49 protein-coding genes and 2 pseudogenes (1 of these 51 cut by a window edge) are annotated in these 56,980 nt (G+C 68.7%); 26 read left to right on the forward strand and 25 right to left on the reverse strand.

All coding sequences use genetic code 11. The features are described from left to right. Positions 1 to 87: 87 nt before the first annotated feature. Positions 88 to 1,335, reverse strand: coding sequence for an NAD(P)/FAD-dependent oxidoreductase (locus ACIHIX_RS33975; RefSeq protein ID WP_399963004.1), 1,248 nt, complete (start codon positions 1,333 to 1,335; stop codon positions 88 to 90). Between the two features lie 292 nt (positions 1,336 to 1,627). Next, complete coding sequence (locus ACIHIX_RS33980) at positions 1,628 to 1,984, reverse strand: winged helix-turn-helix transcriptional regulator (protein WP_399963440.1); 357 nt, start codon at positions 1,982 to 1,984, stop codon at positions 1,628 to 1,630. A 140-nt stretch (positions 1,985 to 2,124) separates the two neighbouring features. Between ACIHIX_RS33980 and ACIHIX_RS33985 the strand changes: the two genes are divergently transcribed. Together ACIHIX_RS33985 and ACIHIX_RS33990 are read left to right on the forward strand one after the other, a co-directional pair. Continuing rightward, positions 2,125 to 2,976 carry an alpha/beta fold hydrolase gene (locus tag ACIHIX_RS33985; protein ID WP_399963006.1) on the forward strand — a complete coding sequence of 284 codons (852 nt, stop codon included), beginning with the start codon at positions 2,125 to 2,127 and terminating at the stop codon, positions 2,974 to 2,976. A 180-nt stretch (positions 2,977 to 3,156) separates the two neighbouring features. Then, positions 3,157 to 3,918, forward strand: coding sequence for a class I SAM-dependent methyltransferase (locus ACIHIX_RS33990; protein ID WP_399963008.1), 762 nt, complete (start codon positions 3,157 to 3,159; stop codon positions 3,916 to 3,918). A gap of 174 nt (positions 3,919 to 4,092) precedes the next feature. Here ACIHIX_RS33990 and ACIHIX_RS33995 read toward each other — a convergent pair whose 3' ends face one another. From ACIHIX_RS33995 to ACIHIX_RS34005, 3 genes are all read right to left on the reverse strand, one after another. Beyond that, the gene (locus tag ACIHIX_RS33995; protein ID WP_399963010.1) at positions 4,093 to 5,034 is read right to left on the reverse strand and encodes a carbohydrate ABC transporter permease; all 942 of its coding nucleotides are present in this window, start codon (positions 5,032 to 5,034) and stop codon (positions 4,093 to 4,095) included. Between the two features lie 13 nt (positions 5,035 to 5,047). Beyond that, positions 5,048 to 6,019, reverse strand: coding sequence for a carbohydrate ABC transporter permease (locus ACIHIX_RS34000; RefSeq protein ID WP_399963012.1), 972 nt, complete (start codon positions 6,017 to 6,019; stop codon positions 5,048 to 5,050). A gap of 111 nt (positions 6,020 to 6,130) precedes the next feature. Further along, a complete protein-coding gene (locus ACIHIX_RS34005) occupies positions 6,131 to 7,441 on the reverse strand; it encodes an ABC transporter substrate-binding protein (RefSeq protein WP_399963014.1) in 1,311 nt (436 codons plus the stop codon). Between the two features lie 285 nt (positions 7,442 to 7,726). On the opposite strand from ACIHIX_RS34005, the gene ACIHIX_RS34010 reads away from it, so the two are divergent. Further along, positions 7,727 to 8,743 carry a LacI family DNA-binding transcriptional regulator gene (locus tag ACIHIX_RS34010; RefSeq protein ID WP_399963016.1) on the forward strand — a complete coding sequence of 339 codons (1,017 nt, stop codon included), beginning with the start codon at positions 7,727 to 7,729 and terminating at the stop codon, positions 8,741 to 8,743. A 267-nt stretch (positions 8,744 to 9,010) separates the two neighbouring features. Here the strand turns inward: ACIHIX_RS34010 and ACIHIX_RS34015 are convergent, their stop codons facing one another. Then, the gene (locus tag ACIHIX_RS34015; RefSeq protein ID WP_399963018.1) at positions 9,011 to 9,670 is read right to left on the reverse strand and encodes a response regulator; all 660 of its coding nucleotides are present in this window, start codon (positions 9,668 to 9,670) and stop codon (positions 9,011 to 9,013) included. Further along, complete coding sequence (locus tag ACIHIX_RS34020; protein ID WP_399963019.1) at positions 9,667 to 10,851, reverse strand: sensor histidine kinase; 1,185 nt, start codon at positions 10,849 to 10,851, stop codon at positions 9,667 to 9,669. Before ACIHIX_RS34020 ends, ACIHIX_RS34015 begins: the two co-directional genes overlap by 4 nt. Positions 10,852 to 11,225: 374 nt before the next feature. Here ACIHIX_RS34020 and ACIHIX_RS34025 point away from each other — a divergent pair, with 374 nt between their 5' ends. Then, on the forward strand, positions 11,226 to 11,726 hold the full coding sequence (locus tag ACIHIX_RS34025) for a hypothetical protein (protein ID WP_399963021.1): 501 nt from the start codon (positions 11,226 to 11,228) through the stop codon (positions 11,724 to 11,726). 143 nt (positions 11,727 to 11,869) lie between these two features. Further along, positions 11,870 to 14,443 carry an FxSxx-COOH system tetratricopeptide repeat protein gene (gene fxsT / locus ACIHIX_RS34030; protein WP_399963023.1) on the forward strand — a complete coding sequence of 858 codons (2,574 nt, stop codon included), beginning with the start codon at positions 11,870 to 11,872 and terminating at the stop codon, positions 14,441 to 14,443. Positions 14,444 to 14,528: 85 nt separating this feature from the next. Here the strand turns inward: fxsT (ACIHIX_RS34030) and ACIHIX_RS34035 are convergent, their stop codons facing one another. After that, positions 14,529 to 15,392, reverse strand: coding sequence for a helix-turn-helix domain-containing protein (locus ACIHIX_RS34035; protein WP_399963025.1), 864 nt, complete (start codon positions 15,390 to 15,392; stop codon positions 14,529 to 14,531). Positions 15,393 to 15,505: 113 nt separating this feature from the next. Between ACIHIX_RS34035 and ACIHIX_RS34040 the strand changes: the two genes are divergently transcribed. The 4 genes and pseudogenes from ACIHIX_RS34040 to ACIHIX_RS34055 all read left to right on the forward strand — a co-directional run bounded on the left by ACIHIX_RS34040 (position 15,506) and on the right by ACIHIX_RS34055 (position 17,809). Next, on the forward strand, positions 15,506 to 16,204 hold the full coding sequence (locus tag ACIHIX_RS34040; protein WP_399963027.1) for an SDR family NAD(P)-dependent oxidoreductase: 699 nt from the start codon (positions 15,506 to 15,508) through the stop codon (positions 16,202 to 16,204). A 260-nt stretch (positions 16,205 to 16,464) separates the two neighbouring features. Beyond that, the gene (locus tag ACIHIX_RS34045; RefSeq protein ID WP_399963028.1) at positions 16,465 to 16,695 is read left to right on the forward strand and encodes a hypothetical protein; all 231 of its coding nucleotides are present in this window, start codon (positions 16,465 to 16,467) and stop codon (positions 16,693 to 16,695) included. 9 nt (positions 16,696 to 16,704) lie between these two features. Continuing rightward, positions 16,705 to 16,854: pseudogene (locus tag ACIHIX_RS34050) on the forward strand (IS5/IS1182 family transposase); the annotation flags it as partial. Between the two features lie 190 nt (positions 16,855 to 17,044). Beyond that, the gene (locus ACIHIX_RS34055; RefSeq protein ID WP_399963030.1) at positions 17,045 to 17,809 is read left to right on the forward strand and encodes a maleylpyruvate isomerase family mycothiol-dependent enzyme; all 765 of its coding nucleotides are present in this window, start codon (positions 17,045 to 17,047) and stop codon (positions 17,807 to 17,809) included. Positions 17,810 to 18,202: 393 nt separating this feature from the next. Here ACIHIX_RS34055 and ACIHIX_RS34060 read toward each other — a convergent pair whose 3' ends face one another. Further along, entirely contained in the window at positions 18,203 to 19,066 is an 864-nt protein-coding gene (locus ACIHIX_RS34060; protein ID WP_399963033.1) for a LysR family transcriptional regulator, read from the reverse strand. Positions 19,067 to 19,188: 122 nt separating this feature from the next. Between ACIHIX_RS34060 and ACIHIX_RS34065 the strand changes: the two genes are divergently transcribed. After that, the gene (locus ACIHIX_RS34065; protein ID WP_399963035.1) at positions 19,189 to 20,187 is read left to right on the forward strand and encodes an NADP-dependent oxidoreductase; all 999 of its coding nucleotides are present in this window, start codon (positions 19,189 to 19,191) and stop codon (positions 20,185 to 20,187) included. Positions 20,188 to 20,281: 94 nt separating this feature from the next. Here the strand turns inward: ACIHIX_RS34065 and ACIHIX_RS34070 are convergent, their stop codons facing one another. From ACIHIX_RS34070 to ACIHIX_RS34080, 3 genes are all read right to left on the reverse strand, one after another. Continuing rightward, positions 20,282 to 20,596, reverse strand: coding sequence for a hypothetical protein (locus ACIHIX_RS34070; protein WP_399963037.1), 315 nt, complete (start codon positions 20,594 to 20,596; stop codon positions 20,282 to 20,284). Between the two features lie 98 nt (positions 20,597 to 20,694). Next, positions 20,695 to 21,072 (reverse strand): hypothetical protein, encoded by a 378-nt coding sequence (locus tag ACIHIX_RS34075; protein WP_399963038.1) that lies wholly within the window; start codon positions 21,070 to 21,072, stop codon positions 20,695 to 20,697. 59 nt (positions 21,073 to 21,131) lie between these two features. After that, positions 21,132 to 21,995: a hypothetical protein gene (locus ACIHIX_RS34080; RefSeq protein WP_399963040.1), complete on the reverse strand. Its 864-nt coding sequence runs from the start codon at positions 21,993 to 21,995 to the stop codon at positions 21,132 to 21,134. Positions 21,996 to 22,497: 502 nt separating this feature from the next. On the opposite strand from ACIHIX_RS34080, the gene ACIHIX_RS34085 reads away from it, so the two are divergent. The 3 genes from ACIHIX_RS34085 to ACIHIX_RS34095 all read left to right on the forward strand — a co-directional run bounded on the left by ACIHIX_RS34085 (position 22,498) and on the right by ACIHIX_RS34095 (position 26,562). Continuing rightward, positions 22,498 to 24,609, forward strand: a complete 2,112-nt coding sequence (locus ACIHIX_RS34085) for a LamG-like jellyroll fold domain-containing protein (protein ID WP_399963442.1) — start codon at positions 22,498 to 22,500, stop codon at positions 24,607 to 24,609. Positions 24,610 to 25,074: 465 nt separating this feature from the next. Continuing rightward, positions 25,075 to 25,716, forward strand: a complete 642-nt coding sequence (locus tag ACIHIX_RS34090) for a nucleotidyltransferase domain-containing protein (RefSeq protein ID WP_399963042.1) — start codon at positions 25,075 to 25,077, stop codon at positions 25,714 to 25,716. 60 nt (positions 25,717 to 25,776) lie between these two features. Next, positions 25,777 to 26,562, forward strand: coding sequence for a class I SAM-dependent methyltransferase (locus ACIHIX_RS34095; RefSeq protein ID WP_399963044.1), 786 nt, complete (start codon positions 25,777 to 25,779; stop codon positions 26,560 to 26,562). A gap of 377 nt (positions 26,563 to 26,939) precedes the next feature. On the opposite strand, the gene ACIHIX_RS34100 is transcribed toward ACIHIX_RS34095, so the two are convergent. Both ACIHIX_RS34100 and ACIHIX_RS34105 read right to left on the reverse strand, forming a co-directional pair. Then, on the reverse strand, positions 26,940 to 27,266 hold the full coding sequence (locus ACIHIX_RS34100; RefSeq protein ID WP_399963046.1) for a carboxymuconolactone decarboxylase family protein: 327 nt from the start codon (positions 27,264 to 27,266) through the stop codon (positions 26,940 to 26,942). Between the two features lie 144 nt (positions 27,267 to 27,410). Further along, the gene (locus tag ACIHIX_RS34105) at positions 27,411 to 27,818 is read right to left on the reverse strand and encodes a cupin domain-containing protein (RefSeq protein WP_399963048.1); all 408 of its coding nucleotides are present in this window, start codon (positions 27,816 to 27,818) and stop codon (positions 27,411 to 27,413) included. 375 nt (positions 27,819 to 28,193) lie between these two features. On the opposite strand from ACIHIX_RS34105, the gene ACIHIX_RS34110 reads away from it, so the two are divergent. The 3 genes from ACIHIX_RS34110 (at position 28,194) to ACIHIX_RS34120 (ending at position 31,153) form a co-directional block, all read left to right on the forward strand. Continuing rightward, positions 28,194 to 29,084, forward strand: a complete 891-nt coding sequence (locus ACIHIX_RS34110) for a helix-turn-helix transcriptional regulator (protein ID WP_399963050.1) — start codon at positions 28,194 to 28,196, stop codon at positions 29,082 to 29,084. Positions 29,085 to 29,202: 118 nt separating this feature from the next. Continuing rightward, entirely contained in the window at positions 29,203 to 30,189 is a 987-nt protein-coding gene (locus tag ACIHIX_RS34115; protein WP_399963052.1) for an aldo/keto reductase, read from the forward strand. Between the two features lie 451 nt (positions 30,190 to 30,640). Beyond that, positions 30,641 to 31,153, forward strand: coding sequence for a hypothetical protein (locus tag ACIHIX_RS34120; protein ID WP_399963054.1), 513 nt, complete (start codon positions 30,641 to 30,643; stop codon positions 31,151 to 31,153). Positions 31,154 to 31,335: 182 nt separating this feature from the next. Here ACIHIX_RS34120 and ACIHIX_RS34125 read toward each other — a convergent pair whose 3' ends face one another. After that, entirely contained in the window at positions 31,336 to 33,492 is a 2,157-nt protein-coding gene (locus ACIHIX_RS34125) for a hypothetical protein (RefSeq protein WP_399963056.1), read from the reverse strand. A 483-nt stretch (positions 33,493 to 33,975) separates the two neighbouring features. Further along, on the reverse strand, positions 33,976 to 34,746 hold the full coding sequence (locus ACIHIX_RS34130) for a hypothetical protein (protein ID WP_399963058.1): 771 nt from the start codon (positions 34,744 to 34,746) through the stop codon (positions 33,976 to 33,978). A gap of 232 nt (positions 34,747 to 34,978) precedes the next feature. Between ACIHIX_RS34130 and fxsT (ACIHIX_RS34135) the strand changes: the two genes are divergently transcribed. Next, complete coding sequence (gene fxsT, locus ACIHIX_RS34135) at positions 34,979 to 37,393, forward strand: FxSxx-COOH system tetratricopeptide repeat protein (protein WP_399963060.1); 2,415 nt, start codon at positions 34,979 to 34,981, stop codon at positions 37,391 to 37,393. Between the two features lie 80 nt (positions 37,394 to 37,473). Here fxsT (ACIHIX_RS34135) and ACIHIX_RS34140 read toward each other — a convergent pair whose 3' ends face one another. Further along, the gene (locus ACIHIX_RS34140) at positions 37,474 to 38,598 is read right to left on the reverse strand and encodes an endonuclease NucS domain-containing protein (RefSeq protein ID WP_399963062.1); all 1,125 of its coding nucleotides are present in this window, start codon (positions 38,596 to 38,598) and stop codon (positions 37,474 to 37,476) included. 341 nt (positions 38,599 to 38,939) lie between these two features. Between ACIHIX_RS34140 and ACIHIX_RS34145 the strand changes: the two genes are divergently transcribed. Beyond that, positions 38,940 to 39,416, forward strand: a complete 477-nt coding sequence (locus ACIHIX_RS34145; protein WP_399963064.1) for a hypothetical protein — start codon at positions 38,940 to 38,942, stop codon at positions 39,414 to 39,416. Positions 39,417 to 40,130: 714 nt separating this feature from the next. On the opposite strand, the gene ACIHIX_RS34150 is transcribed toward ACIHIX_RS34145, so the two are convergent. From ACIHIX_RS34150 to ACIHIX_RS34160, 3 genes are all read right to left on the reverse strand, one after another. Continuing rightward, positions 40,131 to 42,146: an RICIN domain-containing protein gene (locus ACIHIX_RS34150; RefSeq protein WP_399963066.1), complete on the reverse strand. Its 2,016-nt coding sequence runs from the start codon at positions 42,144 to 42,146 to the stop codon at positions 40,131 to 40,133. A 2-nt stretch (positions 42,147 to 42,148) separates the two neighbouring features. Further along, the gene (locus ACIHIX_RS34155) at positions 42,149 to 43,525 is read right to left on the reverse strand and encodes a glycoside hydrolase family 43 protein (protein WP_399963068.1); all 1,377 of its coding nucleotides are present in this window, start codon (positions 43,523 to 43,525) and stop codon (positions 42,149 to 42,151) included. Positions 43,526 to 43,697: 172 nt separating this feature from the next. Further along, positions 43,698 to 45,041 (reverse strand): jacalin-like lectin, encoded by a 1,344-nt coding sequence (locus ACIHIX_RS34160; RefSeq protein WP_399963070.1) that lies wholly within the window; start codon positions 45,039 to 45,041, stop codon positions 43,698 to 43,700. Between the two features lie 171 nt (positions 45,042 to 45,212). Between ACIHIX_RS34160 and ACIHIX_RS34165 the strand changes: the two genes are divergently transcribed. The 5 genes from ACIHIX_RS34165 (at position 45,213) to ACIHIX_RS34185 (ending at position 50,541) form a co-directional block, all read left to right on the forward strand. Next, positions 45,213 to 46,070, forward strand: a complete 858-nt coding sequence (locus ACIHIX_RS34165) for a beta-galactosidase small subunit (protein WP_399963073.1) — start codon at positions 45,213 to 45,215, stop codon at positions 46,068 to 46,070. Positions 46,071 to 46,161: 91 nt separating this feature from the next. Continuing rightward, positions 46,162 to 47,421 (forward strand): alginate lyase family protein, encoded by a 1,260-nt coding sequence (locus ACIHIX_RS34170; RefSeq protein WP_399963075.1) that lies wholly within the window; start codon positions 46,162 to 46,164, stop codon positions 47,419 to 47,421. A gap of 80 nt (positions 47,422 to 47,501) precedes the next feature. Then, positions 47,502 to 48,455 carry a hypothetical protein gene (locus ACIHIX_RS34175; RefSeq protein ID WP_399963077.1) on the forward strand — a complete coding sequence of 318 codons (954 nt, stop codon included), beginning with the start codon at positions 47,502 to 47,504 and terminating at the stop codon, positions 48,453 to 48,455. Continuing rightward, positions 48,449 to 49,723 (forward strand): LacI family DNA-binding transcriptional regulator, encoded by a 1,275-nt coding sequence (locus ACIHIX_RS34180; RefSeq protein WP_399963079.1) that lies wholly within the window; start codon positions 48,449 to 48,451, stop codon positions 49,721 to 49,723. Before ACIHIX_RS34175 ends, ACIHIX_RS34180 begins: the two co-directional genes overlap by 7 nt. After that, positions 49,672 to 50,541, forward strand: coding sequence for a glycosyl hydrolase (locus ACIHIX_RS34185; RefSeq protein ID WP_399963081.1), 870 nt, complete (start codon positions 49,672 to 49,674; stop codon positions 50,539 to 50,541). Before ACIHIX_RS34180 ends, ACIHIX_RS34185 begins: the two co-directional genes overlap by 52 nt. On the opposite strand, the gene ACIHIX_RS34190 is transcribed toward ACIHIX_RS34185, so the two are convergent. Continuing rightward, positions 50,501 to 51,496, reverse strand: a complete 996-nt coding sequence (locus ACIHIX_RS34190) for an Lrp/AsnC family transcriptional regulator (protein WP_399963083.1) — start codon at positions 51,494 to 51,496, stop codon at positions 50,501 to 50,503. The two genes, ACIHIX_RS34185 and ACIHIX_RS34190, sit on opposite strands and share 41 nt — an antisense overlap. Before the next feature lie 123 nt (positions 51,497 to 51,619). Between ACIHIX_RS34190 and ACIHIX_RS34195 the strand changes: the two genes are divergently transcribed. Together ACIHIX_RS34195 and ACIHIX_RS34200 are read left to right on the forward strand one after the other, a co-directional pair. Continuing rightward, positions 51,620 to 51,772: a hypothetical protein gene (locus ACIHIX_RS34195; RefSeq protein ID WP_399963085.1), complete on the forward strand. Its 153-nt coding sequence runs from the start codon at positions 51,620 to 51,622 to the stop codon at positions 51,770 to 51,772. Positions 51,773 to 51,965: 193 nt separating this feature from the next. Beyond that, positions 51,966 to 53,588, forward strand: coding sequence for a DHA2 family efflux MFS transporter permease subunit (locus tag ACIHIX_RS34200; protein ID WP_399963087.1), 1,623 nt, complete (start codon positions 51,966 to 51,968; stop codon positions 53,586 to 53,588). On the opposite strand, the gene ACIHIX_RS34205 is transcribed toward ACIHIX_RS34200, so the two are convergent. The 3 genes and pseudogenes from ACIHIX_RS34205 to ACIHIX_RS34215 all read right to left on the reverse strand — a co-directional run bounded on the left by ACIHIX_RS34205 (position 53,585) and on the right by ACIHIX_RS34215 (position 55,786). Continuing rightward, positions 53,585 to 53,890 (reverse strand): hypothetical protein, encoded by a 306-nt coding sequence (locus ACIHIX_RS34205; protein WP_399963088.1) that lies wholly within the window; start codon positions 53,888 to 53,890, stop codon positions 53,585 to 53,587. The two genes, ACIHIX_RS34200 and ACIHIX_RS34205, sit on opposite strands and share 4 nt — an antisense overlap. A 238-nt stretch (positions 53,891 to 54,128) precedes the next feature. Beyond that, a pseudogene (locus ACIHIX_RS34210) lies at positions 54,129 to 54,548 on the reverse strand (transposase); the annotation flags it as partial. 35 nt (positions 54,549 to 54,583) lie between these two features. Then, positions 54,584 to 55,786, reverse strand: coding sequence for a low temperature requirement protein A (locus ACIHIX_RS34215; RefSeq protein ID WP_399963090.1), 1,203 nt, complete (start codon positions 55,784 to 55,786; stop codon positions 54,584 to 54,586). 324 nt (positions 55,787 to 56,110) lie between these two features. Here ACIHIX_RS34215 and ACIHIX_RS34220 point away from each other — a divergent pair, with 324 nt between their 5' ends. Continuing rightward, the gene (locus ACIHIX_RS34220) at positions 56,111 to 56,236 is read left to right on the forward strand and encodes a hypothetical protein (protein ID WP_399963092.1); all 126 of its coding nucleotides are present in this window, start codon (positions 56,111 to 56,113) and stop codon (positions 56,234 to 56,236) included. Positions 56,237 to 56,278: 42 nt separating this feature from the next. Here the strand turns inward: ACIHIX_RS34220 and ACIHIX_RS34225 are convergent, their stop codons facing one another. After that, a protein-coding gene (locus ACIHIX_RS34225; RefSeq protein WP_399963444.1) for a SpoIIE family protein phosphatase crosses the window boundary here: on the reverse strand, positions 56,279 to 56,980 show its 3' end. 1,752 nt of this gene lie beyond the right edge of the window; 702 of the gene's 2,454 nt are visible here — the last part of the coding sequence; its start codon lies beyond the right edge, outside the window; it ends in the stop codon at positions 56,279 to 56,281.

Here is a 56,980-nt window from a genome sequence, read left to right on the forward strand (position 1 = left end):
TATCCAGTTACGGCCCGACCTCATCGACGGCTGCCTCGCCGGCACCGGACTCAGCCTCACCCACCACCCGACAACAATCCGAGGAGATCAGTAACGCGAGCGTTCCCGGAGTACTTCCCGAGCGGCCCGGGCGCCGGAGGCCAGGGCCCCCTGGACCGAGCCTGTGCCCCGGTGATCGCCGCACACGTGACGTCCCGGCCCCATCCGGGTGGTCCGGCTGAGCGGCAGCGGCGGCGTCATGACCGGCAGCGCGTCGACGATCGTGCGGACGGTGAGGAGGTCCCATCCTGCGGTGTCCCTCCCGTACGCCTCGGCGAGCGCGGCGCGCACGATCCCTTCCCGTCCGTCGGCGTCCCCGCCGAGCACGGAGGTCCCCACGAGGGCGTAGCCGTCCGGGGCGTGTCCCGGCACCACCTCGCTCAGGACACATGTGTTCAGGAACCGGCGGCTTTCGTCGACGAGGAGCGCCGGCTCAGCCAGCGGCGACCGCGGTGCCACGTGGTAATACGTGGTCACCACACGGCAGTCGGGCACCTTCAGGCCGGGGAGCAGCCGCCCTGCGGGTCCGGGGCCGGTGGCCACCACCACCGCCCGCGCGGCCAGTTCCGCTCCGGTGTCCGTGACGGCGCCGTCGTCGGTGAGGGCGCTCACGGCAGTCTCCAGACGGACCGTGCCCGCGGGCAGCGCGGCGGCGAGCGCCGCGGGGACGGCGCCGATACCGGCGCCCGGCAGACACAGGGTGCCGCGGAGCATGCTGCGCCAGACGAGATGGAAGAAGCGGCTGGAGGTCTCCAGCTCGTCCTCCAGGAAGACCCCGGACAGGAACGGCCGGAAGAAGCGTTCCACGAACTCCTCGGAGAATCCGGCGTCGGCCAGGGCGGTGCGGGTAGTGCGGTCCCGCGCCGTCTTCACCCGGCTGACCGGGCCGAACAGGTCGCGGGCCGAGAGCAGGCCGAGCGCCGCGAGGTCGCGGGGACCCGCGAGCCGTCCCGGCAGCAGCGTCGACCAGGCGTGCGGGCGCCGGGTGGGGTCCTGAAAGCGCAGGGTGCCCTGCCCGACGGTGTGCACCAGGATCCCGGCCATGAACGGCCGCAGCCGCAGTTCGCGTAGCACCAGCCTTCGGCGCACCTGCGGATAGGAGGTGTTGAACACCTGGAAGCCCCGGTCCACGACGAAGCCGTCGACACGGTCGGAGCGCATCCGGCCGCCCACGGCGTCGGACGCCTCCACGACCTGGACGTCCAGCCCGGCCGCCAGGAGATCCCGCGCGCAGGCCAGTCCGGCGACACCTGCGCCGATGACCAGGACATCGGGGATGTTCGGGGACGCGGGCACAGAAGCCTCCTCGGCGGGTCCGGCGGCGCCGGGGCGACAGCCACATACAGGTACCGACTTCTTCCCTCCGCACACCTCTCCCGGATGCGCCGACCAGCCATACGATCCCTGCCCCGTGAGCCGGCCTCGACCGCGCCTGAACGGCAGAGTCCGTGGGGAGCCCGATCCCCGGAGAGCCGGGCGGCCGCTCGTTGAAAGCCACTGAAGACAAGTGACTGTAAGCCACACCCAGCCCTCCTGGGCCGCCTAACAACTTACGGAGTGGCTGTGGCCTGCGCGTTCGATGGATGCCCTAGTTGAGGGGCGACCCGTCGGCGAGCTGATTGTTGCGGTCGATCTCCGGCATGTGCGTTTCGGCCCAGACCCGCAGAGCGGAGAGCGGGACTTCGAGGGACAGGCCGAGCGCCGTGAGCCGGTAGTGGACGGCGGGCGGCACGGTGGGCTCCACACGGCGGGCGACCAGACCGTCGCGAACCAGGCTCTGCAGGGTGACGGAGAGCATCTTCTGCGAGATGCCCGGGATTCGACGCCGCACTTCCGCGAAACGCACCTCGCCCGGAGCCTCCTCGGCCAGCACCTTGACCGCCATCGACGTCCACTTGGTGCCGATGCGGTCCAGCAACTGCCGCGTCGGGCAGTGCGGATCCATCAGATCCCCGCGCTCACCGGGCCTCGACCTGGTCACCTGGGGCTCACCACCTGAAGGGAAAGTGCCGTCTTGGGCGGATCAGGCTAGTTCCCTAGCGTGACCCTGTCACTTTCCGCATCACCCCTTGGGAGAGCCCCGCCATGCCTGAGCTGCGACGCATCCCCGTCAACGGTGTCGAACTGAACGTCGCCCTCGCCGGGTCGGGCCCGGCTGTCCTGTTGCTGCACGGCTTCCCGCACACCTGGGAGCTGTGGACGGACGTCATCGCCGATCTGGCCGACCGCCACCGGGTCATCGCGCCGGACCTGCGCGGATTCGGTGCGAGTGGCCGGGCCGCCTCGGGGTACGACGCGGGCACTCTGGCCGAGGACGCGGCAGCGCTGCTCGCCACACTCGACGTCTCCTCGGCCGCGGTGGTGGGCATCGACGCCGGTACGGCGCCGGCCTTCCTCCTGGCCCTGCGTCGCCCCGATCTCGTCCGGCGCCTGGTCGTCATGGAGGCTTTGCTGGGCAGACTGCCGGGCGCCGAGGACTTCCTCGCCGACGGGCCGCCGTGGTGGTTCGGCTTCCACTCCGCCGCACCCGGCCTCGCCGAGACCGTGCTGGAGGGACATGAGGCCGCTTACGTCGACTGGTTCCTGCGCACCGGCACGCTCGGCGACGGGGTGCCCCTCGCTGTCCGCGACGCCTTCGTCCGCGCGTACACCGGACGCGAGGCGTTGAGCTGCGCGTTCTCGTACTATCGGGCCCTGCCCGAGAGCGCGGCGCAGATCGAGCGGGCAGTCGCCACAGCCCGCCTGACGGTACCGACCATGGCGCTGGGCGCCCAACCTGTCGGTACGGCGCTGGAACGCCAGCTCCGTCCGGTCACCGACTATCTCACCGGGCACGTCATCGAGGACTGCGGCCACATCATCCCGCTGCACCGGCCGCGCGCCCTGCTCACACTGCTGCGCCCGTTCCTGGCCGGCGAAGACGCGCGAGCGGCATGACCGGGCCCGGCGCACTGTGTCCATAGCGGTCAGTCCAGATGACGTTGACGGGTGTGTCGGCGATGGGCATACCACCTTCATCGATCCCGGAGCGGTTCACAGAGCTGCGCCGCATCAGCGGGAGTCCAGCGGCGCAAAAAGCCGTTGCCGGAACAACAGCGGCGTCGGTCAGATGTCTTCATGACTCATGAGGCCCCGGCGGAGCATGTGGAGCAGAACCGACGCTTTTGGGATGACGAGGCGGCTGCGTGGCACGGGCCACTGGCCCGTGCTCATTGGGCGCAGGCGGAGCCGTCCTGGGGATTGTGGGCCACCCCTGAGTCGCAGGTTTCCCTGCTGCCCGAAGGCATCGACGGGATGCGGACCATTGATCTGGGCTGCGGTACGGCCTACGTTTCCGCCTGGCTGGCCCGTGCGGGAGCCCATCCGGTCGGGATCGACGTCTCGGAGAGGCAGCTCGCCACCGCTCGAGTGATGCAGGCGGAGTTCGACCTGGACTTTCCCCTTCTCCTGGGCAATGCGGAGAACGTGCCCTTCGAGGACAACACGTTCGGCCTGGCGATCAGCGAGTACGGCGCCTCGCTGTGGTGCGACCCCTACCAGTGGATCGCGGAGGCAGCCCGGATTCTCGTTCCTGGAGGTCGGCTGGTGTTCTCTCGGTACTCGCCGCTGTTCGCGCTGTGTGCGCGTCCCGAGGGGCCGGCGTCCGCCGCTCTGTCCCGCGGCCAGTTCGGCCTGACACGGCTGGACTGGGGGAATCGCATGGAGTTCGTCCTGCCGCACGGTGAAATGATCCGTCTGCTGCGGGCCTGCGACTTCGTCGTAGAGGATCTGATCGAGATTCAGGCACCCCAGTCTGCGCGGGACTACCCGGAGGTTTCCGCCGACTGGGCACAGCAGTGGCCCAGTGAGGAGATCTGGAAGGTTCGGCTGGCAGGCTGACAACTCCGCAGGCGGTGCGGCGCAGGCAGGTCAGGCCCGCGCGGTGAGCATCTGGGACGGAGGAACTGTACGAGGCCAGCCCGGCCGGCCGGGCAGCGGCAGCCGATCCAGTCGTGGGTGTCCATGAACGTGCGGGCGGCGAAGGGCCACGGCAGCTGGGGGTCGGCAGGGCGCTCATCCCTTGACGGCTCCCTGCATGATCCCGCCGACGATCTGACGGCCGAAGACGACGAAGAGGGCGAGCAGAGGCAGCGTGCCGAGCAGTGCGCCGGCCATGATGAGTGACTGGTCGCGGACGTAGCCGGCGCTGAGTTGGGTGAGAGCGACGGGCACGGTGGGGTTGGTCATGTCGAGCACGATGAAGGGCCAGAAGAAGTCGTTCCACGCGTGCACGAACGTGATCATGAACAGTACGGCCATGGGGGGCCGGGCGATGGGCAGCACGATGCTCCAGAAGATGCGCAGGGAGTGCGCACCGTCCACTCGTCCGGCCTCGACGAGTTCGTCGGGGAGGGCTTCGGACAGGTACTGCCGCATGAAGAACACGCCGACGGCGCTGACGAGGGTGGGGAAGATGACGGCGGGTAGCTTCTGGCCCCAGCCCAGTTCCGTCATCATCATGAACAGCGGTACGACGCCGAGTTGGGGCGGCACCATCATCGTGCCGATCACGAGCATCAGCAGGATGTTGCGGCCTTTGAAGCGGAGTTTGGCGAACGCGAAGCCGGCGAGGGTGGCGAACAGCACGGTGGACAGGGCGATGGCACCCGCCACGATCAGGCTGTTGAGCATGGCCTTGCCCAGTGCGGCGTCCTGCCAGGCCTTGCCGAGGTTCTCCAGGAGGTGGGGTCCGGGCAGGAAGGGCGGAGGCGTTTGGGTGACGCGCGTGTTGTCGGTCGACGCCGCCACCATCGTCCAGTAGAGCGGGAACAGTGAGACCAGTGCGGCGAGTCCCAGCAGGATGTAGGCGACGGGTCCTGCGTGGTGCTGGCGTCCGGCACCTGGGTGGCGGAACAGTGGTCGGAGTCGTGCACCGGACGGGGTGGCCTTGCGGGTCTTTCGCGCGGTCTTGGGGGGTGTGTCCGTCGCCTGGACCGGGATGCTGTCTGTGGTCATGGAGATCTCCCGGTCAGGTCCGGCGCGTGGTGATGCGCTGGACGATGCGTTGGACGACGAACACGAGGATGAGCAGCAGGAACATGGCCCAGGCGACCGTTGCGGCGCGGCCCATCTGGTAGTTCTTCCAGCCCTCCTCGTAGAGCAGCAGGCCCAGCGTCTGGTACTGGTTGTCCGCTCCTCCGGTGATGCCGTTCGGGCCTTGGCCGAAGATCAGGGGTTCGCCGAAGAGTTGTGTGGCGCCGATCGTGGACAGGACGATGGTGAACACGATGGTGGAGCGGATGCCGGGGACGGTGACCTTGAGGAACTGCTGCCACCGCGAGGCGCCGTCGATGGCCGCGGCTTCGTACCGGTCACGTGGGATCGCCTGCATCGCTGCGAGGTAGAGGAGGGCGTTGTAGCCGGTCCAGCGCCAGATGACGATGGTGGAAATCGCCGTCTGCGCGGCCCACTTGTTGTTCTCCCAGTCGATGTTGTCGACACCGAACAGGCTCAGTGCCCAGTTGATCATTCCGAAGTCGCGCTCGAAGAGCATCGTGAACACCAGGGCGGCGGCACCGACCGAGGTGGCGTACGGGGTGAGGGCGGCGACGCGGAAGAACGTCGAGCCGCGCAGCCGGTAGTTGAGCAGGTGGGCCAGTCCGAGTGCCATCAGCAGCTGGGGCACGGTCGACAGGACGCCGATGGTGAAGGTGTTGAGCAGCGCGTTCCAGAATCGGTCGTCGTCCCACAGTGCCGTGTAGTTGTCGAAGCCGACCCACTCCATGAGGTTCAGGGTCGACAGTTCGACGCGGTGCAGCGAGATCCACGAGGTGTAGATGAGCGGATAGAAGCTGAAGGCGGCGAAGACGATGAAGAACGGGGCGACGAAGGCGTACGGGGCGCCGCGGACGTCGAGGCGGTGCAGCAGTGTTCGTCGCCGCTGACGCTCCGCGCCGATGCCGGGCGCGGTGTCTGGGGGTGTCGAGGTGGGGATGGCCACCGGAAGGCGTCCTTCCTGGACGGGTGGTGAGGCGGGCAGGGGCCCGGCGGCCCACACGGGCCGGGCGTGGGGCACCGGGCGAGAGGGGGGGAGGCGGGCGACGGCCCTGGGTCAGCCGGCGGCCTTCTCGATGCGCTCGTCAGTGGTCTTCCAGGCCTCGTTCGGGCTCTTGTTCTGCGCCTCGATGAGGGTCAGGCCCTGCGAGAAGATGTCCTTGATGGTGCCGTCCTTGCGGCCGAGCACCTGCTCGTCGGGGATTTCCTGGGCCGCGGCTCCGAAGATCTTTCCGATGGGGGCGCCGCTGAAGTAGTCCGACTTGGCGTTGACGACTTCGGGCATCTCCAATGCGGTCTGTGACGAGGGGAAGTTGCCGATCTTCTCGAAGAGGTAGGCCTGCTGTTCGGGGGCGGTGAGCCAGGCGACCAGCTCCTGTGCCTCCTTCTTGACGGGGCTCTTCTCCATCACGCCCAGGAAGGATCCGCCCCAGTTGGCGCCCTTGGGTGCCTTGGCGACGTCCCACTTGCCCTTGTTCTTCGGTCCCGCCTTCTCGCTGATGTGGGCGAGCATCCAGGCCGGGCAGACGGTGCTGGCGAAGGTGCTGTTGGCCAGACCGGGGTCCCAACCGGGCTGGAACTGGCGGAGTTTGGCGGTCAGATCGGACGTGGCCGCCTCGGAGGCGAGTTTCCACGCGTCTGTCACGACGGGGTTGGTGGCGTAGATCAGCTTGCCCTGCTTGTCGTAGAACTGCTGGGAGTTGCCGTAGATCATGGCGTTGAACAGGCCGCTGGAGCTGTCCATGAAGGCGACCTTGTCGTCCTTCGAGTTCTGCTTGAACCGCTTGCCCGCGTCGACGTACTTCGACCAGTCGCCCTCCCACAGCTTGGCGACCTTGTCGCGGTCCGTGGGCAGGCCTGCCTGTTCGAAGAGGTCCTTGCGGTAGCAGACCGCCATCGGGCCGATGTCGGTGCCGAGGCCGATGACCTTTTTGTCCGCGGTGGTGACCTGGCTCTGTTTCCACGGAAGGAAGTGGTCCGTGCCGGCCACGCCGGCCAGATCGACGAACTTGTCCTTCTGGGTGTCGGACAGTTCCTTGGCCCGACCAATTTCTATGCCCTGGATGTCCTTGAGTCCGCTGCCTGCGGCCAGGTGGGTCTGCAGGGCGGTGTAGTAGGTCTGCTCGTCGCCCGCGACGTCCGCCTTGATGACGACGTTCGGGTGTTCCTTCATGTACTTGTCGAGGAGGCCGGTCTCCTTGAAGCCCATGACGCCGAAGAGCCCCATGGTGATGGTGACCTTGCCGTCCTTCTTCCCCCCGCCGGTTCCGCCGTCACTGCCTCCGCAGCCCACGACCAGACCGAGTGCCGACGCCACCGACACGGCGATCACGACTTTCGTACGCAACTTCCTTCGGAACTTGTTCATTTCGTCCTCCAAGCGGCGGCGTTGACGCACCGGAGCGCGAGCCCTCACGACTTCGCTCCATAGGTGAGATTTGTCCGGTGGGTACGTTCCCAATCGATGGTGGGAACGTGCCCACTCGGGAGTCCGCAGCCTGGCCGCCACGCAAGGCGTCTGTCAAGAAGTTGAATCCACTTCGTTGCCGACAGATGTCGCGAGCCCGCGCTCGGGCCCTGCGGACGCTCTCCACAGGTCTGGCACAATGCGCAGGTGAAAGCCGTCTGGGCATCGCCGAGCGAGGGAGGCGTCATGGGGGACAGGCAACGCCCGACCATCATCACCGTGGCCGCGCGCGCCGGTGTCGGACGCACCACGGTTTCACGAGTCATCAACGGTTCCGAACTCGTCAGCGACAAGGCGAGGGCGGCGGTGCTCGCGGCCATCGCGGAGTTGAACTACGTCCCGAACTCCGTTGCCCGGGGGCTGAAGACGAGCAGGACGAACTCCGTGGCCCTGGTGATCCCGGAGTCGGAGAGCAGGCTGGGTTCGGAGCCCTACTTCTCGGCAGTCATCCGTGGTGTCAGCACGGCTCTCGCGGAGACCCGCACGCAGCTCCAACTCGTGCTTGTCCGCGACCAGGCCGAGCGGGACCAGCTCACCGAGTCGGTCGCCGAACGGCGGGTCGACGGGGTGCTCCTGGTCTCGGTGCACGAGCACGACCCGCTGCCGGGGCTGCTGGAGGACATGGGGCTGCCCACGGTGCTCGCCGGACGCCGTTCCTCCGACGAGTCACTCAGCCATGTGCACTCCGACAACGCCGGCGGGGCCGCGACGGCCGTCAACCACCTCCTCGCGCGGGGGCGGCGCACCGTCGCCACCATCAGCGGACCGCTTGACATGGACGTAGCCCGCAGCAGGCTCCAGGGCTGGCGCGAGGCCCTCGAGAACGCGGGTCACAAGGCCGCGGACCGACTCGTGACCTCGGCCGACTTCACCGAGGAGGGCGGCGAGACGGCCATGCGTTCACTCCTTGAACGTGTCCCCGAGCTCGACGCCGTGTTCGTCGCCTCGGACGTCATGGCGGCGGGAGCTCTGGCAGAGCTGCGCAGGCAGGGGAGAGAGGTCCCCGACGACGTGGCCGTGGTCGGATTCGACGACTCCACCATTGCCCGGCACACCCATCCGCCCCTCACCACCGTGCGCCAGCCCGTCGAGGAGATCGGCAGCATGATCGCCCACATCCTCCTGGAGGAGATCGACGATCCTGACAAGCCGCGCCGACGCGTCACGCTTCCCACCGAACTCGTCGTACGCGAGTCGTCATGAGGTCATGAGGGATGCCGGCGAGCCGCGGGCCCGCTCGGATCGCCGGCCTGGTCCATGCGGCCACGGTGCGGTTGAGGTGGCAGTCGGGGACGGGTGCGCGAGCTTGAAAGGGTTGCCTCCAAGAGCCCCCTCCGCGGGGACAGGCTCAGGTACGCCGCTCGCGCAGCGCGACGGCGAGACTCCAGGGAGGTGCCCAGGCCGTCTCGTCCACCGGACAGCTCGCCATCGCCACGGCGGCCACCTGTTTCCGGGTTCCGGTCGGCAGGTTCAGGGATAGAGGCCGGCCCGGAAGGTGAAGGAGACCAGTTGGGCTCGGTCGCGGGCACCGACTTTGGTCATGGCTCGGACCGCATGCGTCTTCACGGTGAACGGTGACACGGACATCTGGGCCGCGATCTCGTCGTTGCCGAGACCGCTCGCGACCAGCACGACCACGTCCCGCTCCCTGGGGGTCAGAGCACTGAAGCGTCGCAGAAGCTCCTTGTCGATCAGTGGGGGCGGACTGTCGGTCATGTGACCGATGAGCGCGGCCGTCGCGGTGGCCGACAACGCACCGCCACCGCCCACGACCTCGGTGATTCCGGCGACGAGTTCAGCAGGGCTCACGGTCTTGCTCAGGAAGCCGTTGGCGCCCGCGCGCAGGGCGGCGAGGACGATGTCGTCCTGGTCGAAAGTGGTCAGCACGATCACCCGCGTCTTCTCGGGCGGATGCTCGGCGCGGATCCGGCGGGTGGCTTCGACACCGTCGATGCCGGGCATCCGGATGTCCATCAGCACCAGGTCGACGGGGTGGTCCCGGAGGAAGGGGACGACCTGGAGTCCGTCGGAGAGATCCCCCGCAACGACGAGACTCGGGTCGAGCCGAAGCATCGCCCGGATCCCGGCCCTGATCTCGTCCTGGTCGTCGACGATCAGAATCCGTGTCATCGGACGACCTCTCCCAGGGGGCTGAACTCCGCGTGGACCCGGAATCGCCCGTCGTGACTGTCGATCGTCAGTCGCCCGCTGGAGGACTCGACGCGTTCGCGCATCCCCACGAGTCCGAGTCCGCTGCCCGGGTCGAAGCCGCGGGGTGAGCGACCGACGCGGTTCTCCACGGTGACGCGGATCCTGCCGTCGTGCTCGCGCACATCCACCGTTGCCGTCCCCTCTCCATGCCGGTAGGCATTCGTGAGCGCTTCCTGAACGACCCGGTAGACCGCCACGCCGACGCTCGGCTCCACGAAGCCGGCCGGGATGCTGATGGAGGGCCGGACGTCGAGGCCGATGCTTTCGAAAGAGGCGATGAGTCCTTCCAGGCCGCTCAGCGCCGGGGTCGGCCGGAGCGCCTCGTCGCCGGAGACGTCGTCCCCGAGGCGGAGGAGCGCGAGGATGCGTTGCGTCTCGACGACGACCGTACGGGCGCTGGACCTGGCCGAGACGAGGGCCTGTCGGGAGGACTCGGCGTCCTCGGGCAGCTCGATCTCCGCCGCACCGAGGTGCATGCTCAGCATCGCGACCTGGTGGCCGATGACGTCGTGGAGATCTCGGGCGATACGGAGACGTTCCTCGGTCACTCGTCGGGTCGCTTCGATCTCACGGGTGGCGATGGCCATCTCGGCCCTTTCCTCCAGGGTCCACCAGTGCTCCCGATGGATACGGAGCGCGGCCCCCGTCGCACCTCCCGCCATGGCCGAGAAGAGGGCCGCGGCTCCCACGACCGCACCGCCACGGAATCCTCCGACCGTCACGAACGCCCCCAGGAAGAACGCCGCCACGATGCCGGTCCCGGCGAGCGGCTGCTTTCCCCTGAGGGTGACCGAGAACAGCACGAGCACGGCCATCATCCACACCGACAGGGGGTCGTCACCCACCGCTGTGACGGCGAAGGACGCCGCACTCGTCACGACCAGTCCTGCCCACGGCTTCCACCACGAGAGGGCGACGCCCCCGCCGGCGAGGAGCACGGACAGGGCCGTCGGCCAGTCCGACCCCCTCACCGTCGCCGCCACGATCTGCCCGGTGAACACCAGCCCTGCCACCGAATAGGCGACCCGGTGCAGTACCTCGGGGCGGCGGACCCACAGCGGTGCGGCCGGTCCGTCCTGACTGTTCTGCGCCTTGGCCATGAGCCGATTCTCGTTCACGTGTGCGGCAGCCGTGTACTTCAAACGATGTAGACGACCAACGATGTGGACGACGAACGATGTCGACGACCGAGCCGCTCCGGTCGACGGAGACGGCAGAAGCCATTCCGTAGAAATTGGACGGCAGAAGTACTTCGTTCGAAGTACGCGGCTCCTCCCGAGGCCGCTGAGACTCCTCATCGAGGCGACCGTCTCACACCGTCACGATCACAACGGGACACCCGATGACGCAGACCAGCGTAACTTCGACCACTTCGACCACTTCGACCACTTCGATCACTTCGGCCACGGCCACGACGACATCCTCCGGGCTCCGATCGCTCCACCTCATCCGAGTCGCCTTCTCCCTGATCTGGGTGGCACTTGTCCTCGCGACCTCCGCCTCGCTCGTGTCGAGGGACGAGCCCACAGTGATCGCGGCCGTGCTGCTCGTCGTCTACCCCCTGTGGGACGCCATCGCCACGATCATCGAGCGCAGCCTGACCGGCGTCGGCACCGGCTCCACGAACAGCGTCAGCACCACCAATATGGTGCTCGGCCTCGCCGCCACAGCGGGGATGATCGTCGCCGTCTTCTCCACCATCGGGACTGCCCTTCTCGTGTTCGGCGTCTGGGCCCTCCTCTCCGGAGCCATCCAGCTCGTCGTGGCGATCCGGCGCTGGCGCACCGTCGGCGCCCAGTGGCCCATGGCCGTCAGCGGTGGACAGTCCGTCATCGCCGGTGCCACCATCGCCGCCACGTCCGCCTCCGCGACGAGCAACCTGTCCACCGTGGCCGGGTACTCGGCGTTCGGCGCCTTCTGGTTCCTCGTCTCCGTTATCGCCCTGAGCCTCCGCAGCCGACGCGAGAACCGTTGACCACCGCCGCCGGAACCACCGCTTCTCCCGGAGCCGCAGCGTCTTTCATTCGTCTTTGGACGGATGGTGGTGAACAAGGGCGGGTCAAGGTCCGCTGCTTCTAGGCTGGTTGAAGAAGTACATCAGCACGGTGCGGGGGCGGGATGGCTGACACGGAGGCGTCTGACGGTTCGTCGGATCAGCGCTGGTTCGTCAGTCATGCGGGGGCTGATCGGGCGTGGGCGGAGTGGATCGCCTGGCAGCTGCTCGACGCGGGGCTGCAGGTGGAGCTGGACTGCTGGGACTGGGGTGCGGGCGACGACTTCGTGCTGAAGATGAACGCCGCCCTCGAGCAGGGCCGCTTCCTGGCGCTGTTCTCCCCGGCGTATTTCGAGCCGGAGCGCTTCACCGGGCCGGAGTGGAGGTCGATGGTGGTCATGCGGGAGAAGATCACCCCTGTGCGTGTGTCCGACGTCGATCCTCCGCCGCTCTTGCGTGCGTTGATTTCCCGGGATCTGTTCGGCATCGGGCAGGCCGAGGCGCGTCGGGTGCTGCTGGAAGCGGTCAGCGGTCCGTCCCGGCCGGATACCGAGCCGCCCTTCCCCGGCTCCGGTGGGGTGTTGAGACAGTTGGGCGGCAGCGGTCCACGCTTGCCGGGCACCCTGCCAAGAGTATGGAACGTGCCGGCCCGCAACGCGTCCTTCACCGGCCGCGACGCCCTCCTCGTCGAGCTGCGCCAAGCCCTGGTGACGAACAACCGGGTGGCGGTGCAGGCATTGCATGGCCGAGGCGGCGTGGGCAAGACCCAGTTGGCGATCGAGTACGCGTACCGGTTCGCGGGCGAGTACGAGCTGGCCTGGTGGATCGCCGCGCAGGACCCGGCTCTGATCCCCGACCAGCTCGCCGCCCTGGCCGGCCGGATCGGGGCCGCACCGGCCGGCACGCCGGCGGGGGAGGCCGTGCAACTGCTCCTGGAAGAGTTGCGGACGCGTTCGCGGTGGCTGCTGCTCTTCGACAACGCCGAAGACCCTGAAGCTCTGACCGGTTTCCTGCCCGGCGGCACGGGACATGTGGTGATCACCTCCCGAAACCCGCACTGGCAGGTGTGCGCCACCCCGTTGAGCGTGGATGTCTTCTCCCGCACCGAGTCACGCGCTCTGCTGGGCGCACACCACCACGTTCTCAATGATGCGGATGCCGACGACCTCGCCCGAGCCCTGGACGATCTCCCCCTCGCGCTCGCGCAGGCCGGCTCGCTCCTCAGCGGTGGCCTGTCGGCTGCGGACCTGAGGAGTGAGTTGGCCGCGAACACCGCGGCGGTGCTGGCCGAGGGCCGCCCGGCGGGGTATCCGGTATCGCTAGCCGCTCAGGTCCGTCTGACCGGGGACCGTCTGGCGGCCGAGCATGCAGGGGCACTGGTCTTGCTGTCGGCGCTGTCCTTGCTGGCCCCTGAGCCCTTTCCCGTCACGGTCTGCGCCGGCCGACTGCCCGACCAGACCTCCGCACCGCTGACGAAGAGCCTCACGTCTCGGCTGGCCGCCGGTCCGGTGTTGCGGGCGATCGGCCGGCACAGTCTGGCCCGGGTGCAGGACGGCAGCGTGCAGGTGCACCGGCTGACCCAGACCGTGCTGGCCGACCAGCTCACCGACGACGAGCAACGGCAAGCCGCTCGGGATGCCGAGTCGCTTCTGTGCGCAGCCCACCCCGGTGACGTCAGGCAGCCCGCGACGTGGCCCGGGTGGCGGCAGCTGCTGCCCCATCTCCTCGCCGTTGACCCCGCCTTCATCAAAACCGATCAGGGGCGGAACGTGGTGCGCGACGCCTGCTGGTATCTGATGGACCGCGGCCAAGCCGACCCCGCCCGGGAACGTCTGGAAGAGCTGTACGACACCTGGTCACGGCGGTTGGGTCCGGATGACGAAGGCAGCCTGTGGACCGCGAATGCCCTGGCGCGCGCTTACAACGACACCCAGGACCACGAGCGGGCGCGCGCCTTGGAGGCGGACACCCTTGAGCGGCGTCGCCGACTGCTTGGGGAAGACCATCCCGACACCCTGGCCTCGGCCTCGAACCTGGCCAATCATCTGTCGGCGGTGGGTCGGGTGGAGGAAGCGCTCGCTCTGGGTGAGGAGATGCTGGTCCGGCGCCGCAGACTCCTTGGAGAAGACCATCCCGACACCTTGTTCACAGCGTCGAACGTGGCCATCCATCTGGCTGCGGTGGGTCGGGTGGAGGAGGCCGTGGCTCTGGACAAGGAGGCCCTGGACCGGCGGCGACGCGTGCTGGGTGAGGAGCATCCCGAAACCCTGTTTGCGGCGTCGAGCCTGGCAGTCCATCTGGCGGACCTGGGCCGGGTGGAGGAGGCGGTCGCTCTGGGGGAGGAGACACTCGTCCGGCGGCGAAGCGTGTTGGGCGAGGAGCATCCCGACACCTTGTTCACGGCGTCGAGCCTGGCCATCCATCTGGCGCAGGTGGGGCGGGTGGAGGAGGCGCTCGCTCTGAGCGAGGGGACACTGGCCCGGCGCCGTGGACTCCTTGGCCATGATCACCCCGACACTCTGGTCACGGCGTTGAGCCTGGCCCTCCATCTGGCGGAGGCGGGGCGGGTGGAGGAGGCGCTCGTTCTGGGCGGAGAGACGCTGGGGCGGCAGCGGCGGGTGTTGGGTGAGGAACATCCCGACACCGTGCAGTCCGTTGAGGTGCTGGAGTGGGTGAAAGGGCTGCAAGCCGAAGAATAGGCATCGCAGGCCAGAACTTGTACGCCCGGCAAGAAGGGCCACAGCCGTCAGCGGAGCGTCTTCGCCCCACTTCTGCGAGAGCGGATCAGACGGGGGCGTTCGTGGGCTGGCCGGCGAGGGCGGTGAGCCGCAGCTTGGTCTCGTCCTCGCTGCCCCGCAGGGCGGTCATGATCACGATTTTGAGGTCGAAGTCGCCGTCGGTCAGGACGTCGCAGTCCACGGTGACAGGGCCCACAGCAGGATGGTTGATCGTCTTCTGGTCTTCGCGGTGTGCGGCTACGCCGCCGGTCGCCCACAACTCGGCGAACCTCGCGTTGGCGCTCAGTTCACGGACCAGAGCGGCGAGGCGTTCGTCCTGGGGGTAGCGGCCGGTGGCGCGGCGCAGGTCGCAGACGACGGCGGCGTCGGTGGCCTCCCGGTCCGCCTCGGTCACGGGCCACCGTGCGAGGTGGGCGGGTCCGTCGTCCAGGGGGAACCTGTCGCGGGCGAAGTTGCGCAGTCGCGCTGGTGAGGCGGAGGGGTCGCCGACGAGGCCGGCCCATCCGTGGTTCCACCACACCAGCTGCCAGTCCGCCGCGAAGACGGCGACGGCGATGTCCCCGAGCCGGGTGAGTACGCGTTGCACGCCGGGTGTCAGGTGGTCGGATATCGTGCCGTTCGCCGGAGGAGCGAGGCGCGCCAGACGGTACAGGTGGTCGCGTTCAGCCGTGGACAGCTGGAGAGCGCGTGCCAGGGATGCGACCACTGCCGCCGAGGGCGTCGTGGCCCGACCCTGTTCCAGGCGCACGATGTAGTCGACCGACACCCCTGCCAGGTCGGCCAGTTCCTCACGCCGCAGCCCGAGCGCCCGGCGTCCGTGGGACACCGGCAGCGCGGCGGCCGACGGCGGCAGCCGGTTGCGCCATGTGCGGATCATCGCAGCCAGTCCGGTCCCAGAGCTTGTCGGCATGGCCCCATTCTCCCGCGCCGCGGGCCCCGGGTGAGGGTGCCAAGGTGGTACGGCTCTTCCTACCGTCGAGGCGTCTCTGTTGCCCGTGCCTCATCAGAAGCATCATCGAAGGCATGACGATCACCTTCATCACCGGAGCGAACAAGGGGCTCGGCCGCGAGACCGCCCGCCGCCTGATCGAGGCCGGCCACACCGTCCTCCTCGGCGCCCGTGACCGTGCGCAGGGCGAGGAAGCCGCCGCCGCACTCGGCGCCCGTCATGTCCTTATCGACGTCACCGACGACGCGTCTGTGACCGCTGCGGCCGCGGACGTCGCCGCACACGAGGGCAGGATCGATGTCCTGATCAACAACGCCGGCGTCCACGGACCCGCCGGCGACCCCAGCGACCTCACCGCCGCCGACGCCCACGCCGTCCTCGACGTCAACCTCATCGGTGTCATCCGCACCACCACCGCCTTCCTGCCGCTACTGCGCAGCTCGGACGATCCCGTGATCGTCAACGTCAGCAGCGGCATGGGTTCTCTCGCCCTCACCCACGACCCCTCCCGACCCGAGTCGCATGCCATAGCCCCCCTGTACACCGCATCGAAGGCGGCGCTGACGATGCTGACCACCCAGTACGCCAAGTCGCTCAAGGACATCCGCATCAACGCCGCCGACCCGGGCTACACCGCGACCGACCTCAACGGCCACAGCGGTCCCCAGACCGTCACCGAAGGCACGGACGCGATCGTCACCCTCGCCACCGAAGGACCCGGCGCCGGCACCGGACGCTTCCTCTCCCGCCACGGCGACATCGCCTGGTCGTGACCACCCGCGGCCGACTGCGATCCGCCCACGTCCCACCGGCCCGCACAGAGCGCGACTGGATCTTCCCCGCGCTCATTGCGGAACCAGGCCCCGAAGTCGGCCCACCGGTGGGCGGCCGGTGCCGCAATTCCTGCTGAGCAACCGAGTGGTCGTTGGGCCCCGGGCGGCCACTCTGAAGCCCCCCACCACGCCAGACGACCCAAGTGCCGGCGAAGTCGGCCCAGGCGGCAGAACGGGCACGGGCCCACGTGAGCATGGAGTTGTCTACGCTCCGTGATCCGAAGGACAGCCGCGCCCGGGCTGTCGTCCTGCTGGCTCGAACCCTCTGGAACCAGTTCACCGAACTCCTACCCACACGGCCGGAGTTCGCCGTGGGGCGCTCCCCGCACCATCGGCCGACGGTTCAAGGAGTGGCCCGGCGAGGCATTTCCGAGGCCGTCCACGCCATCGCGCTCCAGGCGCACGACCGCATGATCGGCCTGGGGCAGTGAGGTATCCGTCGGGACTACGACAACAACAACTCCCTTACATTGCTACGGGAGTCGGGCCTCACCGCTGAGATCGCCAGCAAGGGCGTACCCGCCCCGATCCAGGCTGGAAAGCGGCGGACCGTGGATCGGACGCACTCGTGGATGAACGGCTACGGCGAGCCGCCGGCGCTGTACCGAAGGAACGACGCGGTCTCGCCACGACTGTCCTCGCGTTCCGCATACCCATCCGACGCTCGACGAGCCGCTACGGCCGGGACGGCTGCCCCACCACCCGGCACCCCAAGTGATCCACACGCTGGCCGTTCTTAATCGAGTGCGAGAGTGCCGATACGGGTGATACAAGGTCCGCGTGACTGATCCTCTCTCCTTCCCCACCCTGTTGCGGATGATTGACGAGCGTTCCGCCGCGTTCCGCGCCGCCGTCGCCGCGGCCCCCAGCCTCGACGCCGACGTCCCTTCCTGCCCAGGCTGGACGCTGTACGACCTGGCGAACCACCTCAGCGAGGGGGACCGCTTCTGGGCCTACATCGTGCTGAACACCGCGCCGGGCGACGAGCGGCCGAGCAAGGACGGGCTGATGGCGCCCAGGGAGCGCGAGGCACTCATAACCTGGCTGGCCGACTCGACGGAGCAGCTGCTCACCGCTCTGCGCGTGGCTGGCCCGGACCGGGGCTGCTGGGCCTGGTGGGAGCCGCTGGCCTCGCCGCACACGGTGGCCGCCGTGGCCCGCCGCCGCGTCCCGGAATCGCTGATCCACACCTACGACGCCCAACTGGCCTCCGGTACGCCGCAGGAGCTGCCGACGACCGAGGCGACCGACGCCATCGAGGAGTTCCTCGCCACCGTCTGCACCGGCACGGTCCCATGGCCGGGCGAGCCCGCCGCCATGGACTACCACGCAGCCGAGGCCGGCTCCTGGCGCCAGACAGTGGACGCCGCCGGTTCCCGCTTCACCCGCCTCACCGCTGCGGAGGCCGCCGAGAGCAAGCCCACCGCCGCCATCCACGGCACGGCAAGCGAGATGGCCCTCCTCATGTACATGCGCATCCCAGCCGCCTCGCTGCGGATCGAGGGCGACGCCGACCTGCTCCAGCAACTGCAGGACTGGGGATGAGGCCGACCGGCAGATGGATCTCTTGAGGCGTCGGGTGGCGGAGGTGCAAGTCCACGCCGAGTAGCCGGAATTGTGGATCAGCGCGAGCACGGTGTACTCGAAGACGGCCCGGTCCGGAACCCGTCGCCCTGGCAGCCCAGCGGATGGCTCCAGGCGTATCCGGTCTGCACGGCAGCAGAGCGCCGAGGTCGTCCCACAGTGGTTGCGAAGGGCATGCTGGGACCGTAGACGCGAGCTCGCCGGGTAGTGATCACCGAGCGTCAGGAACTCCATGATCACTCAGGCTCGTGCCTGCCTCGGGTTCGGGCCCGCCTGGGCCGCCCTACCCACCATGCTCCGAAGTCCCGCCCCCGCCTCCTGCCCCGCCTGGTCCTCGTTCCCGAAGTGGGGTGGTCAGGTCAGGACGGCTTCGGCGGCCAGCCGGAGATTTCTGATCATCGGGTTCGGGTCGCCCTTGCGGCTGACCAGGACGACCTGGCTGGGTGGAGCGTCCTCGATCGGGACGGTGACGAGGTTGGGACGCAGTGAGCTGCGCCGATCGCCGACCGGTAGGACGGCGATCGCTCGGCCACTTGCCACGAGTTCGAGTTTGTCCTCGTAGCTTTCGACCGGCGGCAGGTCAGCCCCGAGGAGTCGGTAGGAAGTCCAGTCCGTGGTCTTGAACGCGCACGGCGCCGGCGTCTCGCCGGCCAGTTCATGCGCGGTCACCGACGCGCGATCGGCCCAGGGATGGTTGAGGGGGACCGCGAGCATCCGGGGTTCCTCGTACAACGGGGTGGCGAACACGTCGTCGGGGACGAACGGCAGCGGAGCCCGCGCGATCAGGGCATCGACGCGCCTGTCAGGCAGCGCCCCGACGTCGCGGCAACTCAGGTACCGGGTGGTGATCTCGGCGTCCGGGTGACGGTGGCGCAGTTCTCGTACGGCGGCGGTGATCACCAGGTCCTCGACGTAGCCGATGGTGATTCGTTCGCTCTGGGCTGCTTCACGCACGGCCAGTTCGGCCTGGCGGGCGGCCTGCAGCAGGGCATGGGCTTGGGGGAGGAATGTCTGACCAGCCGGGGTGAGCCGGGTGCCCTGGGGCGTGCGGTCCAGCAATCGTGTGCCGAGGTACTTCTCGAGCCGCTGGATCTGGCGGCTCAGCGCCGGCTGGGCCACGTGCAGATCAGCGGCGGCCCGGCCGAAGTGCTGGTGCGCCGCCACCACGGTGAAGTAGCGCACCAGCCGCAGTTCCAGGTCCTGTCCGAGATCGTTCACCCTTGCAGCGTACGTGTCATGCCGTTTCGGAATGGCGAGGTTGCCGAACCGGTCTTGGACGTCCATGCCGTCCTGGATCTTGACTGAAGGAGCAACGTCTCCCCGAGAAAGCGACAGGCGCGATGAAGGCGATCCAGTTCCACGAAGCAGGCGGGCCGGAAGTTCTGCGGTACGAGGAGGTGCCGGTTCCTGAGATCGGCCCGGGCGAGGTGCTCGTCCGGGTGCACGCGGCGGGCATCAACCCGCCGGACTGGTACCTGCGTGAGGGGATGAAGGTCATGCCGGCCGAGATGAGGCCGGTGCTGGAGTTCCCCCTGATCCCCGGAACGGACATGTCGGGGGTGGTGCAGGCGGTCGCTCCGGACGTGCGCGGGTTCGCCGTCGGTGACGAGGTCTTCGGCATGCTGCGGTTCCCCGGCTTCAACGGCCGGACGTACGCCGAGTACGTGGCCGCGCCTGCTTCGGACCTGGCCCACAAGCCGGCCGGTATCGACCACGTACAGGCGGCCGGTGCGCCGATGGCGCTGCTGACGGCCTGGCAGTACCTGATTGATCTCGGCCATGATGTGCCGTCGCCTTTCACCGGCCAGGCGCACCAGCCGGTGCCGATCACGCCAGGGATGACCGTGCTGGTCAACGGGGCGGCTGGTGGAGTGGGTCACTTCGCGGTGCAGTTGGCGAGATGGAAGGGGGCACACGTCATCGCGGTGGCTTCCAGCCGGCACGAGCAGTTCCTGCGCAAGCTCGGCGCCGATGAGTTCATCGACTACACCACGACGAGGGCCGCGGACGTGGTCAGCGGCGTCGACCTGGTGATCGACACAGTCGGTGGCCCGGGCAGTTCACGCTTCCTGACCGTGCTCAAGCGCGGAGGCACCATGCTTCCGGTGTTCTTCGCCCAGTACGATCCGGAAGAGACGGCGCGTCTTGGCATCACCGTCTCGAACATTCAGGTGCGTTCCAACGGCCCCCAGCTCGCCGAGATCGGGCGCCTGTTCGACGAGGGCAAGCTCCAGGTCGGAGTGGACAGCATCTTCCCGCTTTCCGAAGCGGGCAGCGCACACATGCGAGCCGCGCAGGGCCACATCCAGGGCAAGATCGTGCTGACGGTGGCCTCGTGATCGCCGAGGACAGAGGGCTCGGCCCGGTCGCCGGACGCACAGCGCGACCGGACCGCCGCCGTGAGACGGCGGCCGAAGGAGCCGGTAGGCCTTGTCAGTTGGGAGGGGAGAGCAGCACGATGCCGGTTTCGGCAACCACCGCGATGTGCTCACCGACCGTGGCCGTGCTCCAGACGTCGAAGGGAAGGTTGAGGGGTGGGCGTACCGGGGTCATGGTCCGTGTGTCGAAGAGATGGAGGCCCGCTTTGCCATGGACGGCGAGGAGCGCCCGGCCGTCCGTGGACCTGAGCGGGCACACCGGCCGCTCGAAATCCCCGGCGACCGCAGGGCCGATCCGGGTGGCGGTGGTCGGATCCCACACCTGAAGGCTCTCACCGCTCTCACCGCTCTCACTCAGTACGGCTGCCACTTCCCGTCCGTCGACGAGTCGGAAGGCCGCCAGGTCCGACACTTCCTCACCGGTGTGCTGTGTGGCCAGGCAAATGCCGGTGTCGGGGTCCCACACCTTCAGAGAGCCTTTACGGGTGCTGCTGAGAAGCCGGGGCGCGGAGTGGGGGCCGGTCCAGGAGCACAGCGCGTCCACCGGTTGCTTGGCGCCTTGATGACGGGGCCCGCCGGTGGCCCCCCATGGACGGCCAGATCCCGCTCTCGGGCTTCCAGGGCCAGGCGGTGTGCTGCCGGGCCCTTCTTCCAGGCCGCGCTGCCGACGGGGAACGGCACGTCGATCGAGTGCCTGGAGGCGAGGCCGTGCTCGTTGCCGTCCTGGGCGGCGAAGGCGACACGTGCGCCCCGGGCGTTGATTTGCTCCCGCCGCTGCAGCGACTTGGCCCATGCCGCCGCGGCGGCCAGGGGCACGTCGGGAGCCACAGCCCCATGGGCAGCCATGGCCACTACTTGCGGCTGCGGGCACCCGCCCGTTGGCTGGGACGGTCGGCAAAGCGGCCTCAGCGTCGGTGGGAGTCCTCGGACGGATGGCGCGGAGACTGTTTGCGTACGGTGCGCCAGCGCGACCGGGTCTGCTCGACGATGCTGTCCCACTGGCGTCGGACCTCGTCCTGGGAGGGGCGCCGGCCCTGCCGGATCCGGACGAGTTCGTCTCGTACCTCCCGCCCCAGTGCCGACGACAGGACGAGGACGAGCATGGCACCGAAGAGGACCGAGGCCATCCCGAAGACCGAGCCGGCCGCACCGTAGCGCGAGGCGTAGGAATTGAAGAGGCGCGGCAGATAGACGGCCGCGAGCACCGAATAGGCCGAGGTCAAGGCGGCCGCGCAGAGGGCGAACGGGAGCAGGGCCGCAGCGGTGAGCCGCTTGGCGGAGAGGAGCCGGCCGCTGAAGGTGAGGAAGGCGGTGGTGACGGGTACCTCGCACACCGCGGCCGCCAGCCCCAGGCGCCCCCCGCCCAGGACCACGTAGAGCCACCCGATCACCGCGGTGTAGAAGCTGAGAGCGCAGATCCACCACAGCCCATTGCGTGTGTTGCGCACCCCGAGCGGCTTCAGTTCCCAGGTCTGCTCGAACAACCTCTGCATGGTCCGGGAGAAGCTCAGCACCGAGATCGCCAGAAACACGGTCCCGAAGACTCCGACGCCGGCACTCGCGGCGTCCGCGGAGAACACCGCCCGCACGGCCTCAGCGCCTTCACCGGTGAGGCCGTAGCGGTTGATGATCCGGTCTGCGGTCTCACCGCCGAAGACGGCGCCGCTCAGCACCGCCAGCGGGATCAGCGCGGTCAGTGCACCGGAGGCCAGCGCCATCGAGCGGTCGAAACCCGCGATCTTCTGGAACCGGTTGACGACACGCAGCACAAACGAAGGACGCAGCCAGAACGTCAGCGTTCTGATGAGCCGCTCACGGTTGAGTCCCGACGTCCTGCCCTCCGCCGATCCAGGGTCATATATGGCGAAGCGAGCCTAAAGGAGCTTCGGGCCCAAAGCGCGGGGCGACACGGGAACGGGACGGGGCAGCACCGGCAGCCACGTGCGTGCCGGGCGTGCGCCAGGCCGGGGGAGTCCGGCCGGCGGCGCACCATTTCTTCAGCGCGGCACTGATGCCGGCCCCACGACCATGACCACGGCGACGCCCAGCACCGCCCGCGTCCTGGGGGGCATTCGTCGAGCACGGCTACGACTGATCCGGCTCACACTGATGCGCACGGCACCGCGTACGCCGTGGGCGGGGGAAAACCCTTTCGGAACTGTCGGTGGCGGCTGTTAGCTTCTGTGGGCTCGTGTGATCCACGAGGATCAAACACCCACAGGGGAGGGCCAGTTGAAGCTGTCCAGGAAGACCGGCAGGCACAGAGCCGCGGTGGTGGGAGCGTTGGCAGGTGCGCTGCTGGCGAGCCTCGTCGGCACGGCGCACGCCGTGGACAACCTGCCGCCCAAGCAGCCGCTCGTCGAGGATCTCCAGTCGGGCAGTAGGCCTTGCGCGACGGGGGACGACACCGTGTACGTCCCGACTTCGCCCAGGCTGAGCGCCGTACTGTACGACCCGGAGGAGGACAACCAGCCCTCCGAATCCAGTCCGCTCTCCGGTGAGTTCGAGGCATGGTGGACGGACGCGGACGGCACGGCCCAGCGCCGCTCCTACACCACCATCACCTTGTCCTCGGGCATGCGCCAGTACTGGACGATGCCGGGCGATCTTCCCGCGAACACCCCCATCTCCTGGCACGTGCGCGCCAACGACGGCCTCGCCACCTCTCCTTGGAGCGATGAGGGCGACGGCTCGGTCTGCTCGTTCATCTACGACGACACGAACCCTGAGAAGCCCACGATCAGCTCCACCGAATACCCCACTCCCGACGAGGTGTTCTGGGTGGACGGCGTGGGTGTCTACGGCCACTTCACCGTCGACTCGCCCTCCGACGACGTCGTGTCGTACACCTACAGCTTCCTCGGCGGCCCCAACGGAACCGTGACCGCCGAACCTCACGGCGCCGCCGTGACCATCCCCTACCTGCCGCTCACCGCCGGGCCCAAGTACCTCACGGTCCGCGCCATCGACCGGTCCGGCCGCGGCAGCACCCAGGCCCGGTACGACTTCAACGTGCAGTCCGGCCGGGCGCCCGCGGCCCGCTGGAAGCTGGACGACCCGGTCGGATCCCGTTCGGCCGCCGCAGAGCCGGGTACCCCCGCCCGCGCCGGCAGCGGCGCCACCTTCGGCGGCCCGGCGCCCACCGGCACTGCCATCGCCGGCACCGTCGCCCTGGACGGCAGCGGACACGGCTTCCTCACCCCGGACGCCCCGGTCGCCGACCTCCGCGAGACGTTCGCCGTCAGCGCCTGGGTACGGCCCGCCGAGACCGGCCGCACCATGACCGTCGCCAGCCAGGACACGGACAAAGGACCCGGGTTCACCCTCGGGCTGCACGCGAAGGACTCCGGCCCCGTGTGGTCCTTCGCCATAGGAGGGGCGCGCGTGTCCGGCGGCGCCCCGGAGACCGGCGAGTGGGCCCACCTGCTGGGGCAGTACGACGCCGAGACCGGAAAGGCCCACCTGTACGTCAACGGCCACGAGGTGACGGACGCGGTGGCGGCGACGCCCGCCGAGGCCGCCGGCGCCTTCCAGATCGGACGTACGCGCGGCACCACGGGCTACCGCGACCGCTGGCACGGTGACGTCGGCGACGTACGGGTCCATGACCGCGTCGTCGTACCGGGCGAGGTGAGCGAACTGGCCTGGCGCAAGCCGACGTTGCTCGGTCACTGGTCGCTGTCGAACGCCACGGACGGCGCCAGCCCCGAGCAGTCGGGCGGATCGCCGCTGCACCTCGCCGGCGGCGCCTCGATCTACCACGGCTCGGACAACTCCTGCATCCCGGAGATCGACCCGGACTGCACCTATGTGCCGCCGCCACTGGTCGGTGACGGCCACCTGTCCCTGGACGGCGACGGTGACTACGCCACCGCCGTAGGGCCCGTCGTGGACACGGGCGACAGCTTCACCGTCGGTGCCGTCGTCCGCCTCGCCGACACCGCCCCCGCCCACCCGATGACCGTGCTCTCCCAGGCCGGCCAGCACACCGACGCCTTCAAGGTGCGCTACGACCCGCCCACCTACAGCTGGCAGCTGGTGATGCCCGAACGGGACGAGGCCGGCGCGCCCGAGAAGGTCGTCTCCCACATCACGGGGGCCGACGGCGGCGAGGGCCAAGGGCACCGGCTCACCGTGGTCTACGACGACGCCACCGACACCATCAAGCTCTACCTCGACGGATACACCAACGCCACGGCCACCGCCGACCTTCCCGACGGCTGGCACAGCTCTGGTGCCCTGCAGATCGGCAGGGGCACGGTCGGCGACGGATGGGGCGAGTACCTGCACGGCGACGTGGACGAGGTGCAGGCCTACGCGGGTGCGCTGCGGGACGATGACGTCTTGAGCCTGGGTTGGGAGACAAACCCCTGCCTGTGCTGACGCACGCACAGTGACCCGAACGACCCCGTTGTCAGGGCGGTGGGCTGGAACCAGGTGCCGGCCGACCGCCCTCATCGCGTGATGAAGCCCGCCCAGCCGGCCCAGCCCGCCCAGCCTTGCAACGCGGGGGCCAAGACCGGGTGGGGGGCCGCGTCACGTCGCTTTCGTCCCCGGAGGATGCGGTGAGCCGTCGGGCGGTGAAGACGGATTCAAGGACTTCTCGCCCTCGCTGGTACGGCCAGCCGGTGGTGACGGTGCCGGCCAGGCGCAGTACGTCGAACGCGGAAGCGCGCAGGTTCGCAGAATCTCGGCCCCTCGGAAACTGGAACACGCGCGTTGGCCGGTGTTCCGGGCGGTATCGCGCACGGGTTGGGGGCATGCGCCGTCTACGGCCCCAGGTTCCGCTGACCTGCTTCACCGATCGTGGGCTGGGGCTCCCTTCGAGGCCGCTGATAGATTCCTGGGGTGAGCGAGCAACTGCCCAGTGGCGGCACCGAACTGTCACCCGGCGAGATCGAGGCCCTCGACGCCAGGTGGTCCTCATGCTGGACCCCGAGTGAGGTCGCGCAGCGCCTGGCCGGGGTCGGCACACCCTGGTACGTAGCCGCGGGCTGGGCGCTGGACCTGTTCCGCGGCAGGCAGACGCGCGCTCATGGGGACATCGAAATCGGGGTTCCGGCCGCGGGCTTTTCCGAGATCCGCCACCGTTTTCCGGGATACGTCTTCGACGCTGTTGGCAGCGGCCGGGTCTGGGAGGTCGCTACACCGGAGGTGTTGGCTGCAGTGCACCAGACATGGGTTCGCGATCCGGGCACCGGAAACTACCTGCTCGACGTATTCCGCGAACCGCATGACGGCGACACCTGGATCTGTCGCCGCGATGAGAAGATCCGGCTGCCCTACAGCGACATCATCCACCACACCCAAGATGGCATCCCGTATCTGGCGCCCGAACTGGTCCTGCTGTTCAAGGCCAAACACGCTCGCCGAAAAGATCGATCAGACTTCGACGCGACCCTCCCTCACATGTCCCCAGCTCAGCGCGAGACCCTGGCCGAGCTACTCGACCTCGTACACCCGAAGCATCCCTGGACTGCGGATCTATAGCTGGCTCCTGTTGCGCTCGCGTCACTGTCGCTGGCTTTCCGAGGACGTCAGTCTGCGCGCATGCGGACATGTGAAAGCCGATCAAGGCGGGGGGCTGAAGCCGGGCCGGACAGCGCCGTCCGGCTCAGCAGATCCGGGGCAGCGCCTTGTCAGGGGGACTTCTGGGACCGCTTCTACGCCGACCGGTCAAGGCCGGTCCCGTTCTTCGTGGCGCAGCTCGATGAGAACCTGGCCGCCTATCTCGACGAGGGGCTGATTGGTCCCGGCCGGGCCCTGGACCTGGGCTGCGGGGCGGGCCGCAATGGTCTCTTCCTCGCCTCGCGCGGTTTCCAGGTGGACGCGGTCGACCTCTCTCCGGTGGCCGTCGCGTGGGGAGAGGACCGGGCTCGCGAGGTCGGCGTCGAGGTCCGCTTCCAGTGCGGTGATGCATTCGCTCTCTCCGCAACCGAGCTGAGCGGCCCGTACGACCTGGTGGTCGACTCAGGATGCTTCCACCACCTGCCGCCGCACCGCCGGGTCAGCTTCCTCAGTCTCCTCGACCGTGTCCTGGCCCCCGGCGGCCATCTCGCCCTGACCAGCTTCGCTGCCGGCGAGGGGGGAACGGGCTCGGAACTCGCCGACGCGGACTTCTACCGTGAGCGCGAACTGCACGGTGGCCTGGCTTACACCCCCGAATCGCTGCGCTGGGTGTTCTCTGACCTGTCAGAGGTCGAACTGCGCCGGATGCGGGAGGAGCCGCCCGAGTCGGCACTCTTCGGAGTGCCGTTCCTGTGGACCGCGTTGTTCCGTCGGGCTGAGCCCGCGGACACATCACGCGATGGTCGCTGCGTTGGCGACCTCGTGTAGGCGCTCGCTCTGGGCACCCTCGTTCCTCAGCCGCCTGCGACCATCGCGACGCGTGTCGCGGTCACGATGCGCCGCCCGCGACCCGGTACCTCCCGCCCGCCGTCGTAGCCGCGTGTGGCGGCGGCGCCATTACGGCAGCCCACACCGACTGCGCATCGATGATCCCCGCAGCGGGCTCGGCCCCTGTTACGACCGGCGTTCCGACCGGACGTTCAGGACCGTGTGAACCTTTCGGCCCGGGATGCCGACTGTGGGGTGCCCAGTTGCGCGGGAAACCGTCGCAGGCTTCGGTACGACGGGCATGAGCCAGAGACCGCTGGCTCATGCCCGGCGAGGCACCGAAACCGCCTGAGGCTTCGAAGCCTCACGCCCTCGCCTCAGTCCGAGAAGACCTGCTTGGCGACCATGACCGCGGTCATGGCCTTGGGCCAGCCGGCATAAAAGGCGAGGTGGGTGATCGCCTCGACGAGTTCGGCCTCGGTGACCCCGTTCTCCTTGGCGCGTCCGAGGTGGAAGGCGAGCTGGTCGGCGTCACCGCCCGCGATGAGGACAGCGACGGTGATCAGGCTGCGGTCGCGGGCGGCCAGCTCGGTGCGGTTCCACACGTCCTCGAACAGCACGTCGTCGGTCAGTCCGGCGAGCTTGGGAGAGAAGTCACCGAGCATGCGGCGTCCGCCGCCGAGCTGCTTGGGCTGGTCGGTCATGGGAAATCCTCGTCTCGGCCTGCCGGCCGTGCGGGTGTCGTCGGAGATGCGTGAAGCGCCCTGATCTGCCGTGGGTGGCGGACCAGAGCCCGCGTATGCGGGCTGCCGCCCGGCGTGGGGTCCGGGGGCTACGGGGCCGATGCGTCAGTTACTGCGGGGGCGGTTGTACTGCGCGTCGGTGACGGGCTCGCTCCAGGTGGTTTCGTCCGTGCCGTCGCCCTTGCCCTCCCACATGGCGATGTGCTCCATGAAGCGACCGGGGGCGGCACCGTGCCAGTGCTCCTCGTGCGGGGGACAGGAGATGGTCTGGCCGGGGTGGGCCTCGAAGACGGTGCCGTCGCGGGTGCCGATCAGGGCCGTGCCGGAAACGATGTGGAGGGTCTGGCCCAGGGCGTGGGAGTGCCAGTGGGTGCGGGCGCCCGGAGAGAAGCGGACCATGTTGACACGCATCCGGGACGGCTCCTGGCCCGCGTAGATCACGTCGAACCAGACGTCGCCGGTGAACCAGGCGGCGGGGGCCTTGACGGTGTCCTGCTGTTGGACGAATTCCATGAGCGCTTTCCTTCTGCTTCCGTCTGTGGAGGGGCGGGCGGGTGGGGTGAGTCAGAGGGCGTCGTCGTGAGCGAGGCCGGGGTCTGGCGGGCGATGTCGGCTTCGGCACCACGGCCGACGCTGGCTGGGGAAGACCTCGCTCACGACGCGGTGCACTCCAAACGCGCGAAGGGTGACTTACGTGGGGCCGTCACGGTCTGTATCCGGAAGTGTTGTCCAGGTATCCGGCACAGGCCCGATCCTCGGGGGCCCGATGGGCACCGCCGACGCCCTCACCACCAGGAAACTCCAGTCCAAAGGCGCGAGGGAGGGCCTGGCCTGCCAGGTACTGACAGAGCCCCCCACAGCCGCGGCGCCCCGCCTAGCCTGGAAGGCGTGAGCACCGAGAGCGACATCCGCGAGTTCCTGGCCTCCCGCCGCGCCAAGATCACCCCGCAGCAGGCCGGTCTGCCCGCCTACGGCGGCAACCGGCGCGTGCCCGGGCTGCGCCGTGAGGAAGTCGCGATGCTCGCCGGCGTCAGCATCGACTACTACGTCCGCCTGGAGCGCGGCCATCTCGCCGGAGCCTCGGAGGAAGTCCTCGACGCCGTCGCGGGTGCGCTGCAACTCGACGAGGCGGAACGCGCCCATCTCTACGACCTCGCCCGCACCGTCGCCCGACGCCCCGCCCGCCGCACCAGACGCACCCGCGGCCCGCTCCCCGACAGCGTCCTGCGCATTCTCGACTCAATGGCCGACTCCCCGGCCTTCATCCGCAACGGCCGCCTCGACATCCTCGCTGTCAACCGCCTCGGCCGTGCCCTGTACTCACCGCTGTTCGCCGGGGGAGCGTCACTCCCGGTGAACATCGCCCGCTTCCAGTTCCTGGACCCGCACGGCCGGGACTTCTTCCCCGACTGGGAGCAGTCCGTGAACACGACCGTCTCCCTGCTGCGCACCGAGGCCGGACGAGCGCCCGGCGACAGCGACCTGACCGGGCTGATCGGTGAACTGGTCACCCGCAGCGAGGAGTTCCGCACCGCGTGGGCCAAGCACAACGTGCGCCTGCACCACACCGGCCGCAAGGGCTTCCGTCACCCGGTCGTCGGTGAGATCACCCTCGACTTCGACGCCATGGAGCTGCCCGCACAACCCGGCCGGACCCTGACCGCGTACAGCACCGGACCCCACACCCCGGATCACGACGCGTTGAGGCTGTTGGCCGCCTGGGCCGCCACCGAAGACGCCACCGCGCCCGCGGACCCGGACCGCAGCACCAGCCACTGAACCGGCAGCCACTGAACCGTGCCCCGGCCACCTGACCCCCATCGCCTGACCCCCATCGCCTGAACCGCAGCACATGGTCCCCATCACCTGATCCCGATCACCGCAGGGAGACATCACCATGCACACCCGTATCCTCGGCCAGGGCCTTGAGGTTTCGGCGATCGGCCTGGGCTGTATGGGAATGTCCCAGAGCTACGGCCCGAATCCCGGCAGCCGACAGGACATGATCGCCGTGATCCGTGGTGCCGTCGACCGCGGCGTCACCTTCTTCGACACTGCCGAGGTCTACGGCCCCTACGCCAACGAAGAACTCGTCGGCGAGGCCCTCGCCCCGCTGCGCGAGCGGGTCGTCATCGCGACCAAGTTCGGCTGGCGCATCGAAGACGGCAAGTCCGTCGGTCTCGACAGCCGGCCCGAGCAGATCAAGCGGGTGGCCGACGCCTCGCTGCGCCGGCTGCGCACGGACACGATCGACGTCTTCTACCAGCACCGGGTCGACCCCGACGTGCCGATCGAGGACGTCGCGGGCACCGTCGCGGAGCTCGTACAGGCCGGCAAGGTGCGGCACTTCGGCCTGTCGGAGTCGGGGGCCGCGACGATCCGCCGTGCGCACGCCGTCCACCCCGTGACGGCCGTCCAGAGCGAGTACTCGCTGTGGACCCGCGACCCCGAACCCGAAGTCCTGCCCACGCTCGCTGAACTCGGCATCGGATTCGTCCCCTTCAGCCCGCTCGGCAAGGGCTTCCTCACCGGCACCGTCGACACCACGACCGCGTTCACCAACGACGACATCCGCACCACCATCCCCAGGTTCGACCAGGACAACCTCGCCGCCAACCAGGCGCTGATCGACCACGTCACCGCCCTGGCCCACGCGAAGGACGCCACCCCCGGACAGGTGGCCCTGGCCTGGCTGCTCGCCCAGCATCCGTCGATCGTGCCGATCCCCGGCACACGCCGCATCGCACGGGTGGCGGAGAACGCCGCCGCCACCCAGCTCGCCCTGGCCGCCGACGAGCGGGCGGATCTGGACGCGCTGGCGGCCCGCATCGGCGTCCATGGCGACCGCTACAACGAGATGCACATGAACCTGGTCGACCGGTGAACGGGCCACGTCCCAGCAGTGCAGGTAAACGCTGGAGGCATGCAACCTGGGCTGCCGCTGTCGGAGTGTGAGGGGATATCGGATTCGACATCTCTCAGGAGGAGACAGTGCGTAAAGCCGTGCTCGGTGTGTTCGTGGCCCTGGCGGCGGTGCTCGCGGTAGTACCGCTCGCCGGCGCCGACCAGACCCAGACCGTCGCCTGCTGCGGTGGCACCGGGGGCTTCTAGAGGGCCATTGCCAGTTCAGGTGCTGGACGGAGGCGGGCTGGACCACTGGCCCAGCTCCTCTTCCCATGCTGGGGCACACATCAGTGGCTCGACATTATGAGGGCCCGTCAGTTCGCTGGCGGGCCCTGCCCTGCAGAACTCTTCTGTCCTTCTGAGACGGAAGGGCAACCTGTGCCGCTGCTGTCGGAGTGTGAAGGGGTGCTGGACTCGACAAAGGAGAAGACATGCGCAGTATCCGCCGGATTTTCGGTGTAGGAGCAACCGCCCTCGTGCTCGGGGCAGGGCTCGTGGCTGGTTCTTCCGGGACGGCTCAGGCGGCGGCGTCGGACTGCGCGGGAGGCGTGAACGGCTTCACCGACATTCCGGACAGTCTCAGCGGCCGCGGTGTGGCGGGTGCGGGGGCAGTCATAGCCGAATTCGGCGGCAGGCCGTGGGCCGTTGCCTCGTACGAGATGCACACCGGCACTGTCGGAGGCCGACAGATGGGGTGGGGTGTTCTGAGCACGAGCTCCAGTTTGTGGGGCGCCGGTGCCATCGGAATGGTCTGGATGGATGTCACCAACGACGGCAAGAACTCGTGGATCCAGTGCGGTCCGTTCACTACCTCCGCGAGCGGCGCCAGGATCACGACGCCGGCCTACCCGACCAGTAACTCGGCGAGTCGGGCCTTCCGCGTCTGCGCGCGGGTCACCAGTGCCTCCCCGCAGAGCGGCATCACCTGCACGCCCTGGTGGTAGTCCCCGAATCCCGGTAACAGGACCTGTCGCAAGCCTTCCCGACACTTGAGCGGGGATCTTCCGGGAGCCCGAGGGGAGCTCCGGAGTTCCCCTTTTGGGGCTGCCGACTGGGGCGCGGGCGCAGCGGGAACTCCCACTGCGCCCCTCCAGAGCCACACACGCCCCCTACGACGAGCGGCACTTCAGTTCTGTCCGGACGGGAGATCTGGGAGGAGGGGTTGTAACTGCGCCCGGATGCGTAGGAGCTGTGCGTGGCGGGACTCTCCACGGGAAGCAGCTCCGGACGATGTGTCCACGACGGGAAAGGTCACTACCTTCGGCTGCCAGGAGCTGTCGAAGTGGATCACGCCTCGCAGGGCCGTGGTGCCCGGGCCGGGCGAGACCTGCGGCGGTGCGGTGGGCAGCCATGAAGAAGAGGCGTACGGGCGCTCGTCGTCGGGGGCCGTGGACGCGCGTTCCGCGAACGCTTCGACGGCGGCCTGCCGGAAACGGGCGTACTCCTCGGCGCAGTCGGCTCCGGACGGGAGAAGCAGCAGCACCCGGGACGGCGGGAGGAGACGTATGGTCTCGGTCAGCTGCCAGAGGGTTTCCGGAGCTGTGCCGATGGTGGGAATGATGACCAGATGGCAGTGTGGCAGCGCGGTGGTGAGTGTGCGTTTCCAATTCTGCGGAGGCAGCGGCAGTCGGGCCAGTTGTGGGGGTGGCGGCGTCAGGTCCGTGATGTGGCCGACGCGGAACAGCGCGGGGGCGTCGAACACCGTGTTCAGGTCGGTGTCCAGAGGGCCGTGCCATGCGGACTGGGGGACGGGGTCGTCAGGGTGCGGGCGGAGGTAGAGCACGCAGGGTTCGCGGGCGAGGTCTCGCGGAACAGCGGGTTGCAGTCGTAACTGCCGCATGCGGTAGTGGTCTTGACGCGACCGGAACCAGCACCAGTACGCCGTGAGTGCGCCGATCGCTGCCACGGCGAGCATCTGGCCGCCGGACCGCACACGGAACAGACCGACCGTCGTCCCGATGACAGTGCCCAGCAACCCTGCCAGTCGCACGAGCCAGCGCAGTCCGAAACGCCTGCTTGTCATGTCGATGTCTCGGTCGGTCTGCACGACCGCCAGCATCCTTGTGCGCAGCACGAATCCCGCCGGCCACACACGTGTTGTGCGGAAGGGCTCCAACTCTCTGGTCGCCGTCAGGGCACGGTAGAAGGGGCGGGACGGCGCGTCGACGTAGCGCATATGTGTGTCGCGGTACCACCTGAGGACAAGGAGGCCCAGACCCCGGCCGCCGGGCCAACGTACGACGGACTCGGTGGCGACATACGAGTCCGCGACGGCGTCGATGACCGGGTCGTTGGACGCCGGGGCATCGTCCTGCACGCGATCGTCGCGCTGTGAGCGGACCTGCACGGCGTCGCGGCTCATGCCCCGAACACTGGCGGACCCTCTGCCCAGTCCGGTGAAGATGGAGGCCAGCAGGAGAAGCACGGCACACTTCTGAGAAAGGGCGATGTCGTTCCAGCGCACAACCAGGAGAACCGTGATCAAGCCGACGACCAAGGCGGCAGGCAGCTTGAGATGCCAGTGATAGCGGATCCTCGCCGGTTCGACCGTGGAACCCGGCAGGTCCTGCTCGAACGCGTCCAGCCACGGATCGACCTGTGTGCGCAGCGTCTTGCGCCAGCGTGCGTACGGCGTGGGGCCGCGCTGCCCGGTCGGGTCGAAGTGCACGAACTCCGCGGTCCAGTCGGAGCGGAAGCGCACGACACCGTGCAGCGGAAAGCCGCTCCTGACCTTCCGCGGGCGTTGGGGCTCGGGCCAGTCGGGGAGTACCGGCGGCGGGGGCAGCGTCTTGCCGCACGCGGCCAACTCGACGGCGCGATCGGCGAAGTACTCGACGGCGCTGGCGCGGAAACGCTCGTAGGCGTCGCGTCCGCCACAGGCGATCAGCAGGACGCGCGAGGGTGGTAGTTGCCGTACGGATTCGCAGTACTCCCAGAGGGTGCCCCGTGAGTGTGCGGAACCCTCCCCGACAGCGGCGACGACGGCAGCCAGGCGGGCGCGGCCGATGGCGCGGCCGACGTCCTGTTGCCACTCGTCGCCTTCTGGAGGCAGGTAGAAACGGCGGGCTCCGGGCAGCGGCAGCGGCTCACCGGGGCGTCCCACGGCGACCACAGGACCGAAACGGCGGAGGAGTTGGGCCAGACGGCTTTCCCAGGTGTCGTCGAGGAGGCTGGGGTCCCGGTATCCGAAGGAGCTGACCAGCGAGGTGAGGAAGTGCGCGCCCCCGGCGGGGTCTGGTCGCGCCAGGGCATTGTCGACGAAGAAGGACCGCAGGTAGAGCACGTAGTCACCGTCTCCGGTGGGTCGCTGATCGCTCAGCCCAGCCAGTAGGCGGGAAGTGACGCTCGTGCCGAGTTGCCGTTGCGTTCTGACCGCCAGGACGAGGCTCACGGGCGCGAGAACCATCAGCGGGATCAGGTAGCGCGGTGACGTTTCCTGTCGGAGGGCGATCGCGATGAGTGACGGGAATGTGATGAGCAACAGGGCGGGCGAAGCGGCGTTCCACATGCTCAGGATGAACAGCACCACGCCTGAGAGGCGGCGGGGCCGTTGCGGGCGGCCTTCCTGAGGTTCCGGCATACGGCCATTACGGCAGATTCTGCAAGTGTCGCCAATGGGTTGGTACATCAAATGATGTCCGCACATACATCCAGTCAGTTCACGTCGCTACGGCCGACGGGGCAGTGAGGTGAGCAGCCGTCGCCCCGGGGATGTGGCACTGGGACAGTCACGCCGGGATCGAGCTGCTGGCGTCTTGTCGTGTTGTCAGCTGATCGTCCCTGTGGTGTTGAAGAGCGCGCATTCGAGCAGGTCGGGACGCGCATGTGTGGGCCAGGCGTCACCTGCGGCCAGCCGGTGGGAGGCGGCGTGGAGGAAGGAGAGGTAGACGCCGTAGCGGTGCGGTGACCAATTGCCGTCCGACCAGACCCAGGCGGCAATAGCGCCGTCTGGGTCGTGGCCGCTGGCTTGGCCGGTCTCGGCGGCCAGCGCCTTCAGTCGCCGGGACAGGACACGGTCGAGGATCAGCGGTGTGGGGCCCTGCCCGGGCGGTCGCGCGAGCCCGGTGAAGTACAGGAACTTGGTGAAGAAGGACGGCCCGAGCCAGGGAACCTGCCGGTACAGCGCGGCATAGGCTGCCTGCGAGCCCTGCTCGCTCAGCGCTGTGACCGCGAGCGTCAGCGCCGCGTCGAGGCCGTCGTAGGCCAGGATCCTTGCCAGCGTGGCCGGGCCACTGCCGCCGGGAGTGCCGCGTTTGCCCTTACCCCACACGTATGTCGTGACCAGCGCTTCTGTGAATGCCTCACGCGGTAGCGCGTCGGCGACCGCTGAGGCCACGTCCGCCCTGCTGATCACGGCATCACCTTCGCAGGCGGTAGCCGCCAGCGCCGACGGCCACGGAGTGATCTGTGCCCAGCGGCTGGGGGTGTAACGGACCGCGTGCGCACCAGGCGTTCCATCAGCGTAGATCCGCGCGTTCTCGTCCCACCAACGGCCCAGCGCCCGTACCAGGGTGTCGGGCAGGAGACGGGCAGCCATCTCCCGGTCCACTGCGTCCGCAGGTTGCTGTCTGTGCATCTTCCGTCCCTGAGCTCTTTTCCCCGCTTGTTCGCCAGCCTGTACGAGGGCTGCGGGGCTTGCTGAGCCGTCCTTTGCTGTCGTTCCCACGCTGGTCAAGGTCTTCTGCTCATAGGCTGGTTGAAGAAGTACAGCAACACGGGGCGGGGGCGTGATGGTAGGCACGGGGGCGCCTGACGGAGTGTCGGGTGGGGTGTGGTTCATCAGTCATGCGGGTGCGGATCGGGCGTGGGCGGAGTGGATCGCCTGGCAGCTTCTGGATGTCGGCTTCGAGGTGGAGCTGGACTGTTGGGACTGGGGTGCGGGTGACAGCTTCGTCGCCAAGATGAACACGGCCCTGGAGCGCGGCCGGATGCTGGCTTTGTACTCTCCGGCTTATTTCGATCCCGAGCGTTTCACCACTCTCGAGTGGGAAGCGATGCTGGCCATGCGAGAGAAGATCATCCCGGTGCGGGTCGCCGACACGACACCGCCTCCGGTGCTGCGTCCGCTGATCGCCCCAGATCTGTTCGGTCTTGATGAGCAGGCTGCGCGCGAGGTGTTGCTCCGGGCAGTGAAGGGTCCGTCTCGTCCTGAGCGGGCGCCGGGTCGTCCGCCGGGGATGTTGTCCCGCATCGGCGGTACCGGCCCCCGCCTGCCAGGGAATCTGCCGCGGGTGCGAAACCTGCCCGCCCGGAACGCGTCGTTCACCGGCCGCGACAGCCTCCTGGTGCACCTGCGAGAGGCGTTGGCGTCCGGGCAGCGTGTGGCGGTGCAGGCCCTGCATGGTCGGGGCGGGGTCGGCAAGACGCAACTTGCCGTTGAGTATGCGTACCGGTTCGCCGGCGAGTACGAGTTCGCCTGGTGGGTCGCATCGGAGGACCTAGCGCTGATCCCCGACCAACTCGCTGCGCTTGCCAGCCGGACAGGCATTGCGCCCGCCAGCACACCGCCGGCGGCAGCGGTGGAGCTGCTGCTGGCCGAGTTGGGTACGATGCCCCGCTGGCTGCTGGTGTTCGACAACGCCGAAGACCCCGACGCCCTCGCCCCGTTCCTGCCTGGCGGCCTCGGGCACGTGCTGATCACTTCCCGCAGCCCGCACTGGAATGCTTACGCCGTCCCCGTCGACGTGGACACCCTCTCCCGGGCCGAGTCGGTGGCCTTGCTGCGTGCCCAGGGCGCGGTCCTGACCGATGCAGACGCCGACGACATTGCCACCACCCTGGACGACCTCCCACTCGCGCTCGCACAAGCGGCCGCACTGCTGACGCGGGGCCTGTCACCGGCAGACCTGAAGGAGGAACTGGCGGCAAACCTGGGTGACGTGATGACGCACAACCCTCCGCCCGGCTACCCGGTCGGCTTGGCCGCGCAGGTCCGCCTCACCCGCTCCCGCCTCAAGGCCGAGCATCCCGGCGCGGGGGCGGTGGTGGATGCGCTGGCCCTGCTGGCCCCCGAGCCCTTCCCCCTGACCTTGTGTTCCGGCCGTCTTCCCGACCAGGCTTCCGCCCTCCTGGCGGAGACGATGGGTTCGCGGCTAGCAGCAGGCAGCGCGGTGGAAGCGGTGGCCCGGCATGGTCTGGCCCGCGTTGCGGGCGGCACCCTGCAACTGCACCGTCTTACCCAGGACATGCTCAAGGGGCAGATGAAGGGCCAAGAACAGGACCAGGCGATGGCGGATGCCGAAACACTGTTGACCGCGGCGTATCCCGGCGACGCGTGGGAGCCGCGGAGGTGGCCGGCCTGGCAGATCCTGCTCCCGCACGTCCTGGCCATCGACCCTGCCCGGCTCGACACCAGCCGGGCACGGAATGTGCTGGGGCAGGCGTGCTGGTATCTGATGGATCGCGGTCAGGCCCGAACGGTCCGGGAGCGGCTGCAACGGTTGTATGACACCTGCCTGCAGCAGCTGGGCCCCGACCACGACGACACTCTGCGGGCCGCCCATCGCCTGGCTCGCGCCTACGACGACACCCAGGACCACGAACGCGCCCGCGCCCTGGACGAAGACACCCTCAGCCGTCACCGACGCCTCCTCGGCGACGAGGATCCCGGCACGCTGGCCAGTGCCCTCAACCTTGCTGTACGGCTGCGGGCGTTGGGACGGGACGAGGAAGCCCTCGCCCTGGACGAAAAAACGCTGGCAGTGCGACGTCGGGTGCTGAGGATGGAGCATCCGGACACGCTGCGCACGGCGTCCAACCTAGCCGTCGACCTGGCAAAGGTGGGTCGGGTGGGGGAGGCGGTGGTGCTGGGTGAGGAGACGCTGGAGGCGCAGCGTCGGGTGTTGGGGCCAGAGCATCCGGAGACGCTGCGTACGGGGGCCGGCCTGGCCTCCTCTCTGGCGGAGGCGGGCCGGGTGGCAGAGGCGGTGGTGCTGGGTGAGGAGACGCTGGAGGCGCAGCGTGGCATGTTGGGGCCAGAGCACCCGGAGACGCTGAATACGGCCAACAATCTGGCCGTCGATTTGGCGGAGTTGGGGCAAGTGGGGGATGCGGTGGTGTTGGGTGAGGAGACCCTGGAGGCGCGGCGTCGGGTGCTGGGTGAGGATCATGTCGAGACCCGCCGCACGGCCGGGTGGTTGGAGCGGTTGGTCAAAAGGCAGGGCGGGCCAGGGTCGAGTGAGTGAAGCCGGGCGCTGTGTGTGGTCGCCTGGAACCGAAGTCACCCTGGGCGGAGCCAACTAGCGGCGCTCCAGCCAGGTCTGGGTTACAGGGCTGCTTCCTGTCCGGCATCAGCGATGCCGAAGTGGCGGGAGACTTCGTCGATGGTGAAGCGGGCACGGAGCTTGCAGGCGGAGTTCTGGTTGGCGAAGAAGCCTGTACGCCACAGAGCCTTTTCACGCGGCACGGCGCGTTCCCAGGTGACGGGGACGATCCACTCGCGAGGGTCCCCCTGGTCGGTCGATGTTTCCTCGGAGTGTCGGTAGGTGCCCTGCAACGGGAAGTCAGCCAGCCGCCGGCTCTCACCGTCGATACTGAGGACGGCGTCCTCGAACGGTTGCGCTTCCCCGTTGATCGTCCCTACACCCACGTATCCCACCTTGGGGATATGCGTGAATACCCGTCCGCCAAGTGGCAGCGTCCGAAGCGTGCGCGAGAACCACTCTCCGCCGCCGGCCGATACGAATCCGTAAGTGAGGGCGTCGCCCCAGTTCCGGCCGCCGGGCTCGTCGCCAAAGGATACGAACCAATCAATCCCGTTCCACGGCTCCTGCTTGCCGCGCCCCTTTGCTCCAGTCGACTCCGCCACAGGCTCGACGTCGTCAATGAGCCAGGTGCGCGCCAGGTATGAGCGCCCCTCGTCCTCGAAGTAGCGAAAGAAGAGCACATTGACCGGCACCTGGAAGCCCGACGCCAGGTAGGTGACGATCCGCTCCGTCGCCGCATCGATCTCACTCGCGACGATGGTGAGGGCGTGGGTCGAGTTCAGGGTTTCCGGCGGAGTGCCGCCGAACCGGATCGCGAATGCCTCGTCCAGTTGCTCGGCCAGTCCTTTGCTGCGGGCATAGGACGTATAGATGTCCCGAATCTGATCGTTGGTGAGCCCCTGGGCCCAGGAGCCGTAGTCGAGAATTTGAGCAACCACCTCACGGGACGTGCGGTCTCGCTTGAGCTCCAGAACGTGCAGGCCGCCTTCGGCGTCGATGCCCAGCAGGTCGACGACCTTGCCATGCTCCGTAAGCACCTGTCTGCCGATCAGCAGCAGCGGCTGGCCCAGGATGCCGGGATCCGCCTCGATGAGCGCCTCAAGCCGAGACTCCAAGGGCATCGGCCGCGTAGCGACACGCACTGGCTTGTCGTCTACCCGCCACAGCCCGAACTCCAGCGGCATCTCGTTCCCCTTCACTCAGACCACAGAGCCCAGCTGTCTATGGGTACGCTCCCGCTGCGCTCCGGGCGACCTGGCGGTGGACGTAGGCACACACATCGGCTCCCGCACGCTGCTGGCCCCCCGCCTCCATGGTGGCACGGGGTCCTGACGTGGGGCCACGAAGACGTCTGCGCGGCCCGGTGAAGGGGACGCGGCAGAGGAACCCTTGATCCTCGCGTCACCATCCCGCTGGACGACGCGGCGAACAGCTGGTGGCTGAATCAGGGCTACCTCACTGCTGCCAAGGCCGTGGAGCGGCCCTGCTTCCCATCTTCCGGGGCCTGTGGAGGATCCTTGCCCACGTGCTCACAGTGCAGATGAACGATGCGGCGGCGGCCCTCCTCAGCGTATGGACAGGTCCGGCACCAGCGCAGGCATCGCAGGGACTGACAGCTGCCCTCCGCGATCTGACAGCCAACGGCATCGCGCGCCACGGGGCAGCCGTGGTACTGGCAGATGCCGCCCGTCGCTTGCGCGGCACCGGATCCGGAGGCTTCATCGACCTCACCGCGTGGGAGTGCAGCGTGAACAGCTTCCACCTGGAGGACTTCGTGCCCGTGGCAGTCGAGATCCTGGATGATGGTGAGCCCGTCATCGCCGAGGCCGACCAAAGGCTACTGCTGGCTCAGGGCCTCACGCTGGCCTTGCATATCTGCCATCTCGGCCGTTCAGCCGAACCTCCACTCCAGATCCGATGCATTGTCAGTGCGGGTATTACCACGAGTACAGCCTCTGACTGCCTCACGTTGCTGTTTCTGCAGTTCAGGCGGGTGCGCTAGGGGTGTAGGAACGTGTGGGGTCGAATCCGATTCGAATCGGGGCTGTAGGTATCGTCGTTTCTGTCTGCTGACGATGCGGCATATCAAGGCATTCAGGGTGTCGAATGTGGTCCAGTGTTGCTCCGTCCGAGCGCATCAGTATCCGAGGTGTCTGCAGTACATGTACGAGGTGTCTCCTTGGCGGCCCGCTCTGGCTGAACTTGAGCATCGATGGCCCGTCCTCCAGTGAGCTGTGTCCGAGTCGGCATGGATGACATTGCTCGTGCGGCGTGTCGAGAGGTGCCAATGGCGCCTTCGCGGGTGTCGCGGGACACGCCGGACTGAACCCCCGCGCCGTGCAGCGGACCATGGGAATGATCACTGGTGGGGGCGTCTCGGTGACTGCTCCTGCTGGGAAACACTGGTACTGAGTCTTTATACGCATGTCCTGGCCGGGCATCTTCCTGGCATCGTCTTCCCGCCCCCTGGTGGCCCCGCGAGACGCGAGATAGCGATGTCTTCTCACCGCCCCCCCCGAAGCGCCCTTGTCCCCATTCCGCTATGCCGGGACCGGTGCGGTGCTGCTACCCGCCTTCCATCGGCCGTGGGCGCAGGCCGTCGCGGGCGTGGTCGGGGCGGGCTGAAGATGCGAGAGCGAGATGGGAACGCACGTCGTACCCAGGTGCTGACGTCCGGCGTCGCGCCTGGGTATGACGTGCGTCGCGGTGGGGTAGCTCAGTTGAGGGTCCACTGCTGGTTGGTCTGGCCGTTGCAGGTCCACAGGAGCAGCTTGGTGCCGTTGGTGGTTGCCGCTTCCTCGGCGTCGAGGCACAGTCCCGACAGGTTGTTGGTGATCGTGCCGTCGGAGTGGACGGTCCACTTCTGGTTGGTGCCGTCGTTGCAGTCCCAGATGATGACCTTGGTGCCGTTGGCGGTGCCGTTGTTGTCGGCGTCCAGGCACTTGTTGCCGTAGACGACGAGCTCTGCGCGCGAGGTCTGGGTGAAGGTCTCGTTCCGCCCGCCGAAGCAGTCCCACAGGATGGCCTGGGAGCCGTCGGTGATGGTGTTCTTCTCCAGGCCGGCGCAGCGGTTCGAGGCGGCGCCGACGAGGGCGACGCCGTTGGTGCCGGGGACGGCCTGGACGCGGATCGCGTCGATGTCGGGCGCGGTGCTGCCGGATACTGCCGCGAAACGCACGGTGTTGGTGCCCTTGGCGAGGTGGGCGAGCACGGACACCGTGCGATACGTCGAGGACGAGCCCGTCGGCGGGAAGGAGACCACGGACGTGTACTGGCCGTTGACCTGGATGGTCGCCTTGCGGGCCGTGTTGCCGCTGTTGGCGTAGGTGATGTCCACCAGCTTGGTGCCCGCGGCGCCGGTCGTGACGGCGTTGAAGGTGGGTGTGGTGGCCGTGGTGGTGTCCTCGTAGGTCGACCCGGACGCCTCGGTGCCGGAGACGGTGAGCAGGACCGCGTCGCCCGCCGGGACGGTCGTGGTGTATCCGGTCGCGTACGAACCGGCGTTGGTGCGCGACCAGGCGTTGCGCACCGACGCGGAGGCGCTGGTCAGACCGAGGTCGGCCCAGCGCACGGTCATGGACGCCGCCGCCGACGTGCGGTTGAGCAGCAGCACCGCGCGCTTGCCCGTGCCGGACAAGACCTTGCCGTACACCTGAAGGTTGCGGGTGTCCTCGGCGACCTTGACGCCCTGCAGGCCGCGCGGGTCCTGGTCGATGGCGACGACCTCGGGGTTGGTGAGGATGTCGCGGGTGGTGGTGCTCATCGTGGCGAGGTCGTTGCCGGCCAGCAGTGGGGCGCCGGAGATCGACCACAGGCCCATGTGCAACCGGTTCTGGGCGGCGGTAAGGCCGCTCATGCCGACCATCAGCATGTCGGGGTCGTTGTAGTAGCCGGTGTGCTGGGCGGCCGGGTGCAGGCCCCGGTCGAAGTTGGTGAGCATCATGGCGGTGGTCGGGGTCTGGCCCCACAGGATGACATCGGTGCTGGTGCGCCACAGGTCGCCGTACCCGGTGGCCCAGTTCCACGGCAGGCCGCTGCCCCACTCGCAGAACGACAGCACCAGGTTGTGGCCCGTCACGGCGGTGGCGGCCTCGTTGGCGGCGGCGATCTGCTTGTACGTAGTTTCCGGGTCGAGGCCTTCCACACGGCCGCCGCACCAGTCGATCTTGACGTAATCGAAGCCCCAGCGCTGGAACGTCTCCAGGTCCTGCTGGTAGTGGCCCTCCATGCCGGTGTTGGGGGCAGCGGGGCGGGTGGTGGGGTAGTAGTACCCGCAGCCCTGCTTGCCGGCGTCCGTGTAGATGCCGGCCTTCAGTCCCTTGCTGTGGATGTAGTCGGCGACGGCCTGCATGCCGCCCGGCCACAGTTCGGCGTCGACGGCGATGGAGCCGTCGGTGTTGCGGTCGCCCTGCCACCAGCCGTCGTCGAGGTTGACGTACTGATAGCCGGCCGCCGCCATGCCGGAGGAGACCAGGGCGTCCGTCTGCTGTTTGATGACGGTGGAGTCGATGCTGCTGGCGAAGCTGTTCCAGGACGCCCAGCCCATCGACGGCGGGGTGACGGCGGCCTGCGTGGTGCTGACCGCGGCCGGCTCGGCGGCCAGGGGTGCCGATGGATCGTGGCCGGCCAGAGCCGTCAGACCGGACACGGCGAGAGCGAGGGCGAGGACGCGCACGGTGACGCGTCTGGCCCAGCAGGGCGCGGAGGTGTTCGACACGCGTGTGCCTTTCATCGTCAGTAACCGACTCGGAAGGTGGCGTCCTGCTGTTCCGTGGTGGTGGAGACGGGGTCGATGCGCAGGAGGTAGTTGGAGTGCCGGATGTAGCGGGTCGGGTTGTTGTAGGAGCGAAAGGAGGCCCAGCTCGCGACCGCGAGGCCCGGCGTGCGGTAGAAGGTCGCGTCACCGGCGAACGTGGACGTGCCGTCGTTGACGTCCAGTTGGAGCGCGTAGTTGTAGTGCCGCAGATACCGGGTGGGGTAGTTGACCGACTGGAAGGAGACGCCGGAGCTGTCGGCGAGCCCGGGAACCAGGGTCCACAGGGAGTCCTTGTAGGGCTCGACCGGGTACTCGTCGATACGGCCCAGGTAGTTGGAGTGGCGGACGTAACGGGCCGGGTAGTTGTAGGACTTGAGCCGGTTCCAGGCGGGTGCGCCCCACTTGGCGAGCAGGTTGTTGTACTCGGCCGTGGTGATCGTCGCGATGCCGCAGTGCTTGGAGTTGACCGGCTGGGTGTAGGTCTTCTGGTCCAGGGCCGTCCAGGTGCCGGAGGCGAGGCTGCTGGACTGCCAGGCGTAGAAGACGCCGTTGGGCGTGTAGGTGTCGCCCCACAGCCACCAGTTGCCGGAGGAGAGGGACCTGACCACGGTCGGGGCTTCGGTGCCGCCGTGAGCCACCCCGGCGCTGTACTCGGTGAAGCTGCCCGGGTCCAGGGAGGTGGACCTGGCGCCCACCAGGGTCTGGTCCTTCTTGAAGTAGAGGTAGTTGTAGCCGTCCACGCCGACTGCCATGTCACCGTCGATGACGTCGTAGCCGGGGTCGAAGAACACCTGCGGGGCCGAGGCGGTGACGAAGTCGCTGGTGTAGTTGACCATGATGACGTTGTGGCCGCTGTCGTTCACGGAGGAGTAGATGACGGCGTACTGACCTCGACCGGCGTCCCAGAACGCCTCGGGGGCCCAGCTGTGGGTGGTCATGTCGTGCAGCTTGAGACGCCGGTAGCCGGTGAGGGTGCGCAGGTCGGCGGAGTCCCAGACGTGGATGTACTGGCTGTTGTAGCTCCAGTCGGTGCCCTTGAGGTCGGTGGCGAGCACCACGAACGTGCCGTCCTGCTTGCGCATGAGGAACGGGTCGCGCAGACCCAATGCACCGGCGGTGGGGGTGACAAGGGGGTTGTTCTGGTTGAGCGGCGTCCAGTTGAGACCGTCGGGGCTGACGGCCAGGTGCAGGCCGTAGTCGGTGCCGTCGCCGAGGTTGGTCGACTCGGTGAAGAAGACCATCGCGTACGCCGAGTCGGCGGCGTGGGCGGTACCCGTGCCGAGGGTCAGGGCGAGCGGGACGGCGGCCGTCATGCCGAGCAGAGCGCGACGGGACAGGTGGGGGTTTTCCCTCATTTGGGCTCCAAGGTGGCGTGCGGGGCACCTGAATGGCCGTGATTTCGAACGGGGTTCGGTAAATCGGTCAGAACGTAGGGGTTGATCATGTGCCCGTCAATCGTGCTGACGTGTCTTTGAGTCTCCTGTGTGCCCCGGGGCGCGAGTGACGCGCCCCTGCGCGGGAGGAGGGTCAGCGCTGGGTGTAGATGAAGCCGACCTTGTCGACCTCGTCGCCGGTCCGGCCGTGGAAGCCGGCGATCTGCCAGCCGCTCGGCGCGGTGCGGGTCACACAGTCCGAGGTCGTGGTCCCGCCGGCCAGGGTACGGCCGAGGTTGGTCGTGAACTTGGCGTAGAAGATCCGCGTCTGGGCGTTGTACTTGGCCTGGCAGAGGTAGGCGGTGGTCACGTACTCGCCACTGGCCAGGGTCAGTGAGGAGGCGGTGCCGCCGGTGCCGCCGTGGGTGAGCGTGGTGCCGTTGGAGAGGGTCACGCTCAGCTGGTCGACCCGGGAGCCGGCGCGCAGGGCGATGGTGGCGGCGCGGGCGGCGGCGGGCACGCTGTCGATGTCGTTGTAGTAGTCGCCGTGCGGGCCGCCGAACTGGTCGCTGAGCTGGAAGGCGGCGTTGCGCGACCAGGTGAAGCTCGCGGTGAGCGGGTCGTGGTCGGAGAGCATGAGGTTGGTGCCGGACTCGAGGAACTTGGCGTGCTCGTTGTTGTACGACGTGGCGTTCAGCGAGACCAGCTTGCTGCCCCGGTAGAGGATCTTGTCGACGACCTCGCAGGTGTTGGGGACGGTGGTCCCGGTCTGGTCGCAGACCAGGGCGTCGCTGCCCTTGGCGGGCGCACTGCCGCCGCGGATGAGCTGGACCCAGGTGTCGGTGAGGCCGTTGGCGGCGGCAAACTCGGCGATGGTGTCGCCGGAGCGGGTGTACCGGGTGTTGGTGTCGCCCATGACCACGACCGCGTTGCCGGCGGAGTGGGTGGCGATGAAGTCGCTGAGCTGGCTCAGGTTGTCGGCGCGGGCGGCGAGGTCGTCCGCGTTGGTGCCGGCGTTGGTGTGCAGGTTGTAGAAGTCGACGTACACGCCCTCGGCGAGGCGCTCGCGCATGAACGTGAAGCCCTTGGGGGTCAGACAGTCGCCCGAGCCGTAGGTGCAGGTGTCCCAGCCCACCCGCTCGAAGTCGTCCTCGTCGTAGGAGATCTTCGAGAGCGTGTTGAGGCCGCTGCCGATGCCGGCGCCGCCGCTGGTGGCGGTGCGGTAGGCGTGTGCGGTGTCGGCGGCGTAGAGGTAGGCGTGGTAGTTGAAGTCCTCCTGGGCATGGACGATGTCGTACGGCGCTATCCGCTCGCCGATCGCCGTCGTGCTGGTCTCGCGGTCGGTCGACGCGCTGGAGAGGACCTCCGGGAGCCCGGCGACGTTGTAGGTGAGGACGCTGAAGGTACCGGAGTCGGCGGCGGCCGCGGAGGGGGCGGCAGCGGTGAGCCCGCCGAGGGTGGCGAGTATCGCCGCCAGGCAGGCGAGGGGTCTGCGCATGAGGGTGTGGCTCCTGGGGAGAGAAAGCGGTTGCAGTGGGAACAGGGGCTGAAGTTACCGCTGGTTACCCGGGGTCTGTCGAGACTCCGGGCGGACTTTCACAGGAGTTGTTGTCCGTACATGGATAGTTCGGATCCGCGCCGGGCGTGATTCACCATCTGGATCCACTCGATGGCGCCGGCCCGGGCCCGTCGTGCTCCAGCGCTGTTCGGCTATGTGTTGTCGAGGCCCGACCCCGGGCTGTTCGACTCCCGTACCGGGCGACTGACCCGGATCGGGGACCTGTCTGTCGTAGGCCCCCGACTCGACCTGTGGCGGGCACCGATCGACAACGACCGGCTCGGCCACAACCCGGTGGCCGACACCTGGCGGAACATCGGCCTGGACCGCCTCCACTACCGGCTCCTCGGCATCGACACCGACGGCGACGCGATGGTCGTACGCACCCGGGTCGCCCCGGCCGCCACCGACCTCAGCATGTACGCGACCTACCGCTGGGAGGACACCGAGGACGGGCTGCGCCTCACCGCCGACATCGAGCCGGAGGGTGACTGGCAGGACGTGCTGCTGCCCCGGCTCGGTCTGCGCATGGCCCTGCCCGCCTGGATCGACCACGCGACCTGGTACGGGCTCGGCCCCGAGGAGGCGTACCCGGACAGTGGCCTCGCCGCGCGCCTGGCCCGGCACGACCGCACGGTCGACGCGCTGCAGACGCCGTACGTCTTCCCCCAGGAGAACGGCAGCCGGGCCGACGTCCGGTGGGCCCGCCTCACCGGACCCCACGGCGGACTGCTCGTCAGCGGGGCGCCGACCTACCACCTGACCGCCCGCCGCTGGACCAGCGAGGACCTGGACGCCGCCCGGCACACGGACGAACTCCGCCCCGGCACGGCCGTCCACGTCAACCTCGACCTCGCCCAGCACGGCCTGGGATCCGCCGCGTGCGGCCCCCGCGTCCTGCCGGAACACCACCTGACCGCCCGGCAGGCCACCCTCGCTGTCACCTTCCGGGAGCTTTCCGGCAGGTGATCACCGAGCAACCCCCCACACCGCTCGGCCCAGCAGTTCCCCCCGCCCGATCAGAGCAGATCGAGCCCGTCCGATCGGAGTCGCACATCCCATGAGCCGCGACGAACTCCCCCCACTCATCACCCCTCAGCCGCCGCACACCGGACCGAGCCGACGTGGCATCCTGCGCGCCGCCGGAGGACTCGCCCTCGCCGGTGCGCTCGGCGCCGCCAGCGCACGGTCCGCCTCCGCCGCACCCACCGTCTGGAACCACCCCGGCGGGATCCACCACCCCGGCGACATCAACCGCGCCCGGGTGAAGGTGGCCGCGTACGCCGAACCCTGGTACTCGGGCTGGCAGTTGCTCACCGCCAACGCCCACTCCGCGTCCACCTGGACGGCCAACCCGCAGGCCATCGTCTACCGGGGCGGGAGCAACACCCAGAACTACCCGATCCTCTACAACGACATCGCCGCCGCCTACCAGAACACCCTGCGCTGGCTGATCACCGGCGACACGGCCTACGCCGACTGCGCGGCCGCCATCTGCAACGCCTGGTCCAGCACCATGACCTCGATCCAGGGCAGCACGGATGGCATCCTCGTCGCCGGGCTCCAGGGCTGGCAGTTCGCCGACGTGGGTGAACTCCTGCGCGACTACAGCGGGTTCGACCTCGCCGCGTTCCAGCAGCTGATGCTGAACGTGTTCTACCCGATCAACCACGGCTTCCTGCGGGACCACAACTTCGTCTGCGACAGCCACTACTGGGCCAACTGGGACCTGTGCAACATGTCGTCCCTGCTGGCCATCTCCATCCTCTGCGAGGACGGCGACAAGTTCGACGAGGCCGTCACCTACTTCAAGAGCGGGGTGGGCAACGGCGCCATCGGCAACGCGGTCCCGTATCTGTATACGGACGACGACGGCTACGAGCTCGGCCAGTGGCAGGAGTCCGGCCGCGACCAGGGTCACAGCGTCATGGGTATGGGCCAGATGGGCGTGTTCTGCGAGATGGCCTTCAACCAGGGCGTCGACCTGTACAGCTACGACGACAACCGGTTCTTCAAGGCCGCCCAGTACGTAGCCAAGTACAACGTCGGCCTGGACGTGCCCTACACGACCTACAGCTGGGGCAGCGGCACCGGCTGCACGTACAACGAGCAGACCGTGATCTCCTCGGCCAGTCGCGGTCACATCCGCCCGGTGTGGGCGATGCTCCACTACCACTACAACCGGATCAAGGGTCTGGACGACAAGTACATCCAGGCCATGGTCGACCTCGTCGGCATCGAGGGGGGAGGCGGCAACTACGGCTCCACCAGCGGCGGTTACGACCAGCTCGGCTTCGGCCAGCTGATGTACGCCAAGTAGTCCGGGGCGGCCCCGCGCTCCCCCGCGGGGCCGCCCGTCACACCGTTCACGCAACTCCACACCCAGGCAGGAGCATCTTCGTGCCCGACGTCGGCCCCCCTGTCGAAACGGTCGTGGAGGTGGACACCCGGGCTCCGGGCACGGCCATCTCCACCGATCTGTTCGGCGCGTTCTGCGAGAACCTCGACTACGCGGCGGACGGCGGCCTCTACGCCGAACTCGTACAGAACAGGTCCTTCGAGTACGGCCCGGCCTACCGGCCCGAGCGGCACTCCCTCACCGCGTGGGAGCTGCTGGACCGGGACGGGGCCGCTGGATCACTCACAGGCGCCGCCGACGACCCGCCGCATCCGGCCCATCCGCACTACGCGGTGCTGACCAGCAGCACCGGCGCCGGTGCGGGGCTGTGCAGCGAGGGGTTCGACGGTATCCCGGTCCGGGCGGGGGAGGCGTACGACGTCAGCCTCTTCGCCCGCCTGGCCGAGGACGAGGACACCATGGATCGGTTGGTCGCGCGGATCGAGAGCCGGGACGGCGAACGCATCTACGGGCAGGTGGAACTGGGTCCGCTGGGCGACTCCTGGAGACGCCACGCGGCGGTCATCACCTCCGAGGTCGCGGACGCCGACGCCCGGTTCACTCTCACGGCCACCGGTCCCGGCACCGTCCACTTGGACCTGGTCTCGCTCTTCCCGCTGAACACCTTCAAGGGTCGGCCGAACGGCCTGCGCGCCGACCTGGCTCAGGCCATCGCCGACCTGAAGCCCAAGTTCCTGCGCTTTCCCGGCGGTCGCCTCTCCCACGGCCAGGGCCTCGCAAACATGTACCGCTGGTCCCAGACGGTCGGTCCGCTGCATGAGCGTCGGCAGCAGTTCAACATCTGGCGCTACCACCAGTCGATGGGCCTCGGCTACTACGAGTGCTTCCAGTTCTGCGAGGACATCGGCGCCAAGCCGGTGCCCGTCGTCCCGGCGGACGCGCGGCATAGCATGCGAGTTGGTGCCGAGACCGCAGAGCAGGGGCGAGCGTGGTAACGATCCAGGACGTGGCGAAGGCGGCCGGAGTCTCGCCGATGACCGTGTCGAACGTCATCAATGTCCATCCCAACGTCCGCCCGTCCACGCGGGAGAAGGTTCTGGACGCGATGGCCCGGCTCGACTACCGGGTCAACGTCGCCGCCCGCAATCTGCGCAAGGGCCGTACAGGGATCATCGGTCTCGCCGTCCCCGAGGTCAACAGTCCCTACTACGGACGGCTGGCGGCCGGCATCATCGCCGCCGCCGAGCGGCGCGGTCTGCGGGTGAGCATCGAGCAGACCGCGTCCCGGGAGAACGAACTGGACGCGCTGTCCCTGTCGCGCAACCACCAGTACGACGGGCTCATTCTCAGCGCCGCGGGCATGAGCCAGACCGACGCCGAGCGGCTCAGGGTGGAGAACCCGGTGGTCGTCCTGGGCGACCGGATCTTCGGCGGTCCCGTCGACCATGTCGCCATGCCCAACCTGGAAGCGGCCCGGGCGGCCACCTGCCACCTGGTCGAGCGGGGCTGCCGACGTATCGCGATCCTGTGCGGGGCGGTGGAGGAGGTCAACCCCTCCAGCCTCCGTCTCTCCGGCTACCAGCAGGCACACGAGGCCTCGGACCTCACCCCGGATCCCACCCTGATCCAGCACGTGGACAGGCTCGGCATGCGCGAAGGCGCGCAGCGCGCCCGCGCGATGGCGGAGAGCGGGCTCGACTTCGACGGTGTGTTCTGCGTGACGGACTCCCTGGCCATGGGAGTGCTGCGGGGTCTGGCCGACACCGGGGTCCGGGTGCCCGACCAGGTCAAGGTGATCGGCTTCGACAACGTCACGGAGAGTGAGTTCTTCATTCCCACTCTCTCCACCGTGGACCCGGACCACGAGGGCATGGCCGCGCGCGGTCGACCTGCTCATCAGGCGCATCGAACAGACCGAGCCCTCGACGCGGCACCGGGACTTCATCGGCGACTTCTCGCTGGTGGTCCGGGAGTCGACGGGAGGCTGAACCCGCCCCGCCGTACGAGTACGAACGACGAGCACGAACAAGGGAGAACCCCGTGCACCCCCTGGCCGACGCGCCGCTCTTCCGCGACCCGATATACGACGGCGCCGCCGATCCCACGGCCATCTGGAACCGTCAGGCCGGTGAATGGTGGCTCGTCTACACCAACCGCCGCACCACCGCCCCCGGCCCCGGCGTCTCCTGGGTCTACGGCACCGACCTGGGCGTGGCCGCGTCCGCGGACGGCGGCCGCACCTGGAACTACCGGGGCGCCCTGACCGGCCTGGAGACCGATTGGGGCCGCAACACCTTCTGGGCGCCGGAGATCATCTGGCACGACGGGCTCTACCACATGTACGTGAGCTACATCCAAGGCATACGCGACGACTGGAACGGCGCCGCCTCCATCCGCCACTACACCAGCCCCGACCTGATCGACTGGGCCCATCACGGGGCTCTGGACCTCGGCTCCGACCGGGTCATCGACGCCTGCGTGTTCCCGCTGCCGGACGGCGGCTGGCGCATGTGGTTCAAGGACGACGGCTCCCACGGCTCGCTCACCTGCGCCGCCGACAGCCCCGACCTGTACCACTGGCGTCCCACGGGCCTGGCGGTCGGCCACCGCCCGCACGAAGGCCCCAACGTCTTCGAACTCGGCGGCCACTACTGGATGCTCGTCGACGAGTGGCGCGGCCAGGGCGTACTTCGCTCGGACGACCTCACCACCTGGGAACACCAGGGACTGATCCTCGACAAGCCCGGCAGCCGCCCCGACGACGAGACCATCGGCCTCCACGCCGACGTGGTTGTCCAGGGCGAGACGGCCTACGTCTTCTACTTCACCCACCCGGGGCGCGTCGCGCCTGTCACCGACGACGACGGCACCTACCCCACTCGCCGTTCCTCCCTCCAGGTCGCTGCCGCACGGGTCGTCGACGGCGCCCTGTGCTGCGACCGCGACGAGCCCGTACGGCTCGATCTGCTCGGCGTGGGTGACGCTCTTGATGTCGTTCCAGAACGCCCGCCCGGATCAGTTGCTGTAGCGGGCTCGACTGTCATGCGGATGTCGTGTGAACCAGGCGTCCGTGGAAGATGAGTGAGGCGGCCTGTTTGAGGCGGCGGACGCGGATGCTGACCTCGTAGGCGTCGATGCCTTCGACGGCGGCGACGCTGGTGGTGAGGTAGCGGTAGAAGTCCTCGGCGTCACGGCAGATGACACTGACCATCAGATTGTGGTGGCCGCTGATGGCGCCGGCGAAGGCGACTTCTGCGTGCTGGGCGAGTTGTTCCCCGGCCTGTTGCAGCCGGGTGGGGGTGACGCGGAGCCAGAGGGTGGCGTTGAGGGTGTGGCCGAGGCGCTCGGGCAGCAGTTCCACGTCGTAGAAGAGCGTGCGGGAGGTTTCCAGAGCCTCCATGCGGCGGGCGACGCGGGCGTTGGACCAGCCGGTGAGCTCGGCGAGTCGGGTGTGGGTGGTGCGGCCGTCCTCGGCGAGTGCGTCCAGCAGGGGGGCGTCCTCCTCCGTCGGGGGCCGCAAGGGGCCGGCGGGGGTGGGTGGCCGGTCGGCGGTGAGCTGCCGCACCTGGTCGGGTGTGAGGCCGTCGCCGTAGCCGGTCCATTCACTGGTGCCCGTCTCGCCGAAGAGGTGCAGCAGGAGGTCGATGCTGACGTCCAGGACGGAGGCGGAACGGGGCAGCTGGCGCAGGATGACGTCGTCCCGCTCGGCCTCGACGGGGGAGTGGATCATGCAGATGATTTCCGAGCCGCCCGAGGCGAGGTTGGCGTAGGCGACGTCCGGACGCTTGGCCAGGGAGTCCGCCAGGGGCCCGACCCGATCGGGGCGGGAGCGGATGCGGGTCACCCACTGGGCCTTGCCGTGGACGGCCGGGTTGACCAGGCCGACCACGCGCATCACCCCGCTGCGGCGCAGCGCGTGGTAGCGGCGGGCGGCCGTCTGCTCCGACACGCCGGTCACCTCCGCGATGTGCCGGAACGGGAGGCGGGGCGCGCATTGGAGCGCGTGGAGGATTTTCCTGTCCACTTCGTCGATCACCGGTGGAGTCTGGCACACCTCTGCGTCCACCTGGAAGTTTCTATTCGTCTTGGGCGGCTGAGTTCATGGTTTTGGGATGCGAGGTGGATGCTGGTCGTGTTCTCAAGAAAGGGCGTGACTCCCATGAGCACGCGGCTGGCGCCGACTGCGGACGGTATCGGCACATTCATCCTGCTGATGCACCTCACCGTGGCGGGCGTGGTGCCGTCCCACCGGACGGCGCTCCCGGGGGTCCACGGGCCACGTGCCGGCCTGGGCGTCGTCGTCACTCCCTGACCGGCCCGGAGCGCCGTCCTCGCATCCCCCGCGGGCGCTCCGGGCCTCCGGGCCGCGCTGTGCCGGCGAGCCGTTCACGCCACCGCACACGAGCGGTACGACTTCCCCATGGCGACCCCTGAGTACCACCCACCCCTCCCCATCCAACCGATTGCGGCTCACCATGCCGTACGGGAGAAAACGGAGAATTTCCGTGAACGTCACCATACCGGCGAGCGGGTCGACGGACAGGCGGGCGGCCACCATCGTCATGGCCTGCCTCGGCGTGTTCGTCGCCTACCTGCCGATCACCACGGTCGCCGTCAGCCTGCCCGCCATCCAGCGGGCGCTGAACACCTCGACCGCGCAACTGTCCTGGGTCCAGGACGCGTTCGTTCTTCCCATGGCCGCCTTCATCCTGACCGCAGGCGTGTTCGGCGACGTCCACGGCCGTAAGAAGGTCTTCCAGGCCGGCCTGTTCTTCAGCGCGGCCGGCGCGGCCGTCGCCCTGAGCGCGCACAACATCGAGACCCTGTGGGCGGGCCAGGCACTGGCGGGCCTGGGTTCGGCGGCGCTGCTGCCCACCACGCTGGCGCTGATCAGCCACGCGGTCCCCGACTTCCGTGAGCGCGGCAAGTTCATCGGCATGTGGGCCATGGCCCTGCTCGCGGCTCTGGCGGTCGGCCCGGTCATCGCCGGCGTGATCCTCGACCACTACTCGTGGCGCTGGATCTACCTGCTGTCCATCCCCCTCTCCCTGGTCGCGATGGCCGTCGCGGCCCGGCTGCTGACCGACTCGCGCGCCCCGCACGGACGCAAGCTCGACTGGCCCGGCCAGATCACCGCGGCCGTCGGCGTCACCGCCCTGGTCTACGGCGTGATCGAGGGCGGCGCCGACTCCTTCACCACGCCGAAGGTGATCGCCGCCCTCGCCCTGGGCGTCGTCGCGCTGATCGCGTTCGTCGTCGCGGAGAAGCGCAGCGCCAGCCCCATGCTGGATCTGGCTGTCTTCCGAAGTGCGGCCTTCACCGCCACCGCTCTCATCGCCCTGATCACCTTCCTGGGGCTGATCGGCTTCTTCTTCGTCCTCAGCCTGTACTTCGGCATGGTCCAGCAGCTCGGCACCCTGGAGGCAGGCGCCCGTCTGCTGCTGGTCCCGGTCGCCGCGATCGTGGCCGGCGCCCCGGCCGGCCGCCTGATGCACCGCGTCCAGGCCCGCTGGATGATCACCGGCGGGCTGGTGCTGATCGCCGGGTCCCTGTTGGCCATGACCAACCTCGATGCCGACACCTCCTACGGCTCCATCGCCTGGCGCCTGATCGTGCTGGGCGTCGGTCTCGGCCTGGTCACCACCCCGATGACGGCTACCGCCGTCGCCGCCGTGCCGCACCAGCTGGCCGGCATGGCCTCGGCCGCGAACAACGCCTTCCGCCAGGTCGGCGGCGCGCTCGGCCCGGCCGTCCTGGGCGCCCTGCTGTCCACCCGCGCCGTGCACACCCTGCCCGGTCACCTCGCCGACGCCGGTGTGACGGGCAGCCAGGCCGACACCATCGTCGCCACCGCCAAGGGCGGTGGCCTGGGCGCGGTCGCCGGGATGAACCTGGGTTCCACCGCCGGTCAGGTCTACGGCGCCCTGGGCGACTCCCTCATTGACGGCATGCGGCTGTGCCTCATCGTGGCGGCGGTGCTGGTGCTGATCGCGGCAGTCTGCGCGGTCACCCTCCTGCGCCGTCCCCAGAAGCCAGCGATGGGTGCGGCGAAGGCCGCGGGCACGGCACAGCACGGCGGCCCGGAGGCCTCGGCGGAGAAGGCCCCCCAGGCGGCGGGCTCCGCCTAGTCGACCCCCCGGCCGGCGGCACCGCTGACCTGCGGATGCGAGGAGCGGGGCATCGCCTCGGACCGGTCACAACGGTCCGGGGCGATGCCCCGCTCCGGTGCCGTGCCGGGGTTGTCGCCGCGTCCGGGGGTGCCGTATCCGGTGACTCGGTGGCGGGCGCCGAGCAGGGTGATGGCCCGGTACGTCGCCTGTGCGGACGTAGTCGGCGACTTCTGCCGCGAACCGACTTGATGGAGGCCGCACCGGGAGGCCTCGGCGGGTGCGATGGCATCTCGCCGGGCGTCGGCCGACGTGGCTGCCAAGGAGGCGCGACTGCCGGTCGGAGACGCCGATGCGGGCGGCTACCACACGGACCGGACGTCGACCTGGAGGAGGCAGGGCGCTGGCTCACCGTCAACGCCGTGGTGACGGCCCTGAACGCGCAGCGACGGACTTCCGAGCGGGCGCCGGGTCCACCTGACTTGGGTGATGTCCGCGCGGGTTGTGGTCCGGACCCGTCTGGTGGGACCGCAACCCGGCACTCCTGGACGCAGACGGAGGCTAGTCTTCTGAGTCAGGAATTCCGTTCAGATAGCTGGCGAGGCGTTCGAGGATCTCGTCTGCGGTCTTCGTCCAGACGTAGGGCTTGGGGTCGGTGTTCCATGCGGCGATCCAGGCCCGGATGTCCTTCTCCAGCGTTTGGACGGTTTTGTGGACGCCTCGTCGTATCTGCTTGTTCGTCAGCTCGGCGAACCATCGCTCGACCAGGTTGAGCCAGGACGACCCGGTCGGGGTGAAGTGCAGGTGGAAGTGCGGGTGGGCCAGCAGCCACGTCTTGATCACCGGGGTCTTGTGGGTGGCGTAGTTGTCCAGCACCAGATGGACGTCCAACCCTGCTGGGATCTCCTGGTCGAGCTTGATCAGGAACTTCTTGAACTCCTCCGCACGGTGCCGGCGATGCGGGGAGCCGCTCGGCTCTCCTCGCTGACCTGCGCAGGAACCGACCGGCCCGGGCCCTAACCGGCAGCGCTCACATGGGGCCGGACCGTGGTGTCCGGGACGAGGACCAGGGCGGTCACGAGTGCGGCCAGGAAGGCCAGGGCGACGAGAGAGGGGACCAAGGTGACGGCGGGTCCTGCGACGAGGCAGACGCCTCCGCCGGCGAGGAGGAGCGGGGAGCGGTGGCTCGTCGTGCGCAGGAGCAGGGCGGCCGAGGCGAGGAGGAAGACACCGACGCCGCCCGGCAGGGCCCAGGCAACGACACCATGGAGGGGTTCGGTCAGGTCGTAGTGGCCGGTGTCGGCGATCTGCGTGAGGGCCTTCTTCATGCCGAGGGCGGTGATGACGGTTCCGGCCACGAGGGGAAGGTGGAGGAAGGTGTAGGCGTCGCGGGCCAGCCGGGTGCGGTCGTCGCCGGTCACGGTGGTCAGGCGATGCTCGACCGTCTCGGCGAGTTGACGGAAGTACAGGCGCCACAGCCCTGCGGAGACCAGCAGCCCCAGAGCGGCACCGGCTACGACCGGGGTGCTGAGCGCGAAGCCGGAGACGCCGACGCCGATGGCGACGATCGACTCGCCGAGGGCGATGATGACGATCAGGCCGTGGCGTTCGGCGAAGTGGCCGGGTGAGGCGACCCGCCAGCCGGATTTTCCGGTGACGAAGATGCCCAGGTAGTCGATGAGTACGGCGGCGAGCCAGATCAGGATCTGAGTGGTGCCGGTGAACGCCGCGCCGATGAGGAGCAGGGCGAACGGCGGGGCCACCGAGAACAGGGCGGTGCGGCGCAGGACGCGGTGCAGGGCCTGGTCAGTGGGGTCGGACAGCCAGTACGTGACCAGGTGAAGGACGCGGACGGCGCCGTAGCACAGAACGAAGACCAGCGGGGCGGGCAGTCCGCCGGGCGCGTCGTCGTAAATCTCGGGAACGGTCAGCGACACGATCAGGACGACGGCCATGACGGACACCAGGACGGTGAACATCGCGCCGGAGTCGGCCCGTACGACGTTTCCCAGCCAGGCGAAACAGCACCAGCACCACCACAGCAGCGCCAGCGCGACCATTCCGCCGAGCAGCCGCAACCCGCTCGGGTCGGCCGCCATCAGTGCGGTGACCTGAGTGATCGCATACACGAACACCAAGTCGAAGAAGAGCTCGGCCGGTGTCACCCGGTGGCCGCCCTCGGTCGCGACCAGCCGCGACCCCTCGCCATTCGCTACCACAACTCCCCCTTTGAGGGCGCCCCACCGCCCACCGGCGGAACGATAACCCACTGGCTATGGCCAGAGGTGGTCGTTGGTGGGTACGAGGGTTCGCTTCCCGCGTACACAGCGGAAGAGGGAAGTGATCTTCCGTTTCGGCGGCCGAGCCGGGTCCGGCGTCGGCGAGGTGGACCCAAGGGGCTTGTTTACTGCCCTGCCGTACCGCCCGTCACCTGAACGGCCTACGCGTTCCGGCGCGCAGCGCGCACTGTTGCCCCGTTCGGGTCAGCCTGGACGGAAGGCTCCGCCACCGCGTATCCGTGCTCAACGGCTTACGGAGGCGTCATGGTCGTCATAGCCGTCCTCCTGCCGGTGCTTCTTGTCGGCATGCTCTTCGGACTCGATCTGTTGGAGACCCTGCTGTTCCCCGACACTCCCGACAGTGCTGAGCCACCGGACACAACCCGCTGACCCGGGCAGCCTCCGCGGTTCTCGGGGTGGGGAGGCCGGTGCTCAGGGTGACGCGGTCGGGGTGAGCGACTGTGCGCACCAGATGGTCTTGCCCTGGGTGGAGTGGCGGGTACCCCAGCCCTGAGTGAGTTGGGCGACGAGCAACAGGCCCCGTCCGCCCTCGTCGAGGGCACGCGCCCGGCGCAGATGCGGGGCGGTGTTGCTGGAGTCGGAGACCTCGCAGATCAGGGCGCTGTCGCGGATGAGGCGGAGCCGGATCGGGGGTTCGCCGTAGCGGATGGCGTTGGTGACCAGTTCGCTGACGACGAGTTCGGTGACGAACGCCTCCTCCTCCAGGCCCCAGGCCTCGACCTGATCGACGGCGACCTTCCTGAGGCGCGGCACCTGTGCGAAGTCCGCTTCGACGTCCCAGTCGGCCACGTGCTGAGGGTCCAGCGCGCGCGTACGGGCGAGCAGCAGGGCGGCGTCGTCCGTGCGTACTTGGGGGAGGGTGGCGTCCATCACCGTGTCGCACAGGGTCTCCAGCGAGGCGGCCCTGGGATCCAGGACCCGCAGCAGTTCGGCGCTTCCCTCGTCGAGGTCGCGTTCGCGGCTTACGACCAGCCCGTCGGTGTAGAGGGCGAGCAGGCTGCCCTCGGGCAGCTCGATCTCCGTCGCCTCGAACGGCAGCCCGCCGATGCCCAGGGGTGGTCCCGGATGCGCCGAGACCGTGGTCCTGGTGCCGTCGGGGGAGAGGAGCAGTGG

The sequence above is a fragment of the Streptomyces sp. NPDC051913 genome (assembly GCF_044593635.1).
GTDB lineage: Bacteria > Actinomycetota > Actinomycetes > Streptomycetales > Streptomycetaceae > Streptomyces.

Excerpts from the sequence above, each read along its gene's own strand:
- ACIHIX_RS33980 (WP_399963440.1), bottom strand. The coding sequence starts at position 1,984 with ATGGATCCGCACTGCCCGACGCGGCAGTTGCTGGACCGCATCGGCACC.
- ACIHIX_RS33985 (WP_399963006.1), top strand. The coding sequence starts at position 2,125 with ATGCCTGAGCTGCGACGCATCCCCGTCAACGGTGTCGAACTGAACGTC.
- ACIHIX_RS33990 (WP_399963008.1), top strand. The coding sequence starts at position 3,157 with ATGACTCATGAGGCCCCGGCGGAGCATGTGGAGCAGAACCGACGCTTT.
- ACIHIX_RS33995 (WP_399963010.1), bottom strand. The coding sequence starts at position 5,034 with ATGACCACAGACAGCATCCCGGTCCAGGCGACGGACACACCCCCCAAG.
- ACIHIX_RS34005 (WP_399963014.1), bottom strand. The coding sequence starts at position 7,441 with ATGAACAAGTTCCGAAGGAAGTTGCGTACGAAAGTCGTGATCGCCGTG.
- ACIHIX_RS34010 (WP_399963016.1), top strand. The coding sequence starts at position 7,727 with ATGGGGGACAGGCAACGCCCGACCATCATCACCGTGGCCGCGCGCGCC.
- ACIHIX_RS34015 (WP_399963018.1), bottom strand. The coding sequence starts at position 9,670 with ATGACACGGATTCTGATCGTCGACGACCAGGACGAGATCAGGGCCGGG.
- ACIHIX_RS34020 (WP_399963019.1), bottom strand. The coding sequence starts at position 10,851 with ATGGCCAAGGCGCAGAACAGTCAGGACGGACCGGCCGCACCGCTGTGG.
- fxsT (WP_399963023.1), top strand. The coding sequence starts at position 11,870 with ATGGCTGACACGGAGGCGTCTGACGGTTCGTCGGATCAGCGCTGGTTC.
- ACIHIX_RS34035 (WP_399963025.1), bottom strand. The coding sequence starts at position 15,392 with ATGCCGACAAGCTCTGGGACCGGACTGGCTGCGATGATCCGCACATGG.
- ACIHIX_RS34040 (WP_399963027.1), top strand. The coding sequence starts at position 15,506 with ATGACGATCACCTTCATCACCGGAGCGAACAAGGGGCTCGGCCGCGAG.
- ACIHIX_RS34065 (WP_399963035.1), top strand. The coding sequence starts at position 19,189 with ATGAAGGCGATCCAGTTCCACGAAGCAGGCGGGCCGGAAGTTCTGCGG.
- ACIHIX_RS34075 (WP_399963038.1), bottom strand. The coding sequence starts at position 21,072 with ATGGCTGCCCATGGGGCTGTGGCTCCCGACGTGCCCCTGGCCGCCGCG.
- ACIHIX_RS34095 (WP_399963044.1), top strand. The coding sequence starts at position 25,777 with ATGCGGACATGTGAAAGCCGATCAAGGCGGGGGGCTGAAGCCGGGCCG.
- ACIHIX_RS34100 (WP_399963046.1), bottom strand. The coding sequence starts at position 27,266 with ATGACCGACCAGCCCAAGCAGCTCGGCGGCGGACGCCGCATGCTCGGT.
- ACIHIX_RS34105 (WP_399963048.1), bottom strand. The coding sequence starts at position 27,818 with ATGGAATTCGTCCAACAGCAGGACACCGTCAAGGCCCCCGCCGCCTGG.
- ACIHIX_RS34115 (WP_399963052.1), top strand. The coding sequence starts at position 29,203 with ATGCACACCCGTATCCTCGGCCAGGGCCTTGAGGTTTCGGCGATCGGC.
- ACIHIX_RS34120 (WP_399963054.1), top strand. The coding sequence starts at position 30,641 with ATGCGCAGTATCCGCCGGATTTTCGGTGTAGGAGCAACCGCCCTCGTG.
- ACIHIX_RS34130 (WP_399963058.1), bottom strand. The coding sequence starts at position 34,746 with ATGGCTGCCCGTCTCCTGCCCGACACCCTGGTACGGGCGCTGGGCCGT.
- ACIHIX_RS34140 (WP_399963062.1), bottom strand. The coding sequence starts at position 38,598 with ATGCCGCTGGAGTTCGGGCTGTGGCGGGTAGACGACAAGCCAGTGCGT.
- ACIHIX_RS34150 (WP_399963066.1), bottom strand. The coding sequence starts at position 42,146 with ATGAAAGGCACACGCGTGTCGAACACCTCCGCGCCCTGCTGGGCCAGA.
- ACIHIX_RS34155 (WP_399963068.1), bottom strand. The coding sequence starts at position 43,525 with ATGAGGGAAAACCCCCACCTGTCCCGTCGCGCTCTGCTCGGCATGACG.
- ACIHIX_RS34160 (WP_399963070.1), bottom strand. The coding sequence starts at position 45,041 with ATGCGCAGACCCCTCGCCTGCCTGGCGGCGATACTCGCCACCCTCGGC.
- ACIHIX_RS34165 (WP_399963073.1), top strand. The coding sequence starts at position 45,213 with ATGGCGCCGGCCCGGGCCCGTCGTGCTCCAGCGCTGTTCGGCTATGTG.
- ACIHIX_RS34170 (WP_399963075.1), top strand. The coding sequence starts at position 46,162 with ATGAGCCGCGACGAACTCCCCCCACTCATCACCCCTCAGCCGCCGCAC.
- ACIHIX_RS34195 (WP_399963085.1), top strand. The coding sequence starts at position 51,620 with ATGAGCACGCGGCTGGCGCCGACTGCGGACGGTATCGGCACATTCATC.
- ACIHIX_RS34220 (WP_399963092.1), top strand. The coding sequence starts at position 56,111 with ATGGTCGTCATAGCCGTCCTCCTGCCGGTGCTTCTTGTCGGCATGCTC.